The sequence below is a fragment of the Neorhizobium sp. T7_12 genome, assembly GCF_002968535.1.
Lineage (GTDB): Bacteria > Pseudomonadota > Alphaproteobacteria > Rhizobiales > Rhizobiaceae > Neorhizobium > Neorhizobium tomejilense.
This window is the reverse complement of sequence record NZ_PVBK01000013.1, coordinates 111,701-169,283: the sequence shown is the minus strand read 5'-3', so window position 1 is coordinate 169,283 and position 57,583 is coordinate 111,701. Positions and strand designations below refer to the sequence as shown.

At 60.5% G+C, this 57,583-nt stretch carries 50 protein-coding genes (1 of these 50 only partly in view); 30 read left to right on the top strand and 20 right to left on the bottom strand.

The features are described from left to right. Positions 1-176: 176 nt before the first annotated feature. Genes C5J26_RS23730 through C5J26_RS23705 form a run of 6 tightly spaced genes read right to left on the bottom strand, consistent with a single transcriptional unit; the run spans position 177 to position 6,861 of the window. Positions 177-1,277, bottom strand: coding sequence for a TatD family hydrolase (locus C5J26_RS23730; RefSeq protein WP_245441257.1), 1,101 nt, complete (start codon positions 1,275-1,277; stop codon positions 177-179). Positions 1,278-1,290: 13 nt separating this feature from the next. Then, positions 1,291-2,175, bottom strand: a complete 885-nt coding sequence (locus C5J26_RS23725) for an EboA domain-containing protein (protein WP_105404028.1) — start codon at positions 2,173-2,175, stop codon at positions 1,291-1,293. Between the two features lies 1 nt (position 2,176). After that, complete coding sequence (locus tag C5J26_RS23720; RefSeq protein ID WP_105404027.1) at positions 2,177-3,070, bottom strand: UbiA family prenyltransferase; 894 nt, start codon at positions 3,068-3,070, stop codon at positions 2,177-2,179. Beyond that, a complete protein-coding gene (gene eboE / locus C5J26_RS23715; RefSeq protein WP_105404039.1) occupies positions 3,043-4,239 on the bottom strand; it encodes a metabolite traffic protein EboE in 1,197 nt (398 codons plus the stop codon). Before eboE ends, C5J26_RS23720 begins: the two co-directional genes overlap by 28 nt. 2 nt (positions 4,240-4,241) lie before the next feature. Next, positions 4,242-5,444, bottom strand: a complete 1,203-nt coding sequence (locus C5J26_RS23710; RefSeq protein WP_105404026.1) for a 3-dehydroquinate synthase — start codon at positions 5,442-5,444, stop codon at positions 4,242-4,244. Next, the gene (locus C5J26_RS23705) at positions 5,437-6,861 is read right to left on the bottom strand and encodes an alkaline phosphatase family protein (protein ID WP_105404025.1); all 1,425 of its coding nucleotides are present in this window, start codon (positions 6,859-6,861) and stop codon (positions 5,437-5,439) included. The genes C5J26_RS23710 and C5J26_RS23705 overlap by 8 nt, the downstream gene beginning before the upstream one ends. Positions 6,862-7,294: 433 nt before the next feature. Between C5J26_RS23705 and C5J26_RS23700 the strand changes: the two genes are divergently transcribed. Both C5J26_RS23700 and C5J26_RS23695 read left to right on the top strand, forming a co-directional pair. Continuing rightward, on the top strand, positions 7,295-9,142 hold the full coding sequence (locus C5J26_RS23700) for a hypothetical protein (RefSeq protein ID WP_105404024.1): 1,848 nt from the start codon (positions 7,295-7,297) through the stop codon (positions 9,140-9,142). Further along, positions 9,142-10,173, top strand: coding sequence for a ferritin-like protein (locus C5J26_RS23695; RefSeq protein WP_105404023.1), 1,032 nt, complete (start codon positions 9,142-9,144; stop codon positions 10,171-10,173). The genes C5J26_RS23700 and C5J26_RS23695 overlap by 1 nt, the downstream gene beginning before the upstream one ends. Positions 10,174-10,277: 104 nt before the next feature. Here C5J26_RS23695 and C5J26_RS23690 read toward each other — a convergent pair whose 3' ends face one another. From C5J26_RS23690 to C5J26_RS23675, 4 genes are all read right to left on the bottom strand, one after another. Continuing rightward, on the bottom strand, positions 10,278-10,970 hold the full coding sequence (locus tag C5J26_RS23690) for an SMC-Scp complex subunit ScpB (RefSeq protein ID WP_105404022.1): 693 nt from the start codon (positions 10,968-10,970) through the stop codon (positions 10,278-10,280). A gap of 2 nt (positions 10,971-10,972) precedes the next feature. Beyond that, positions 10,973-11,926: a DUF1403 family protein gene (locus C5J26_RS23685; RefSeq protein ID WP_105404021.1), complete on the bottom strand. Its 954-nt coding sequence runs from the start codon at positions 11,924-11,926 to the stop codon at positions 10,973-10,975. A gap of 278 nt (positions 11,927-12,204) precedes the next feature. Next, positions 12,205-12,492, bottom strand: coding sequence for a hypothetical protein (locus tag C5J26_RS23680; protein WP_105404020.1), 288 nt, complete (start codon positions 12,490-12,492; stop codon positions 12,205-12,207). Continuing rightward, entirely contained in the window at positions 12,489-13,163 is a 675-nt protein-coding gene (locus C5J26_RS23675) for a ParA family protein (RefSeq protein WP_105404019.1), read from the bottom strand. The genes C5J26_RS23680 and C5J26_RS23675 overlap by 4 nt, the downstream gene beginning before the upstream one ends. A gap of 259 nt (positions 13,164-13,422) precedes the next feature. On the opposite strand from C5J26_RS23675, the gene C5J26_RS23670 reads away from it, so the two are divergent. The 6 genes from C5J26_RS23670 (at position 13,423) to C5J26_RS23645 (ending at position 20,021) form a co-directional block, all read left to right on the top strand. Further along, positions 13,423-14,730, top strand: coding sequence for an FAD-dependent oxidoreductase (locus C5J26_RS23670; RefSeq protein WP_105404018.1), 1,308 nt, complete (start codon positions 13,423-13,425; stop codon positions 14,728-14,730). A gap of 78 nt (positions 14,731-14,808) precedes the next feature. Next, positions 14,809-15,714: a DMT family transporter gene (locus tag C5J26_RS23665; protein WP_105404017.1), complete on the top strand. Its 906-nt coding sequence runs from the start codon at positions 14,809-14,811 to the stop codon at positions 15,712-15,714. Between the two features lie 90 nt (positions 15,715-15,804). Beyond that, positions 15,805-16,521 carry a GntR family transcriptional regulator gene (locus C5J26_RS23660; RefSeq protein ID WP_046666050.1) on the top strand — a complete coding sequence of 239 codons (717 nt, stop codon included), beginning with the start codon at positions 15,805-15,807 and terminating at the stop codon, positions 16,519-16,521. Positions 16,522-16,557: 36 nt separating this feature from the next. Further along, positions 16,558-17,808, top strand: a complete 1,251-nt coding sequence (locus C5J26_RS23655; RefSeq protein WP_105404016.1) for an FAD-binding oxidoreductase — start codon at positions 16,558-16,560, stop codon at positions 17,806-17,808. A gap of 103 nt (positions 17,809-17,911) precedes the next feature. Continuing rightward, positions 17,912-19,054 carry a Xaa-Pro peptidase family protein gene (locus C5J26_RS23650; protein ID WP_105404015.1) on the top strand — a complete coding sequence of 381 codons (1,143 nt, stop codon included), beginning with the start codon at positions 17,912-17,914 and terminating at the stop codon, positions 19,052-19,054. Positions 19,055-19,109: 55 nt separating this feature from the next. Further along, on the top strand, positions 19,110-20,021 hold the full coding sequence (locus C5J26_RS23645; RefSeq protein ID WP_105404014.1) for a dihydrodipicolinate synthase family protein: 912 nt from the start codon (positions 19,110-19,112) through the stop codon (positions 20,019-20,021). Positions 20,022-20,094: 73 nt separating this feature from the next. Here C5J26_RS23645 and C5J26_RS23640 read toward each other — a convergent pair whose 3' ends face one another. After that, a complete protein-coding gene (locus C5J26_RS23640) occupies positions 20,095-21,453 on the bottom strand; it encodes an MFS transporter (RefSeq protein WP_105404013.1) in 1,359 nt (452 codons plus the stop codon). Positions 21,454-21,783: 330 nt separating this feature from the next. Here C5J26_RS23640 and cyoA point away from each other — a divergent pair, with 330 nt between their 5' ends. The 6 genes from cyoA to C5J26_RS23610 all read left to right on the top strand — a co-directional run bounded on the left by cyoA (position 21,784) and on the right by C5J26_RS23610 (position 27,450). After that, the gene (gene cyoA / locus C5J26_RS23635; RefSeq protein ID WP_105404012.1) at positions 21,784-23,013 is read left to right on the top strand and encodes a ubiquinol oxidase subunit II; all 1,230 of its coding nucleotides are present in this window, start codon (positions 21,784-21,786) and stop codon (positions 23,011-23,013) included. 20 nt (positions 23,014-23,033) lie between these two features. Beyond that, complete coding sequence (cyoB, locus tag C5J26_RS23630; RefSeq protein WP_046666044.1) at positions 23,034-25,037, top strand: cytochrome o ubiquinol oxidase subunit I; 2,004 nt, start codon at positions 23,034-23,036, stop codon at positions 25,035-25,037. A 4-nt stretch (positions 25,038-25,041) separates the two neighbouring features. Then, positions 25,042-25,674, top strand: a complete 633-nt coding sequence (gene cyoC / locus C5J26_RS23625) for a cytochrome o ubiquinol oxidase subunit III (RefSeq protein WP_105404011.1) — start codon at positions 25,042-25,044, stop codon at positions 25,672-25,674. Beyond that, the gene (gene cyoD / locus C5J26_RS23620; protein WP_105404010.1) at positions 25,671-26,087 is read left to right on the top strand and encodes a cytochrome o ubiquinol oxidase subunit IV; all 417 of its coding nucleotides are present in this window, start codon (positions 25,671-25,673) and stop codon (positions 26,085-26,087) included. The genes cyoC and cyoD overlap by 4 nt, the downstream gene beginning before the upstream one ends. Before the next feature lie 33 nt (positions 26,088-26,120). Next, positions 26,121-26,870 (top strand): SURF1 family protein, encoded by a 750-nt coding sequence (locus C5J26_RS23615; RefSeq protein ID WP_105404009.1) that lies wholly within the window; start codon positions 26,121-26,123, stop codon positions 26,868-26,870. A gap of 124 nt (positions 26,871-26,994) precedes the next feature. Then, a complete protein-coding gene (locus C5J26_RS23610) occupies positions 26,995-27,450 on the top strand; it encodes a hypothetical protein (RefSeq protein WP_105404008.1) in 456 nt (151 codons plus the stop codon). 66 nt (positions 27,451-27,516) lie between these two features. Here the strand turns inward: C5J26_RS23610 and katG are convergent, their stop codons facing one another. Next, positions 27,517-29,700, bottom strand: coding sequence for a catalase/peroxidase HPI (gene katG / locus C5J26_RS23605; RefSeq protein WP_172746039.1), 2,184 nt, complete (start codon positions 29,698-29,700; stop codon positions 27,517-27,519). Between the two features lie 209 nt (positions 29,701-29,909). Here katG and C5J26_RS23600 point away from each other — a divergent pair, with 209 nt between their 5' ends. Further along, positions 29,910-30,827: a hydrogen peroxide-inducible genes activator gene (locus C5J26_RS23600; RefSeq protein ID WP_105404007.1), complete on the top strand. Its 918-nt coding sequence runs from the start codon at positions 29,910-29,912 to the stop codon at positions 30,825-30,827. Positions 30,828-31,319: 492 nt separating this feature from the next. Here the strand turns inward: C5J26_RS23600 and C5J26_RS23595 are convergent, their stop codons facing one another. Further along, positions 31,320-32,228 (bottom strand): LysR family transcriptional regulator, encoded by a 909-nt coding sequence (locus C5J26_RS23595; RefSeq protein WP_105404006.1) that lies wholly within the window; start codon positions 32,226-32,228, stop codon positions 31,320-31,322. A gap of 234 nt (positions 32,229-32,462) precedes the next feature. Here C5J26_RS23595 and C5J26_RS23590 point away from each other — a divergent pair, with 234 nt between their 5' ends. The 12 genes from C5J26_RS23590 to C5J26_RS23535 all read left to right on the top strand — a co-directional run bounded on the left by C5J26_RS23590 (position 32,463) and on the right by C5J26_RS23535 (position 45,314). Further along, entirely contained in the window at positions 32,463-34,526 is a 2,064-nt protein-coding gene (locus C5J26_RS23590) for a hydantoinase/oxoprolinase family protein (RefSeq protein WP_172746037.1), read from the top strand. 4 nt (positions 34,527-34,530) lie between these two features. Then, positions 34,531-36,240, top strand: a complete 1,710-nt coding sequence (locus tag C5J26_RS23585; RefSeq protein WP_105404004.1) for a hydantoinase B/oxoprolinase family protein — start codon at positions 34,531-34,533, stop codon at positions 36,238-36,240. Positions 36,241-36,250: 10 nt separating this feature from the next. Further along, positions 36,251-37,363: a Xaa-Pro peptidase family protein gene (locus tag C5J26_RS23580; protein ID WP_172746035.1), complete on the top strand. Its 1,113-nt coding sequence runs from the start codon at positions 36,251-36,253 to the stop codon at positions 37,361-37,363. After that, positions 37,360-38,415 (top strand): aminopeptidase P family N-terminal domain-containing protein, encoded by a 1,056-nt coding sequence (locus tag C5J26_RS23575; protein ID WP_105404002.1) that lies wholly within the window; start codon positions 37,360-37,362, stop codon positions 38,413-38,415. The genes C5J26_RS23580 and C5J26_RS23575 overlap by 4 nt, the downstream gene beginning before the upstream one ends. Next, the gene (locus tag C5J26_RS23570; protein ID WP_105404001.1) at positions 38,415-39,701 is read left to right on the top strand and encodes an MmgE/PrpD family protein; all 1,287 of its coding nucleotides are present in this window, start codon (positions 38,415-38,417) and stop codon (positions 39,699-39,701) included. The genes C5J26_RS23575 and C5J26_RS23570 overlap by 1 nt, the downstream gene beginning before the upstream one ends. Before the next feature lie 63 nt (positions 39,702-39,764). After that, on the top strand, positions 39,765-40,748 hold the full coding sequence (locus C5J26_RS23565) for an ABC transporter substrate-binding protein (RefSeq protein ID WP_105404000.1): 984 nt from the start codon (positions 39,765-39,767) through the stop codon (positions 40,746-40,748). A 63-nt stretch (positions 40,749-40,811) separates the two neighbouring features. After that, a complete protein-coding gene (locus tag C5J26_RS23560; RefSeq protein WP_105403999.1) occupies positions 40,812-41,606 on the top strand; it encodes an ABC transporter ATP-binding protein in 795 nt (264 codons plus the stop codon). Then, positions 41,603-42,418 (top strand): ABC transporter permease, encoded by an 816-nt coding sequence (locus tag C5J26_RS23555; protein WP_105403998.1) that lies wholly within the window; start codon positions 41,603-41,605, stop codon positions 42,416-42,418. Before C5J26_RS23560 ends, C5J26_RS23555 begins: the two co-directional genes overlap by 4 nt. Continuing rightward, positions 42,415-43,194, top strand: coding sequence for an ABC transporter permease (locus tag C5J26_RS23550; protein ID WP_105403997.1), 780 nt, complete (start codon positions 42,415-42,417; stop codon positions 43,192-43,194). The genes C5J26_RS23555 and C5J26_RS23550 overlap by 4 nt, the downstream gene beginning before the upstream one ends. A 22-nt stretch (positions 43,195-43,216) precedes the next feature. Then, the gene (locus tag C5J26_RS23545) at positions 43,217-44,227 is read left to right on the top strand and encodes an amidohydrolase family protein (protein ID WP_105403996.1); all 1,011 of its coding nucleotides are present in this window, start codon (positions 43,217-43,219) and stop codon (positions 44,225-44,227) included. Positions 44,228-44,361: 134 nt separating this feature from the next. Continuing rightward, the gene (locus C5J26_RS23540; protein ID WP_105403995.1) at positions 44,362-44,769 is read left to right on the top strand and encodes a hypothetical protein; all 408 of its coding nucleotides are present in this window, start codon (positions 44,362-44,364) and stop codon (positions 44,767-44,769) included. Positions 44,770-44,906: 137 nt separating this feature from the next. Continuing rightward, positions 44,907-45,314, top strand: coding sequence for a hypothetical protein (locus C5J26_RS23535; RefSeq protein ID WP_172746032.1), 408 nt, complete (start codon positions 44,907-44,909; stop codon positions 45,312-45,314). 86 nt (positions 45,315-45,400) lie between these two features. Here the strand turns inward: C5J26_RS23535 and C5J26_RS23530 are convergent, their stop codons facing one another. Continuing rightward, complete coding sequence (locus C5J26_RS23530) at positions 45,401-46,213, bottom strand: hypothetical protein (protein ID WP_172746030.1); 813 nt, start codon at positions 46,211-46,213, stop codon at positions 45,401-45,403. Between the two features lie 461 nt (positions 46,214-46,674). Here C5J26_RS23530 and C5J26_RS23525 point away from each other — a divergent pair, with 461 nt between their 5' ends. Beyond that, complete coding sequence (locus C5J26_RS23525; RefSeq protein ID WP_105403992.1) at positions 46,675-48,240, top strand: diguanylate cyclase domain-containing protein; 1,566 nt, start codon at positions 46,675-46,677, stop codon at positions 48,238-48,240. Between the two features lie 218 nt (positions 48,241-48,458). Here C5J26_RS23525 and C5J26_RS23520 read toward each other — a convergent pair whose 3' ends face one another. The 3 genes from C5J26_RS23520 to C5J26_RS23510 all read right to left on the bottom strand — a co-directional run bounded on the left by C5J26_RS23520 (position 48,459) and on the right by C5J26_RS23510 (position 51,913). Next, positions 48,459-49,310, bottom strand: coding sequence for a serine hydrolase (locus C5J26_RS23520; protein ID WP_105403991.1), 852 nt, complete (start codon positions 49,308-49,310; stop codon positions 48,459-48,461). A gap of 138 nt (positions 49,311-49,448) precedes the next feature. Then, positions 49,449-51,020, bottom strand: coding sequence for an ABC transporter substrate-binding protein (locus tag C5J26_RS23515; protein WP_105403990.1), 1,572 nt, complete (start codon positions 51,018-51,020; stop codon positions 49,449-49,451). Positions 51,021-51,058: 38 nt separating this feature from the next. Beyond that, the gene (locus C5J26_RS23510; RefSeq protein WP_105403989.1) at positions 51,059-51,913 is read right to left on the bottom strand and encodes a hydrolase; all 855 of its coding nucleotides are present in this window, start codon (positions 51,911-51,913) and stop codon (positions 51,059-51,061) included. 275 nt (positions 51,914-52,188) lie between these two features. Here C5J26_RS23510 and C5J26_RS23505 point away from each other — a divergent pair, with 275 nt between their 5' ends. Further along, a complete protein-coding gene (locus tag C5J26_RS23505) occupies positions 52,189-53,331 on the top strand; it encodes a serine hydrolase (protein ID WP_105403988.1) in 1,143 nt (380 codons plus the stop codon). A 21-nt stretch (positions 53,332-53,352) separates the two neighbouring features. Beyond that, positions 53,353-54,501: a C45 family peptidase gene (locus C5J26_RS23500; RefSeq protein ID WP_245441254.1), complete on the top strand. Its 1,149-nt coding sequence runs from the start codon at positions 53,353-53,355 to the stop codon at positions 54,499-54,501. A 61-nt stretch (positions 54,502-54,562) separates the two neighbouring features. Here C5J26_RS23500 and C5J26_RS23495 read toward each other — a convergent pair whose 3' ends face one another. From C5J26_RS23495 to C5J26_RS23485, 3 genes are all read right to left on the bottom strand, one after another. Continuing rightward, positions 54,563-55,945, bottom strand: a complete 1,383-nt coding sequence (locus C5J26_RS23495) for an aspartate aminotransferase family protein (RefSeq protein ID WP_105403986.1) — start codon at positions 55,943-55,945, stop codon at positions 54,563-54,565. A gap of 161 nt (positions 55,946-56,106) precedes the next feature. Then, positions 56,107-57,027 carry a siderophore-interacting protein gene (locus C5J26_RS23490; protein WP_105403985.1) on the bottom strand — a complete coding sequence of 307 codons (921 nt, stop codon included), beginning with the start codon at positions 57,025-57,027 and terminating at the stop codon, positions 56,107-56,109. Further along, on the bottom strand, positions 57,024-57,583 hold the 3' portion of the coding sequence (locus tag C5J26_RS23485; RefSeq protein ID WP_245441253.1) for a 3-keto-5-aminohexanoate cleavage protein. It continues 241 nt past the right edge of the window; the window shows 560 of its 801 coding nt (coding positions 242-801); its start codon lies off the right edge, out of view; the stop codon is at positions 57,024-57,026. The genes C5J26_RS23490 and C5J26_RS23485 overlap by 4 nt, the downstream gene beginning before the upstream one ends.

The following is a 57,583-nucleotide window of genomic DNA, read 5'->3' as shown; positions in this document are numbered from 1 at the left end:
GGTCGGGATCCTTGCGGGCGGGGGCGAAGACGGGGCGACCGGCGCGGGACTGGTCGACGCATACGCCGCCGTCAAGCAGGCACTCTAGGCTACGACGCGCTTCCGCGGCATGCCTGCGATGAAATCGCGTTCGCGATCCGTCCATCATCAAAAGCCACAAGGCGGTTACAGAAGCCTCACGAAATCTCGAGCGAGGTATTTTTTGAGACCGTGTCCGTCACGCGTGGTGCCTGTCCACCTCGGAGAATGCTATTGCCAGAGTAGAGCGCGCGCTGATCGATCGGTATCGGATCAAGCCAATCGGATGCCTTCATTTCTCCGTTCAAGCCATACACGGCAAGGGCATTTCGATAAGTCACCTTCACGATTGCTTCGTGTGAGACCCCGCGCTCCCTCATCAATAGCGCGGTCTTGGGCAGTGCCAATGGGTCGGAGACGCCCCAATCGCAAGCGGAATCGACAATCATGCGGTCCGGACCGTACTGGTGTACAAGTGCAGCCATTCGAACGTTACCCATTTTCGTGCCGGGATAAATCGAGAAAGCCGCCCAGAAACCCCGATCTAGAACATCCCGCACCGTATCTTCATTGTTATGATCGATTACGCACCGCGTCGGATCGAACCCGTGTTCGTAAAGCACGTCCATCGTTCGGATCGTGCCGCGTTTCTTGTCACGATGAGGCGTGTGGACCATAATTGGAAGATCTAGTTCTTTGGCGAGCTCGATCTGTGCTCGCAGATATTTGTCTTCAAGCTCTGTTTGGTCGTCATACCCAATTTCGCCTATTGCCACGACGCCGTCCTTGGCAGCGAAGGAGGGCAGAATTTCCATCACGGCTTCCGCCAGTTCCGGGTTGTTAGCTTCCTTGGAATTGAGGCCGACGGTGCAATAATGGCGTATGCCGAATTGACCGGCGCGAAACCGCTCGAAACCAACGATGTGGGAAAGATAATCCATGTAGCTTCCCACATTGGTCCGTGGCTGGCCAAGCCAGAACGCTGGTTCGATTACTGCAACGATGCCAGCGGTTGCCATGGCGATGTAGTCTGCGGTGGTTCGAGCGATCATATGGCAATGCGGGTCAATAAACATTGTACCGGGTGGCAAGTTTGCCACCGGTACAGGCTCTGCTGCCAACTGTTCCTTCAGCGATGTGATCTGCTCGGGCGACAGCAAGTTGCCACAGCACGGACAGCTCACGCTGCCCGATTTGTCGCTGGATGGGTCTGCGACCGCGCAGACGAATGCTTGTGGCCAATCATTAACCGGCGTCATAGTTCTCTCCGCGTCAAAACTTCGACAATTGCTGCGAAATAGTTTGCCATGAAATTTCGGATGCCCGTGTTGCCGCGGCGAGATCCGGGTGACGCATCAACACCCTGGCCGACTGATCTGTCGCATTCTCGGCTAGTGCAAGTGCCGCGGCATGCTGACTGGTCGGGTCGTCACTAGCCAGCAACGCTTCGAGATCCGCAACACCGCGTTCATCCGCAAACCGGCCAACGCCTCGCCACAATTCCGGTGATACGAGGCGCCCGGCTGCACGTCGCTCGTGAGCGTAGTCGAATAGCATACGAGCAAGATCGCTGTTCCAGCGGGCGTCCAATCCGACGATTGGATCAAGCCGACTGCCGACAAAGAGCGCCTTGAGAACCATTTGGTTCCAGGCGGGCTCAGGAAAATGGCGCGCTGGGAAGCAATTTCGGTGAGCGATCGATTCGAATATTGCCTCGACGGAGGTCCGCAGGCCATCGAGCGCTATACCGACGACCGCTTCCGATGCGGGATAGAGCGGCAATCCTCGGTAAATCGCGATACGCTCGCCGACGTCGGCGGTGGTCAGCAGTGATTTTAAGCGTTGTTGAAATATCTCAGCGGGCTGGACACTCGCAGCCTCGACAATAAGCAGGATCCGGCCGGCCTGATCAATCGTCAATCCTTCAGCCTGCCAGCCGTCGCATTTCTCGTAGGCCTCACGAGTGTCTTCGTCGGTGAGATCTAGCGCAGCCTTACCGAGACGGCGAGCGATTTTGGCGAAGGAAGCGGTGAAATTCGACAGGGGTTCCGTAGAGAGGCTGATGACGCCTTCATCGAGCCAAGCCAACGCGTCCGGCATTGCTTGCCGTTCGATCCACTGATGTAATAACAAAACTGCAGCTATCGACTGCGACATCTCACGTTCCTGGAACGATACGTTGTAGAAGAAGCGTCAACACGAACCCGATTGCGGCGATTGTCGCGAGAGCCGGCTCCCCAGCGGAGGCGATCAGGACCGCGTCGAGAAGACAAATGCCGGCGATCAGCACCGTCACGACCGTTGACACTCGCGCCTTCCCGAACCGAACCAGCTGCGCGACCGCGTAGATAATGACCGCGAGGAGTCCGGCGTAGAAGATCGTTGCATATCCCCATCGCAACGCTGCCGGCATGGCATAGACGAGCGGCGCGGCGAGAACAACAAGCGGCCACAGGCTACCCGGTCGCAGCAGATCCTCCTGCTTTGCGGCGTAAGTCAATCCGATGACGTAGCAAAGGCAGACCAGTGCCGCCCAGCGTGCCTCCACGGGCACTGTCCCTGCAATTGATGCCGAGGCTATAAGGTAAACCAGAAGCCGGCAAGCACCCATCAGCACTGGCCCGACCGGATTACCTTTATGCCACGCATCATAGATGACTATCAGCGCTGCCAGGCCCAATCCAAATGCAAGGCTGAGTGTGCTGGTGTTACTCCCTGTCGCAGTCAATACCAGCAGGAGTGCAAGTCCAGCCGCTAGCAGCGCTCCACCCATCGAAAACACTGCAGTTATTGAAACAGAGCCCGAGGGAATGGGCCGACTTGGGCGATGGAGACGGTCATACTTCGCATCGAAAGCGTCGTTGAGATACATGCCAGCCACATAGAATAATGAAAGTGCCAGCATCAGGCCTAGGATCTGGCCCGCCCGTGGCATCGTCCCCGACAGAACTGCGCCAGCGAGAACATTCGTCCAGACAGTCGGCAGGTTCGATACCCGTCCAAGCCGAATGGCCGAGCCTAAAGTTAGGCCTGCAGCTGCTGACGTACCCATTCGATCTCTCTCGCAATTGACGGAACCAGGCCCGCAGTTCGGAATGTCGGAGGCAGGACCCCCCAAGTATAGGTCTCGACCTCAAGATGACTTGAAATCGGCTGCAGCCTATGCAGCGCGAGCGCCTCGCATACGAAGTCCTGGGTCGACGAAAATGGTTCTAGATCGGCAAGAAACAGAGGAACATGATAGTGGATCCGCCACTCTCGATCTGAATCGTCGTCGGCGTTTTTCAAGGCCGCGAAAGCGTCGGCCAAATCCGGATATCGATTGATCATCTTCCCACGCCGTTCAATGACTTGATGCAGATAGACTCCATCATCAAAAGGCGAAAGCAACGAGGGCGTCTCCCGACTTACCTCTGTGAGCCGCAAGCCAGCGCTCACCTGCATTTTTGTAACGGATATGCCAGCAGCTCTTAGAGCCGCGTAGGTCTCTGCCGGCTCCTCATATTCGACCGCGGCATGACACAGATCAAGACAGAGACCCAGATGCGTGCGCAAGGCCGTCTCAGCTTCCCCCCGCGGAAGACCGCACAAACGAGACAGTTCAGCCACGGCGGTGCTACCGAAAAGAAAATCCTTGAAAAACGCAATCGCCTCGTTGGTTGTCTCCAGGAAGCAGGAGGGTTCAGGCTCAATCGCCAGCGCGATTCTCTTGCCCGTTGTTCGATGAAGATCAACGAGATGCGCCGCACTTCTGACAAAGCGGGAGGCCATATCGGCTACAGTCTGCTCGCTGGCGACATTAGTCCTGAAGCATCCTGGTGCCGTACTGACACTGCCCTTCATGTTTTCTGGGAGAAAATTGGCGAGATAATCGGCTGAAGCGTTGGTATAGCGCAGCCGCTCCTCGTCCCGCCAGTCGGGGAGATAGACATCTTGCTTGACGCGCGTTCCATGAAAAGGCCCGTAAGGAAATGCATTCAGCGTAAAGACATAGAGGTCATTATCGGCAAGATACTGCTTCATTGTGTCGAGCGCCGGCGGCTCGCTTGCCGATGCAAGCGCTTGTCCTGAAAGACGCAGACCCACACCGAAGCTCTCCATGGGTGCCACTGCCTGACGCACTGCAAGCAGATCCGTCTGCAGGATGTTGAATACGTCCTCCCAAGTCTCGCCCTTATGCACATTCGTACAATAGGTCAGGTGTTCCTGTCCGTTTTGCATCCTCATAGTGCTCCGCCTTGCCTCAGCCAAGAAATCGATTGGAGAATGTCGGGCTCATGCATTTCATGCACCTCTACTGCCGAGCCGATCGCCCGAAGCAAGGTGATGCTCAATTCGCCACCGAGATGATCCTGAAAATCTCGGAGACCGGCAAGCACATTATGGCCGCCTTGAGGGTCTAAACTATCGAGGGCTTGATGATAGATCGGAAGTCCGAGCGCCTGTAACGCGCTGACGATCCGCTGATCTTCTCCGGCCGGCAAGTATCCGCGAAGGGTCGAATAGCGCGCATCGAGCGCAATGCCGATCGCCACAGCCTCACCGTGGCGCAGCGTGTGTTTCGTCAACAGTTCGAGTTTGTGGGCGGACCAATGACCAAAATCGAGCGGTCTGGCGCTGCCTCGCTCGAACGGATCTCCACCCGACGCGATTTGATCCATATGTAATTCCGCGCACCGTCGGATAGCAAAGCTGACAGCGGGTGCCTGGAAGGCGCGCAGGTCATCCACATTGCGTTCAATCCAATGGAAGAATGAAGCGTCACGAATAAGGGCAACTTTGACGGCTTCCGCCATCCCGGACCGCTTGTCGCGCGAATTAAGCGTCAACAGGAAATCCGCGTCGTTGAGCACCGCATAAGGCGGCACGAAGGTGCCCAGTAGATTTTTTTGCCCGAACGCGTTGACGCCATTCTTGACGCCAACACCTGAATCGTTCTGGGCCAGGACGGTGGTTGGGATCCGGATATGCCGAATGCCTCGATGAACTGTGGCTGCTACAAAGCCTATAAGATCGAGAAAGGCACCACCACCGATGGCGACGACAAAAGCGTGCCGATCTATCCCCAAGGCGACCAGTCGACTTTGCAGTGACCCGACGAGACCGCCGTCATTCTTGCATGCCTCACCGCCAGAGACAGCCTCGGGAAAACATACGAGATCGACCACATCTTTATGAGCGATTGCGTACGCGTCAATACGTGCAAGGAGACCGGGATCGGCCGACACCAGCCCATCGTCCACAAAGACAACCAACTTGGCGCGCAAGCCGGTAGGCTGGGTGAGAATTTCCGCGAGTACCGGATTCCCACCTGCAAAAACATCTCGCGTGAACACCACGCGATACTCGTAGCTCACCGAGAATCGCTGCGTATAGCTGTCGCTGGCCGGGGCCGCGGCTTCCACGGCCGCAATCGGACTACGCATATTGTCTCCCTCGATCTTTGGCGGATGTTTGGAAAGCTGCGCCCTCGGGAAAGATATGGTCCAAGATTAGGCCCTTCACTGAGGTCGCTGCGATCGTTCCCTCCGGTAAAAGCACACCCTTTGACGATAAAAACACCGGCCCGTCAGCGGGATCGTCGGTAATTCGCCCATGCGATCCCTTAACCAAACTGTCGTCCAGAGGGATGACGTCCATAAGCGCCCGGAAACCTAATTTGCGTTTCGCGAGACGCCACCCTACCGACAGTTTTGGATGCCTAAGTTTGGGATCGATGAAAAGCTCGACAGGATCATAGCCCGGCTTGCGGTGGATTTCGACCGTTCGGGCAAAGTCTGGGGCACGGTCGTCGTCAAGCCAGTAATAGTACGAAAACCAACTGTCGGACTTTGCAAGTACCACCAACTCACCAGATCGCGGATGGTCAAGGCCGAAGAATGATTTTTCCGCAGGTCCAAGAACCTGATCGACGCCTTGGACTGACGCGAGTAGATTTCGCACCTCATCAAGTCGCGCAGGGTTTCGGACATATATATGCGCGACCTGGTGATCCGCGACGGCAAACGCCGCAGACGCTCCAGCGTCAAGCAATTCGCATCCCTGCTCCTCTCGCACTGCCAGAAACCCGGCACGACGAAGCTCACGGTTCAAGTGAACAGGGCGATCAACCGGCATGATGCCATATTCGGAAAGAACGATGACGTTTGCACCGTCCCGTTCCGCGTCGGCAATGATTTCTCCGCAAACTGCATCGATCTCGCGAAGATCGCGTGCAATCGAGGGATCGTTTGGACCAACACGCTGCAGACCGTAATCGAGATGCGGCAGGTAGATCAGGGTCAAAGTCGGATTGCGTGTTATGCGGACATGGATTGCGGCACGCGCGATCCACTCACTCGAGGCAATGGTTGTCGCTGGACCCCAGAACGAAAAAAGGGGAAACGGCCCAAAATTCTTGGTCAGTTCGTCGCGTAACTCACCTGGTGATGCGTAACAGTCGGGGATTTTCTGACCGTCAGCACGGTAAATTGGTCGCGGCGTAACGCCGAAATCAGCGCCGGAATACATGTTAAACCACCAAAACATGTTGGCGCAGGTGAAGTCTCCATCACGCGCTTTGGCGACATCCCAAATCTTCTCACCACCGACAAGTGCCGCGGACTGGCGCCAGAACCAAATCTCGGATAGATCACGATAGTACCATCCATTGGCAACCACCCCGTGGTCGTTAGGCAGCAACCCGGTCAAGAACGTTGCTTGCACCGAACAGGTAACCGCGGGGCAAATCGCGTTTAGGGTTCGCGCTCCGCCTTTTGCCGCCAAACGTGACAGATTGGGCGCATTCGAACCCAACATTCGCGAGGTCAATCCCACGACGTTGATTACGATCGTCGACTGCATCCCCAATCGCCCCCGCTGGCGCCTGATCAGACGCTCCTAAAGATGAATCCCCATTGGGGTCGGATACTAACTTCAAGGGAAGGCCAACCCGCAGGCGTCGAGCTTATCGCGACGCTCTGCAGTTTTTGATAGCGGATGATTCAGTTACAAATACGTTCAATTAAGATACTATCGCGCGTACTGTCGTTCGCGCGCTAGTATATTACGTGCTCATGCTAACAGATGCCAGAAACGCACTGACGGGGCGCGATACCCACGATGTAAAACCCGACATTCAGAGTCAGCTATTGCTCATAGCGTATATGGGGCAACAAAAACTTTCAAGATCAGCCGCGAAAAAATAGCAACATCTAGTCGAGCTTTTTTGCTTGCCGAAATCCATGCTTGTGCTCCACAATACTCCCGCGTGAGTTGTCGCACCGGGAGAACATGCATGAGCCATCTTACTGGCCCCCGCGTCGCATTTTCTGGACGTTTTCTGTCCGACGTCTCGACACGGAATAATTCGAGGGACAATTTTAAAAACCCACCCACCGGCGACGATGAGTGGAACGCCATGGGCGGCGCGACATTCGAGCCGTTGCGATGTTCTCTTACTGGAGCTTGGCTAGATACTGCATTTCGACGTGACGATGCAGCTCTGAGCTATGTGGTTACAGGTGCCGCCGACCGGCCGAGCGGCAAGATGGTGGATGTCGATCCCGACTATCAACTTGCATCGGAGATATGGGGATTTGCTGTTAGAATTTTTGACCCTGATAGCGGCAAATTGGCATTCTGCGGGGAATTTGAGCCATCGTCGTTTCGCGATCTCTTCACCCGCCAACTAGGAAATCCCAACGCAGATAACAAACAACCGGCCGGCGCGCGATTTGTGTCGACATTGACGCATGTTGAATGGGGGGAGGCAGCTGAGCATTCGGAGGTCTTGAAGGCGCTAAAGGCAACAAGTCCCGACTTGCTGGCAGTCAGCTTACACCAGTTCGGATATTACTACCCACAGGACGCTGCGAATTATCGAACCGGTACTCTGGTCGGCAGCATCGGCGCGCGCTTGCCGGGTGAGCTGCGAACAGCCCACGTTGGGCGGAGGATCCTGCCGTTTTTCGGAAAAGACAAAAAGGGTAATCCCGCAATTGTGCTCTCATGCGTCGATATCGATGTCGGGTCAGACACCATCGGCGCCGATCTGGGTCATGCCCTTCTCATCGATGATGCCGCAGGTACGATCACCGATCTAGGAAAATGGCTTGAGGCTGGCCACACTAAGGCCCTTGCAATAGGTTTTGCTCCCCCAGATGGAGCGGCCCCTCCCTTGCGCGATGATGAGGTGACGCTGCTTGGCGAGGCGCCAATCATGGAGAGGGACTGGTATCTACGCACAGGCGGTATCGCCGAATGGCGGGTCGATTCCAGTTCCATGCAAACTGCGGCATCTTCCCCGCTTTTCCTTTACCTGCGGACCGACGAGGGTTTGGTGCCACTTGCGGGTGAAACGCGTGAAGGTCTCTTCATGCGCGCCGACAGATTCGTCTGTCGGCTAGAACCGCAGGCAGAGGCAACGGTGTCGTTCAAAGTCTCCCGCTTCGGTGCGCCGGCGTCAGGCATCACAATTGCACTCGGCGCCTGCACTGATTTGGGCACCGGGCAACAACACCAAGACGCACTTTCGTATCCAGACACGGTCGTCACTGACCAGGACGGATTAGCTTCGCTTAAGCTTGCCAGCGGAACACTCTACAAACGAGACGATGTCGATGGGATGGTGTTTGGTATCGCCTACGCACCGCTTCTCTCTGATGGCACCGCCAACCCTAGGGCCTCCGGCCTTAATCAGTTCGACCAGATCGTGGTCCACCAGCGGGAAGATTTCAAAGTCCCGGCGTCGCCGGAGTGGCAACGCGATGTCTTGCCAATCCTTCGCCAGTACGCGCAACTCTATCCGGTGATGTCGCAGCATCTCTTCGATCTTGCAGACGAAGCCACCGTTGTAACTCATGCGCGTCACATGCTGCTGGCCATGGAACGCCCTATCACCGACCCAAACTACATGCCGGTCACGCGCGATCTTTCCGACGCTAAAAGAAAGATGATCGTCTCCTGGCTTACCGCAGCTGTAGCGCAGTCCAGTTCGCAACTTGCGCAGAGACAGGCTGCGGGGGTCGCAGGTGCACACCAAGCTGTAACGCTTGCACAAACCGCAGCAACCGAAGTTGGGCCAGACGCCAAAACCTTAGCCGCGCATATCGCCAGCGGCCTAGAAAAGCCGGAGTCGATCTGATGCTTCTGATCCAAACTGCCTATGTCGATAAAATAAATGCGGCGGGCACCGGGGACGAACTCATTCAACTAGTTCAGGGGGCGGCGCAGCTGGAGTTCGCGACGATCCCTCCATATCTTACCGCCATGCTGTCCCTGAAACCCGGTACAAACCGCGAGATCTGGCAAATCCTGCACTCGGTCGTCATCGAGGAGATGTTGCACATGACGATCAACTGCAATCTCATCTCCGCTTTGGGCGGCGGGGCGAAAATTGATGACCCTTCCTTTGTGCCACGCTATCCGACCCATCTGCCGATGGCGGTCAACTCCGGGCTGGAAGTGCCTCTCCAGGCCTATTCCGTTACGGCCGTCCGGGATGTGTTCATGAAAATCGAAGCACCGGAAACCCCTCTTGTCTTTCCATTTGATGCAGGCCCTAAACCCTACGCAACGATCGGCCAATTCTACCGAGCCCTTGCAGACAAGATTAAAGAACTTGGCAAAAGCATCTTCGTTGGCGACCCGTCACGCCAACTGGATGCCCCGACCTGGTTTGGCGACCGCCTAACCCCGATGCGAAAGCCCGATGACGCAATTGCTGCTATTGAGGCGCTCGTTGAAGAGGGCGAAGGGACATCCACCTCGCCTCTGGATGAGGAAGAAGAAATCGCGCATTACTACCGCTTCGAACAGTTGCTTCACGGGCGACTGTTGGTGCCTGACAAAACGGTACCACAAGGTTTTGCCTTCACGGGTGAACCTATCCCCTTTGATGCAGCTGGCGTCTATCCGCTGCTGCCCAACCAGCGGCTCGATGCCCTCCCCCCTGACTCGCAAGTCTATCGCGTGGCAAGCCAGTTCGCCTTCGTATTCACGAAATTGCTGAAGTCGCTTCACCAGACTTTCAACGGCACGCCCGGTGCGTTCGATAGCGCCATGGGATTGATGTTCGAACTTCGGCTTGTTGGACAAAAACTCTGCAGCCTGCCTGCGGGTGACGGCGTGCACCATGCGGGGCCCGTATTCGAATACGTGACGCAAGCAGGCTGATTTTCCGTCCGGTGATTGAGGAATATTGTCCACTCCCTTGCGACGCCGACGCTCGTCGAGCCGGCCAATTGCAGGGCGGCAAATGACTATCGGCACCAAACGGGTTATTCCTGATCCGATTCGGCTTCGTTATCATCTGCCGCGGAAATTTCGTTATATACGGCATGGCGGCTCAGCAGGCCCGCGTCCTCAAGCGCTTCGATGTTCGGTAAGTCGAGCAAGTTGTCCATACCAAAAGCGGACAGAAAGTGTGGTGTCGTCACATAGGTATAGGGCGCGCCCGGCGTCGGGCTGCGCGGGCCGGAGCCAATGAAACCAGCACCACGCAGATTGCCGATGGTGTCGCGGCTGACTTCCTTGCCAAAGATCTTCGACAGCTCACCGCGGGTGACCAGCTGGAAATATCCCACCGCCATCAGCACCATCGCCTCGAACTCCGACAGTGCTGCCGCCCATCCCCTTGTCGGCGACGAGGAAGCGCGGATCGTATCTGCAAACCGGGGCCGGGTCCGATGCTGCCAGCCGCCGGCGACCGACACCAGCTCGTAGGGTCGGTCTCGCAGTTCCTCGATGAGATCATCGATCAGCAGATCGATGCTGCAGTCTTTTCCCACCACCCGCGCCAGCGTCTCGCGGGTGACCGGTTCCGCCGAAGCAAAAATCACCGCCTCGACCCGCATCATCCATTCCCGCCAGCGCATATCTGCCGGCAGAACCTCGAGCTCGCGATCGTACAGCACCTCCTGCTGTCGATCTTTTGCCTCGCGCCGGGGTTTTGCTGTGGTGGATCCGGTCATCGTTATAGACCAAACATCCGGAAGGACGATCGGCCGGAGAGCTCCCGCACCGCCTCAAAACCCTCGAGCCGCTCGAACAGCCGGTTCGCTGCCCAGCGCGATAGGGTGCTGCCGGGCGCATTGGCGGGCACCGCATCTTCGCTTAGCAGTCTGCGGATGACCGGCTCGGCACCCTTGGTCCGAACCTTCGGCGCTGTCGCCAGCAGTCGTGACGCGCCCCGATTGATCTCGACGGCGGAACGCAGAGCAGCGTCGACGCCGTCAACCAATGCCAGACAGATCGCTTTCGGGTACGCCGGCTCGCCAGGCCGGAAGCGACCGCGGCCACCGATGGTGCGGAACGCCGGGCCAAAACGCTCGGGCATCAGCAGTGGTACGGCTTTCGGCCAGGACAGCTTGTCCGCTAGGGCCGCCTCGGCCAGCCCGAGCGCCATGGGCTCGGCGTCCGGGCGAATGGTCGTTATTGCCGATACGAGCTCGGCAACTGCGAGGGGTGCCGCACGCCCGGACTGGATCGCCGTATCGATCATGCCGGGGAGGCAAGCAAGGCTGTCGTCCCACGTCATCCCCAGCAGCGCGGCCACTTCCTTAACGAAGGCTGTGCCGATTGTCCCGGAACGGCGCGTCAGCATTCGTGTGGCCACAAACAGCTTTCCGGCCGGCCCGGGATCGTCGCCGGCCGCAGTGAGAAAAACCGCGTCGCGAATGGCGGTTTCCTCTTCAGCGCGGCCGGTCATTCTGGCGACGACGGCGGCCGATCTGAGGGCGAGGCGGTCGCGCCAGCAGCCGAGCCATGGCGGATCCGTACGCATCAGATCGTCGAGCGTTTTCAGGGCGATACCGGCGGCGAAGGCCGCGTCCGATTCACTCATGACGTGGGTTCGTGGCCGCGTCCAAGCTGGCAGGCGGGGAGACCACGTCGGGGTCATTGGAACGGAGGGAGCGAGCGAATCCATGCGCCGAAGTGTAAATCAGGTGCGCGGTTTACGCCAGTTATATTGCGCGTAACCGCACGGCCTGTCGTTCATAGAAAACGTCCGATAATCTTGCAGTATCGTTCGATCTGGTCGTCAGGAATCGCAAATCATGCCTGCCCAACCTTGGATTAGAGATTCTCGACCTTGGGTCGCTTAGCTTTCGTTAGCGGTTTTGCCAGTCCGTGAGCCCGACCATGATCCTCCGAATTCAGAGGTACCCCCCAAATGCGTTCATGTGCGTTAACGCAGCTGCGTTATCATACCCCTGCCCTGTCCATCAGTTCCTTCAGCCCCTCGGGATACGAAATCCGGTTCCGCTCGCAGAATTGCAGGAAACGATTGAACGTGGTGATCGACGGGCGGATATTGAGGTTGGCAGACGGCTCTGCCGGCTTCCGGCGGCTTAACTTCTGGACCGGTTCGCGGGCGACGAACCCGTGGCGCTCACCGATTTCGTCGATCTTGCGGTCTGAAATCACAGGTTCAGATTCGGTGTCCGGTTTGATATCGGCGAGCTTGCCAAAGCCAAGGTTCTTACCAGTCATGCTACAGCCCTCACGTTGGCGACGAGATCGACGAGTTCCTCAGCGAGCAGCAGGGCATTGTCCCTGGCCGCCGGCAGCCCGTTCACCTCGGATGGAACGAGCTCGGCCAGGTCGAGCTGGTGATAGAAGAGCGCCTTGCAGGCCGACCGTTCATACAGGTGATTGCGGAACGTAGGCACCTCCCCCGCCATGAGCTGGCTGGTGATCTGCTTCTCGAATTTGGTGGCGATCGCCGGGGACGTCCTCGTGAAGAGGATCCGGTACGGAATCGTTTTCTCGAACGCCTGTTCCTCCTCTTGAATGAGGCGGATGGCTCGCGCAGCCAACTCGGCGTCGGTCGGGCTGGCCTGAATGGGGATGACGACCAGCTGCGCCCTGGCGAGCGCCCGAGACATCAGCCTGCTTGCTGTGCCTTCGAGATCGACGAACACGAACTGGTATTTCCTGCGATACTCGTCGAGCTTGGCGGTGATGGAGCTTTCGTTGATCGCGCCATCGACGATGGCGGGGTTCTTCGAACTTCCCCGCCTCCAGCCCTCGATCGGCCGGTTCGGATCGCAATCCAGAATGACGACGCTGGCGCCCTGCTGGGCCAGTGTGGTTGCGAGAACGAGTGTCGTCGTCGACTTCCCGGCCCCGCCCTTTGGGTTTGCAACGGTGATGACAGGCATGATCCCGCCTCTGGTTCGTTGATGGTGAGCAGCATGATGCGCCGAGCTACTTGCGCAGCGTTAACATGCTTCATGATTGCTTTCAATGCGTCCGCGTTAATGTGCGTCAATTATGACGCATTAGTGGCGGTTTCAATCAGTTCGAGCGAGGAGGATTACGGATAATCAATCCGCCGCTCTCAGGCATAGGTTCCCGGGAGGGGCACGGATTCCGATCGCCCGCCTACAGCTTCGTAGACGTCCCGGAGCGCTTGCGGTAATGGCAGAGGCAGGAAGACGGTCGGAGAAAAGAATGCCTGAGCGGGATGCCATCGTCGTCGGCGCGGGGTTCACGGGCCTGAGCGCCGCGCTGGAGCTTGTCGAGGCAGGGCTCGATGTGCTGCTGCTCGAGGCGCGCGACAGGGTCGGCGGCAAGGTCGAGTCGGAGATCCTGCCGGACGGTACCCGGGTCGACACCGGCGGGCAGTTCTTCTGCCGCGACATGGGCGAGCTGATGGCGCTCATCGCTGAAAACGGCAAGACGCCGGTCATGACCCACTATGACGGGGAGCCCATCTACCGGCCGCCGGTTTCGCCGCAACAGGGTTTCGCGCGCTGGCAGGGGGTCGATGCGCTTCGCGACCGGATGATCGCCACCGATCCGGATGATCCGGACCTGGCGAAACTGACGGTGGCCGATTGGGTGGACCGACAGGACGACGTGCCGGCCGACGTGCGGAAAAGCTTCCTGCGACTGATCAAGGGCCTCTGGTGCCGCGCGCCGGAGGAGGTCGCCTTCACCTGGCTCGCCTCGAACGACCGGCGCATCACCAATACCTATTCGGAAATGGAAATGTTCCTGCCCAGCACGTTGCATGCGCTGGCCGAGCAGCTCGCGGCGAGGCTTGGGCACCGGCTGCGCCTCGGCACCCCGGTGACGGGGATCGACTATTCCGACACCAGCGTCACCGTCATCGCCGGCGACGAGCGGTTCTTGGCGAAACGCGTCATCCTGGCGCTGCCGCCGGTGATGATCCGCCGGCTTGCGTTTTCGCCGGCTCTTCCCGACCGGCTGCGGAAGGCGCTTTCCGCCTGGGCGCCGGGCCTGTCGATCAAGCTGCAGGTCAGCTACGACAAGCCGTTCTGGCGCGAGCGAGGGCTTTCCGGCGCCGTCATGTGGCACGAACCTCAGGGTCTCTATGCGTGCGATGCCAGCCACGACGATTATGCTGGCCTCATCGTCTTCGTCGGCGGCCCGGAAGCGCAGCAATGGCACGGGCGGCCGCGCGAAGAGCTCGCCGCCTTCATCCGCGAACAGCTAACCGCAGCCTTCGGCTCCGAAGGCGGCAATCCGCGCGACATCCATGTCCGCGACTGGGTCGACGATCCCTGGAGCGGCGGCGCCTATAGCGACGTCGTCGTCGATCTCGACGCCCGTCATGCCGAAGAGATCATCAACGAAGGCGTTTCACCGGTCCATTTCGCGTCGTCGGAGCTCTCCCCGTCCTATCCGGGTTATGTCGAAGGCGCGATCGTCGCAGGCAGGCTGGCGGCAGCGCGGGTCATCGGCGCATTGCAGGGCGGCTGACGCTTCGATCAGCATTTCTCATCCATCACTCTCGCTTTTTCGTTGGCATTCACCGGCACCGCTCGACATGATCCACCGATGACAAGAAAACAATCCCTCGATACGTTCGCCGTGACGGCCATGGTCGTGCTTTGTAGCCTCTGGGCTCTGCAGCAGATCGCCATCAAGGCGATCATTCCGGAAGTGCCGCCGTTCTGGCAGTCGGCCATCCGTTCGATCGGCGCCACGATCGTGATCGCGGGCTGGTTCCGGCATGCGGGGCCGAAGTGGACGCCCGGCCTTTTCTGGCCCGGCCTTCTGGTCGGCGCGCTGTTTTCGGTGGAATTCGGACTGCTCTATCTATCGCTCGAGTACACCGATGCGGCGCGGGCGGCACTGCTTCTCTACACGGCGCCGTTCGTGGTGGCGATCGGCGCGCATTTTCTGATGCCGGGCGAACGGCTGTCGCTCGCGGGCTGGATCGGCATCGTCATAGCCTTCGCAGGCACTGGCCTGGTACTGCAGGCTTCGGTATCGGTCGATAGCAGCAAGTTTCTTGGAGACGCCTGCGCGCTGGCGGCCGGCATCCTCTGGGGGCTGACAACGCTTGCGATCCGCCGCAGCGGCCTGGCTCAGGCACCAGCCTCGCAGACGCTGCTTTACCAGCTCGCGGTGTCCGGTGTGCTGCTGACTGCCGCCGCCCTCGTCTTCGAAGGTGCGCTTCCTGTTCCGCATTCCCTCCTCGCCTGGTCTTCGCTCGCTTACCAGACAGTGGTCGTCGCAGCACTCTCGTTTCTCGCCTGGTTCGCACTGATCGCCCGCTATTCGGCGACGAAACTGTCGGTCTTCACCTTCCTGACCCCGCTGCTCGCAGCGCTTGCCGGCATCCTGCTGCTCGGGGAGCGGATCGACGTGCATCACATCATCGCGCTCGTGTGCATCGTCGCCGGGATCATCGTCGTCAATATCTACGGCCACAGCCGCATATCCGCCGAAACCTCCTAAAAACCGGCCGAATGTCGCGCGGGCTGTTTCCTGTCGACAATATGTGCAATTGTTCTGCGGCATTGGCTTGCAAGGCAGATACGGGGAACGATGGCGAAGAACGAACCTGCAGAAACCGATATCCCCCGCACCCGCGGCTCCGGGACTCAGAGCGTCTATACGATCCTGCGCCGGGAAATCCTCGCCATGACCCTGGCCCCCGGCAGTCCGCTGGACGAAGTCCGGCTGTCCGAACGTTTCGGCATGTCGCGCACGCCGATCCGCGAAGCGCTGCTGCGGCTTTCCGCCGATGGCCTCGTCACGACGCTGCCGAACCGCAATACGATCGTTGCGACGATCGATTTCGCCTCGCTGCCTCCCTATTTCGATGCGCTGACGCTGATGTACCGCGTCACCACCCGCGGTGCCGCCATGCGCGCGACGCCGCAGGCGATGGGCGAGATCCGCAAGCGGCAGGCGGAGTTCGCTGCAGCGGTTGCCGCCCACGACGCCTTCGCGATGATCGAGGCGAACCGGGAATTCCACGTGGCGATCGCCGAACTCGCCGGCAATTCCTATTACACCACCTTCTTCGCCCGGCTGCTCGACGAGGGGCGCCGCATCCTGCGCCTTTATTATCGTACCTTCGATGATCGGCTGCCGCGCCAGTATGTCGACGAACACGAGGAGATGATCGCCGCAATCGAAGCGCGCGACGTCGAGCGTTCCGACAGGCTCGCCATCAAGCATGCGGAACAGATCGTCCGGCAGATCCAGGATTATATCGCCCGCGATCTCGGCCAACCGATCGATCTTGCCGCATCCTGACCTCACCTTCCGCATTCGCTTCACAGGACAGAAAACATGAATTCCTCTTCGGTCGACGCCGTCGTCATCGGCTCGGGCATTATCGGCACGATGTCGGCGCAGTACCTGCTGGACGACGGACGTTCGGTGCTGATCATCGAGCGCGGCGAGGTTGCCCGGGGCGCAAGCAGCGGCAATGCCGGCATTCTCGCCTTTCCGGAAATCATCCCGATCGCCGCACCCGGCATGATGTGGAAAGCGCCGAAATGGCTGCTCGATCCGCTCGGCCCTCTCAGCCTGCCGCCGTCCTATGCGCTCAACATGGTGCCGTGGCTGTGGCGACTCTGGCGGGCCAGCGCCCGCCCGGCCTATGAGCGCACCGTCGGCGTCCATGCCAGGATGATGCCGATGGCGCGCAGCGAAATGCTGCAAACCGTCGAACGCGCCGGCCTTCGGGCGATGATCAGGCAGACCGGCACGCTCGACCTCTACGACAGCGAAGCAAGTCTCAATGCCGCGTCTGCCGACTGGCAGGCGAAACGCGACGCGGGTTTCGAATTCCAGAAGGTCGGCCGCAATGAGATCGACTCCCTGCAGCCGGGCCTTGCGCCGCAGTTCCGGCACGGCATCTTCACGCCCTCCGGCCTGCAGGTCTCCGATCCGCTGGAATTCACCCAGGCCCTCTTCAGCAATGCCATGTCCCGGGGCGCGTCGCTCAGGATCGGTGAGGCCGTCCGCATCGAGCCGATAAACGATGGCGCCAGGGTCATTCTGGCGGATGGGGCCGTCTTCGACGCGAAGACCGTCGTCCTGGCCGGCGGCGCCTGGTCGAAGAAGATCGTAACCGGCCTCGGCGACCATGCCCCACTGGAAACCGAGCGGGGTTACAACACGACGCTGCCGCAGGGCGCCTTCCCGCTGCATCGCCAGCTTTATTTCAACGACCATGGCTTCGTGGTGACGCCGCTTTCCTCCGGCATCCGCGTCGGCGGCGCTGTCGAGCTCGGCGGGCTGAAGCTGGCACCGAACTATAAACGCTCGGAGGCGATGCTGAAAAAGGCAAAAAGCTTCCTGCCTGAGCTGAGGACCGAGGGCGGCCGCCAGTGGATGGGTTTTCGTCCCTCCATGCCGGACTGCCTGCCGGTGATCAGTGCTTCGACCGCGACGCCGGCGATTATCTACGCCTTCGGCCACGGGCATCTCGGGCTCACGCAGTCAGCTGCGACCGGCCGGCTGGTCGCAGATATCGCCGCACGCCGAAAGCCTGCCCTCGATATCGAACCCTACAGCATCAGCCGATTTCGCTGACTTCGGCGACGCGGAACGCCGGTCGGCTACACGTGACGAATATCTCTGTCGACAAACTGACTACAGCAGGATATAACGTCAGCGAAATCGAAAGGAACCGGACATGGCCTGGTCGCATCCCGTCCCGAAGATCACCGACGACGAGCGCTGGCAGCGCCTTGTCCGGCTCCAGGCGTCGCTGGACGAAAAGGGGCTGGGCGGCATCCTGCTCGGCGCCAGCGAAAGCCTGCGTTATTTCACCGGCCTCGTCTGGCACCAGAGCGAACGCCTGCTCGGCGCGCTGGTGACACCCAAGTCGGTCACCTATATCGTGCCGGGGTTCGAGCGGAGCCGGGTTGAAAGCCTGCCGCATCTGCCGGGCGAGATCGTCGTCTGGCAGGAGGATGAGGCGAGCGCCGCACTGGTCGCCTCGCTTCTGCCTGCCAATGCGAAGCTTGCGCTCGACGACGCGCTGCCGCTGTTCGTCTACCACCAGCTCGCCACCGTTTTTGGCACCGAGCGACTCGTCGATGGCGGCCGACTGATCCGCGATCTCAGGCTCCGGAAGTCGAAAGCCGAGATCGACCTTATCCAGCATGCGATGAACCTGACGCTGGAAGTGCATCGCCGCGCGCATGCCTTCATAAACCCGGGCGTGCTTGCTTCGGACGTGGTGCGCCATGTCGACGAACAGCATCGCGCGCTCGGGGCAACAGGTGGTTCGAGCTTCTGCATCGTCTCCTTCGGGGTCGCGACCTCGCTTCCCCACGGCGCAGACGGCGACCAGTTCTATGCGCCCGGCGACGTGGTACTGGTCGATACCGGCTGCCGGCTCGACGGTTATCATTCGGATCTCACCCGCACTTATGTGATGGAAGAGCCGACTCCCGAATTCGCCAGGGCCTGGTCGATCGAGCGCGAAGCGGAACAGGCCGTTTTCGAAGCCGCCCGCCTCGGCGCCACCTGCGGCAGCCTCGACGATGCGGCCCGCGGGGTTCTCGCGAAGCACGGCCTCGGCCCCGACTATATTCTTCCAGGCCTGCCGCATCGCGCCGGCCACGGGCTTGGGCTCGAAATCCACGAGGAGCCCTATATCGTGCGCGGCAATGCGACCGTGCTCGAACCGGGCATGTGTTTCTCGAACGAACCGATGATCGTTTTCCCGGACCGTTTCGGGATCCGCCTCGAAGACCATATCCACATGACCGAAACCGGGCCGCAATGGTTTACGGAGCCGGCGAAAGGCCCGGCTGAGCCCTTCGCGTGACAGATATCGGCGCAATCGCGCATAGTATGACCAATCAACCAGAGGAGTGCATTTCATGACCACAGGCTGGAGCGGCGTTTTCCCCGCAGTAACGACACAATTCAACGAAGACTTCTCGATCGACCTCAAGGCCACCCAAGGCGTGCAGGACGCGCTCGTCAACGACGGCGTCAACGGCCTGATCGTCATGGGCACCTGCGGCGAGAACAACTCGCTCGACCCGGAAGAAAAGCGCACCATCCTTAAGGCCGCCGTCGAAGTGGTGAACGGCCGCGTGCCGGTCGTGACCGGCGTGTCCGAGTTCGACACCCGCCGCGCCGTCGCCTATGCCCGCGATGCCGAAAAGCTCGGCGCCGATGGCCTGATGCTGCTGCCGGCCATGGTCTACGTGCCGAAGCCGGAAGAGCTGGTCGCCCATTTCAAGACGGTCGCCGCGTCCACCTCGCTGCCGATCATGCTCTACAACAACCCCCCCGCCTATCGCGTCAACATCGGCGCCGACGTGCTGCGCCAGCTCGAGGACGTGCCGAACATCAAGGCCGTCAAGGAAAGCGCGCCGGATCCACGCCGCTTCACCGACCTGATCAATGCCTTCGGTGACCGCTTCGATATCTTCGCCGGCCTCGACGATGTGGCGCTCGAAGGCCTGATGCTCGGCGCCAAGGGCTGGGTCTCCGGCCTTACCAGCGCCTTCCCGCAGGAATCCGTCGCCCTGGTGGCCGCAGCCAATCGCGGCGACTGGGTCGAAGCCCGCGCCATCTATCGCTGGTTCATGCCTTTGCTGCATCTCGATGCCGAGCATGACCTCGTCCAGTCGATCAAGCTCGCCGAGCAGATCATGGGCCGCGGCTCCGAGCGCGTCCGCATGCCGCGCATGCCGCTGACGGGTGCGCGCCGTGCTGAAGTGACCGCGATGGTGCAAAAAGCCGCCGCGACGCGACCGACGCTTGCCAAGAAGGCCGCCTGAGGCTGGCTACCCTCTCATCTGATGCTTCGGATCACCTTCTCCCCGGCGGGGAGAAGGAAACTAGCGGAAGCCGTTACCGCTCCTGCCCGGGCTCGCCGCTCTGGTCCAGAACCCGGCTGAGGCTGAGCGCCGCAATCGTGCAGATCGCGCCGGAAATCAGATATCCGCCGATGAAGATGATGCCGAAACTGCTGGCAAGGCCGAGCGCCACCAGCGGTGCGAAACCGGCGCCAACCAGCCAGGCAAGGTCGGAGGTGAGCGCCGCGCCCGTATAGCGGTAATACTGCCCGAAGCGCGAGGAGACGGCACCGGAGGCCTGGCCGAACGAGAGACCGAGGATGCCGAAGCCGATGATGATGAAGGCGTCCTGCCCCTTGCCGCCAGCATCGAGCAGGAACGGTGCCGAGAACGAGAAGATCGCGATGATCACCGCGCCGATCATCAGCTGGTTGCGGCGGCCGATGCGGTCGGCGATCAGGCCCGAGAGAATGATGCCGACGATGCCGACGGCGGCGCCGAGCACCTGCACGAACAGGAATTCCGCCGCAGACTGCCCGCCATAGAGCGTTACCCAGCTCAACGGGAAGATCGTCACCAGATGGAACATGGCGAAACTGGCAAGCGGCACGAAGGCGCCGAGCACGACGTCATGGGCGTGCTTGCTCAGCATTTCGAAGATCGGCCGGGCCTGCAGCTCGTTGGCTTCGAGCGCCGAGCCGAATTCCTTGCTGGCGACGATGCGCAGGCGGGCGAACAGTGCCACGACATTGATCGCAAACGCCACGAAGAACGGATAACGCCACCCCCAGGCAATGAAATCCGCTTCCGAGAGGTTGGCGACGAAATAACCGAACAGGATGCTCGCCAGCGCAAAACCGATCGGTGCGCCGAGCTGCGGGATCATCGCATACCAGCCGCGCCGGTTGGGCGGCGCATTGAGGTTCAGGAGCGAGGCAAGCCCGTCCCAGGCGCCGCCGAGCGCAAACCCCTGCCCCATGCGGAACAGCGCCAGCAATGCCACCGCCCAATAACCGATCGTATCGTAACCCGGCAGGAAGGCGATCGAAGCCGTCGATCCGCCAAGCAGGAAGAGCGCGATCGTCAGCTTGGTGCCGCGTCCATAGTTGCGGTCGATCCACATGAAGACGAACGACCCGACGGGTCGCGCCATGAAGGCGAGCGGGAAGATCGCGAATGACATCAGCGTCGCGGCGACCGGGGTCGGCGCAAACGGGAAAATCAGCTTTGGAAAGACAAGGACGGAGCCCAGCCCGTAAACGAAGAAGTCGAAGAATTCCGACATGCGGCCGATAATCACACCAAGCGCGATGCTGCCCGGCGAGATCGGCCCGTCGTCATGAATGCGACGGGCGTCCCTTTCGAGGCCGGACGATGTCGGGCCTGTTGACGCGGGATTGACGACCGTGGTCATGAATTCCTCCTGGCGATAGTTCGCCTCGCCCCCGAAATGTTGATCAACATGCTGCCGAGATCAAGGAACAAGGCTAAAAAAACCTGACAATTGCGGCGAGCCGCACCGTCTTCTCATCACACCCTCTGGTCAGCCCGGTAGGTTGTCCTAGATTTCCGGTTGGCGGAGGCAAATGCCGAGTGTGCCGGTGGTGCCGCAAAACGGTGCCAAAGGCAATGCGGTCTTTTGCTGCACTGCGACAGATTGCTGCACTGCGACGAACCACCTCATTTCAGCCAGTACCGGAACAAGCCTATTCCGACCTAGACAAAACGCAAATTTGAGCCCGAGATGACCCCTCAGTTGAAAATCGTAGCACGGTTGTTCGCTCTCTTGGTCCTTGTAGGCCTTTCCGGATGCAATCTGGTCGTCATGTCGCCTTCCGGCGATATCGCCAAGCAGCAGGCCAACCTGATCATCGTCGCCACGGTACTGATGCTGATCATCATCGTGCCGGTGATCTTCCTCACGCTGTTTTTCGCCTGGCGCTATCGCGGCTCCAACACCAGTGCGCCCTACGATCCCGAATGGCACCATTCGACGGGGCTCGAAGTCATCATCTGGTCCGCACCGCTCGCCATCATCATCGCGCTCGGTGCCGTCACCTGGATCAGCACCCATAAGCTCGACCCCTACCGGCCGCTCGACCGGCTGGACGCGCAGCGTGCCGTCCCGGCGGAGACAAAGCCGATCACGGTCGAGGTCGTGGCGCTCGACTGGAAATGGCTGTTCTTCTATCCGGACTACGGCATCGCCAGCGTCAACGAGATGGCGGCCCCGGTGGACGTGCCGATCAACTTCAGGATCACCGCCTCGTCGGTGATGAATTCCTTCTATGTTCCGGCGCTGGCCGGAATGATCTATGCCATGCCTGGCATGGAGACCAAGCTGCATGCCGTCATCAACAAGCCCGGCGAATACGAAGGCCTCTCCTCGAACTACAGCGGCGACGGTTTTTCTCACATGCGCTTCAAGTTCCACGGCGTCGACCAGGCAGGCTTCGACCAGTGGGTGGCCCGCGTGAAGCAGAACGGCACGGCGCTCAACCGCGACGCCTATCTGAAGCTCGAGAAGCCGAGCGCCAGGGAGCCGGTGCGTTATTACGCATCCGTCGAGGACGGGCTCTATCGCGCCGTGCTCAATATGTGCGCGACGCCCGGCAAGATGTGCATGGACGAGATGATGCATATCGACATGGCAGGCGGCGGCGGAATCGAGAGCCACGAAAACCGTGCCAGGCTGGAGCATGACAACCGCCATGCGGGCGAAGCGGCGCACGGCACGGCGGCCCCTGCCGCCACTTTCCCCGCCACCGGCAATCCGGCCCGCAGCCCGGAACCGGCGGAAGGCGTCAACAGCCAGCAGCCCCAGGGACAATCCGGAGGGCCGTCGATGCACCAAGGCACCCACGCACCAGGCATGCACGACATGCAGGGCGGCGCTTCCGGAAGCACCACCGAAACTCCGCAGGGCGGCGCGGCACCGGCGCAGCTCAACAACGACGCCCCGGCAAAGCCCTGAACGAGATCCGGTAGAAACCCATGTTCGGCAACACCACGCTTACCCAATTCCTCTTCGGACGGCTTTCCCTGGAAGCCATTCCCTATCACGAACCGATCCTGATCGTGACCTTCATAGCGGTCGCAATCGGCGGCATCGCCATGCTGGCGCTGATCACCAAATACAAGCTCTGGGGCTATCTCTGGACCGAGTGGTTCACGAGCGTCGATCACAAGAAGATCGGCATCATGTATATCGTGCTCGCCATCATCATGCTGCTGCGCGGTTTTGCTGATGCGATCATGATGCGCATCCAGCAGGCGATCGCCTTCAACGGAAACGAGGGCTACCTCAACCCGCATCACTACGACCAGATCTTCACTGCCCATGGCGTGATCATGATCTTCTTCGTGGCAATGCCTTTCGTGACCGGTTTCATGAACTACGTGGTGCCGCTGCAGATCGGCGCGCGCGACGTCTCCTTCCCATTCCTCAACAACTTCTCCTTCTGGATGACCACGGCCGGCGCCGTGATCATCATGATGTCGCTCTTCGTCGGCGAATTCGCCCGCACCGGCTGGCTCGCCTATCCGCCGCTCTCGGGTGCCGACTACAGTCCGGGCGTCGGCGTCGATTATTACATCTGGGGCCTGCAGGTGGCCGGCATCGGCACGACGCTATCGGGCATCAACCTGATCGCCACGATCGTGAAGATGCGCGCGCCTGGCATGACCTTCATGAAGATGCCGATCTTCACCTGGACCTCGCTTTGCACCAACGTGCTGATTGTTGCAACTTTCCCAATCCTGACCGCCACGCTCGCGCTGCTGTCGCTCGACCGCTATGTCGGAACGAACTTCTTCACCAACGACCTCGGCGGCAATCCGATGATGTACATCAACCTCATCTGGATCTGGGGCCATCCGGAAGTCTACATCCTCGTGCTGCCGGCCTTCGGCATCTTTTCCGAAGTCGTCGCCACCTTCAGCGGCAAGCGGCTCTTCGGTTACGCCTCGATGGTCTACGCCACTTGCGTGATCATGATCCTCTCCTACATCGTGTGGCTCCACCACTTCTTCACGATGGGCGCGGGCGCGAGCGTGAACGCCTTCTTCGGCATCACCACGATGATCATCTCGATCCCCACCGGCGCGAAGATGTTCAACTGGCTCTTCACCATGTATCGCGGCCGCATCCGCTACGAACTGCCGATGTACTGGACGATCGGCTTCATGGTGACCTTCGTCATCGGCGGCATGACCGGCGTCATGCTGGCCATCCCGCCGGCCGACTTCGTGCTGCACAACTCGCTCTTCCTGATCGCCCACTTCCACAACGTCATCATCGGCGGCGTGCTGTTCGGGCTCATGGCGGGCGTCGTCTACTGGTGGCCGAAGGCCTTCGGCTACAAGCTCGACAAGTTCTGGGGCCTCATCAGCTTCTGGTGCTGGCAGATCGGCTTCTTCGTCGCCTTCATGCCGCTCTACGTGCTCGGCCTGATGGGTGTCACCCGTCGCGTCAATCAGTTCGAGGATCCTTCCCTGCAGATATGGTTCGTCATCGCCGCCATCGGCGCCGGGATCATTGCCTGCGGCATCGGAGCCTTCATCATCCAGCTCGTCGTCTCTTTCATGCGCCGCGACCAGCTGCGCGAGACCTCTGGCGATCCGTGGGACGGGCGCACGCTGGAATGGTCGACTTCCTCGCCGCCGCCGGACTACAACTTCGCCTTCACGCCCGTCGTGCATGATCATGACAGCTGGTACGACATGAAACTTCGCGGCTACGAACGCCCGCTCGGCGGTTTCAAGCCGATCCACATGCCGAAGAACACCGGCACCGGGATTATCCTGGCTGGCATCAGCATCGTCTTTGCCTTCGCGATGATCTGGTACATCTGGTGGCTGGCGGCAATCTCCTTCATCGCGATGGTCGCCACGGCGATCGGCCATACCTTCAACTATAACCGGGATTTCCACATTCCCGCCGAAACCGTGACCGCAACAGAGGACGCGCGCTCGAAGCTGCTCGCGGAACGGACCTGAGATCATGAGCCAGACGCAAGCGCAAACCCACGGCGCGGACAACGGTAAGCCGCAATTCTACCTCACGGAAGATCACCATCCGGAAGGCAGCACGATGCTGGGCTTCTGGCTCTACCTGATGAGCGATTGCCTGATCTTTGCGGTGCTTTTCGCCACCCATGGCGTACTCGGCCGCAATTATGCGGCCGGTCCCTCGCCCGCCGACCTGTTCGACCTGCCGCTCGTCGCGCTCAACACCGCTATGCTGCTGTTCTCGTCGATCACCTACGGCTTTGCCATGCTTCAGATGGAAAGGGGCGCAAAGATCGAGACCCTGTTCTGGCTCGGGGTGACCGGCGTGTTCGGCGCTGCCTTCCTCAGCCTCGAGCTTTACGAGTTCAACCACCTGATCCACGAGGGCGCAGGCCCCACCCGCTCGGCCTTCCTCTCCTCCTTCTTCACCCTGGTCGGCACCCACGGGCTGCACGTCACCTTCGGCATCATCTGGCTGATCACGCTGATGGTGCAGGTTGGCAGACACGGGCTGATCGAGGCAAACAAGCGCCGCCTGATGTGCCTTTCGATGTTCTGGCACTTCCTCGATGTCGTCTGGATCGGCGTCTTCTCCTTCGTTTATCTCATGGGAGTCCTCGGATGAGTTCGCACGGTCAAACCCCGCACGCTCCTTCTCACGAAAGCGCCTCCCAGGCCCATCATGGCCATAGCAACGGCCACCAGGCCGGCCACGGCACGCTGAGAAGCTACCTGATCGGCTTTAGCCTGTCGGTGATCCTGACGGCCATTCCGTTCTGGCTGGTGATGAGCGGTGCCATCGACAGCAAGCTGTTCACCGCCTTCCTCGTCATGGGGCTGGGTGTGATCCAGATCGTCGTGCACATGGTCTATTTCCTGCACATGAACCCGCGCTCCGAAGGCGGATGGACGATGATGGCGCTGCTCTTCACGCTTGTCCTGGTCGGCATCACGCTTGCCGGGTCGCTCTGGGTCATGCACCATCTCAACGCCAACATGATGCCGATGTCGCCGGAGATGATGAAGAACATGCCGTGACCCTTCGGGGGCAAGCTGGGAAGGGATAGACGCATGGCTCTCGATCATCCTTTGACCGGAGAAACGGCGGATGCGGAACCGGCTCGCTCCCGGCTCGTCTTCGCAGGTGCAATGTTCTTCCTGACGCTGATTTTGATCGGGCTCGGCACCTGGCAAGTGCAGCGGCTCTTCTGGAAACTCGATCTGATCGCTCGCGTCGACGCCCGGGTCACGGCAACCCCGGCGCCTGCCCCCTCATCGCCAGCCTGGCCTGCGATCAACGCGGAAAACGACGAATATCGGCGCGTCACGGCGACAGGCATTTTCCGCCATGACGCGGAAACGCTGGTCCAGGCGGTCACCGACCTCGGTCCCGGATACTGGATTCTGACACCCCTGGAACAGAAGGACGGGACCATCGTCCTCATCAATCGCGGCTTCGTGCCCGCCAACCGCCGCGATCCAGGTTCGCGGCCGGATGGGCAGCTCGCGGGTCCAGTGAAGATCACCGGCCTCATCCGCATCAGCGAGCCGGAGGGCGCCTTCCTGCGCTCCAACGATCCCGCCGGCGGCCGCTGGTACTCGCGCGACGTGGCCGCGATCGCGGCAACAAAAGGCCTCGAAAAGGTAGCGCCCTATTTCATCGATGCCGACGCGACGCCGATCCCGGGCGGCCTTCCCGTCGGAGGATTGACGGTGATCCGCTTCCGCAACAGCCATCTCGTCTATGCCGTGACCTGGTATCTGCTGGCAGTGATGAGCGCCGGCGGTGCCTACGCCATCCAGCGGAAACGGCCGGCCTGAACTCGGGCGTGGATTTCCACCGAATAGCAGGGCGGCAACCTGTTCATCGCGCGCCGAATTTCCCATAGTCCGGGAAACGGCATTTGCCCGCGCCGCAGGCGGCCAGTTTAGAGCGGATCATATTATGCGCCAGTTCTTCAACTCGAAATACAAGATCATCCTGGCGGCTGCGCTGTTCATCCTGACGTCGATCTTCATGTCGATTTCCGCGACCGGGCATGTCAGCGGCAATTACATCGCCATCGTCCTGGTCGCGTTCCTGTTCACGATCCTGTCGCTCTATTCGACAGCCCGATCGCCACATGCCGAATACCTGATCATCGGCAGCCTGCTTCTGTCCCTCTCGACATTGGTGGGGATCACAGAGGTGCTGACCAAGAAGATCTCCAACATGGAGTATGGAATTTATTTCTTCGCCTTCCTCGGCTGCGTCGGCCTGCTTTCGCTGGGCCTGATCGCACGATATCTCACCAGCGAGGGATGGGGCGTCAGCTCCGAAAAGACCCGCGAAGCGCTGTCGGTCTGCGCCACGATCCTCGGATTCGTGCTGGCGATCGCCTCGGCCTTCGTGCCGACCTGAAAAGCCCGGCGTTTAAAAAAAAGTGCCCGGACGTAGCTGAGCCACGTCCGGGCGAGCGTTCATCGATCAGACGAGATCGAAGCGGTCGGCGTTCATGACCTTGGTCCAGGCCGCCACGAAGTCCTTGACGAATTTCGCCTTGGCGTCGGACTGGGCATAGACTTCCGCGATCGCACGAAGCTGCGAATGCGAGCCGAAGATCAGGTCGACGCGGGTGCCGGTCCACTTGGGCGCCTTGGTCTTGCGGTCGTGACCTTCGTAAACGCCATCCTTGCCGGCAACGGGCGACCATTCGGTGCCCATGTCGAGCAGGTTGACGAAGAAATCGTTCGTCAACGTTTCCGGTTGGGACGTGAAGACGCCGTATTCAGGCTGGCCGGCCTTCAGCACGCGCAGGCCGCCGAGAAGAACGGTCATTTCCGGTGCCGTCAGCGTCAGCAGCTGAGCGCGGTCCAGCAAGGCCTCTTCAGCCTTCATGAACTGCGTCTTGCCGCTGTTGACATAGTTGCGGAAGGCATCGGCACGGGGTTCCAGCGCGGCAAAGGAAGCAGCGTCAGTCTGTGCCTCGGAGGCATCCATGCGGCCCGGCGTGAAGGGCACGGTGATGTCCTGGCCGCCGGCCTTGGCAGCCTTTTCGACGCCGGCTGCGCCGGCAAGCACGATCAGGTCAGCGAGCGAGATCTTCTTAGCCCCTGCCTGGGCAGCGTTGAAGTCCTTCTGGATGCCTTCGAGAACGCCCAAGACCTTGGCGAGTTGCGCCGGCTGGTTGGCTTCCCAATCCTTCTGCGGAGCAAGCCGGATCCGCGCGCCGTTGGCACCGCCGCGCTTGTCGGAGCCGCGGAAGGTCGAGGCGGAAGCCCAGGCGGTGGAAACCAGTTCCTGCACCGAGAGGCCGGACGCGAGAACCTTCGCCTTCAGCTCGGCGACGTCCTTGTCGTCGACGAGCGGGTGGTCGACGGCCGGGATCACATCCTGCCAGATCAGGTCTTCGGCCGGAACTTCCGGACCGAGATAACGAACCTTCGGTCCCATGTCGCGATGGGTCAGCTTGAACCAGGCGCGGGCAAAGGCATCGGCGAATTCGGCCGGGTTTTCCAGGAACCGGCGCGAGATCTTCTCGTAGGCCGGGTCGAAGCGCAGTGCCAGGTCGCTGGTCAGCATCGTCGGCAGCTGCTTCTTCGATGGATCGAAAGCATCCGGAATGGAAGCATCAGCGTTCTTCGCCACCCACTGCTTGGCGCCGGCGGGGCTGGTGGTCAGTTCCCATTCGAAGCCGAACAGGTTTTCGAAAAAGTAGTTGCTCCACTGGGTCGGAGTCTGGGTCCAGGTCACTTCCAGGCCGCTGCCGATGGCATCGCGACCGACACCGGTGTTGAACTTGCTCGACCAGCCGAGGCCCTGAGCTTCGAGTTCGCCGCCCTCCGGGTCAATACCGACAAACGACGGATCGCCGGCGCCGTGGGTCTTGCCGAACGTGTGGCCGCCGGCGATCAGTGCCACGGTCTCTTCGTCGTTCATCGCCATGCGGGCGAAGGTTTCACGGATGTCGCGGGCGGATGCCAGCGGATCCGGGGTACCGTTCGGGCCTTCCGGGTTGACGTAGATCAGACCCATCTGCACGGCGCCAAGCGGTTCTGCGAGCTGGCGTTCGCCGCTGTAGCGCTCATCCCCGAGCCAGGTTCCTTCCGGACCCCAGTAGAGCTCTTCCGGCTCCCAGACGTCGGCGCGGCCGCCGGCGAAGCCGAAGGTCTTGAAGCCCATCGATTCGAGCGCGACGTTGCCGGTGAGGATCATCAGATCCGCCCAGGAGATCTTGTTGCCGTATTTCTGCTTGATCGGCCAGAGCAGGCGGCGGGCCTTGTCGAGGTTGACGTTGTCCGGCCAGCTGTTGAGCGGCGCGAAACGCTGCTGCCCCTGGCCTGCACCGCCGCGGCCGTCGGTGATGCGGTAGGTGCCGGCGCTGTGCCAGGCCATGCGGATGAACAGGCCGCCGTAGTGACCGAAGTCGGCCGGCCACCACTCCTGGCTATCGGTCATCAAGGCATGAAGGTCTTTCTTCAGGCCCTCGAGATCGAGCGTCTTGAACTCTTCGGCATAATTGAACGCCTCGCCCATAGGGTCGGAGCGCACTGAGTGCCCATGAAGGATCTGGACGTTCAGCTGGTTTGGCCACCATTCGCGGTTCGATCTGCCGCGAGGCGTATGGGCGACCGGACATTTGCCGGCGTTTTCGCTAGATTTCGCATCCATGACTATCTCCTTGATTACTCTAATTATCTGCCGTGCAAAAGAGGGCAATTTTTCCCGAACCGCCTGGGTCCGGCCGCGCTATTTCCGACTGTCGTTCCGCCTGTTTAACCGGAGCAAGCCAAGCGCGCGCCCTCCCTCGTCTCCCTTCTTACCGGAAGCCTCTCATAAATTTAAGTTGGATTTACTGATCGCGGCGATAAGCTAGGGTTATGAAAAACCTCACGCTCAAACAGCTCCGCTATTTCGAAGCCCTGGCACGGGATGGCCGCTTCCGCCGCGCGGCTGATGCCTGCGCCATTTCCCAGCCAGCCTTGTCGATGCAGATCAAGGAACTCGAACAGGAAGTGGGCGGCGATCTCTTCGAGCGGAATGCGCGCGAGGTGAAACTGACCGCCTTCGGACAGACCTTCGCGCTGCGGGTTCGTGGCATCCTGCGGGCGGTGGATGAACTGGCGGACCTCGCCCGTGCGTCACGCGATCCGTTCCTGGCGCGCTTACGCATCGGTATCATCCCGACGATCGCGCCCTATCTCCTGCCGGCGATCATCAACGACCTGAACAGAACTTTCGACGGCATTGAAATACAGGTGCGCGAGACACAGACGGCAAAACTGGTCCAGGAACTGGCACAGGGCGAACTGGATCTGGCAATCGTCGCCCTGCCCGTGTCGGAGCCGTTCCTGACGGAGCTCAAATTGTTCGATGAGGAGTTCGTGCTGGTCCGGAGACCGGAGGACGAGGGCAAGCCGGTGCCCGAACGCGAGGCGTTACGCGAAATGCGCCTGCTTCTGCTGGAGGAAGGCCACTGTTTTCGCGATCAGGCCCTGTCGTTCTGCAAAATAGGCACGACGCGCCTGCGGGAGGTCATGGAGGGCAGTTCCCTGTCTACGCTCGTGCAGATGGTCAGCGCCGGTATCGGCATCACGCTGATCCCTGAAATGGCTGTGCCGGTGGAAACGCGCTCCGCGCAGGTTTCGATCTCCCGCTTCCAGACACCGCGGCCGTCACGCACCATCGGAATGATCTGGCGTAATTCGACGCCCCTGGTCACCCAGCTCCTGCAGATTTCCGAGGTGGTGCGCGGTTCGGCCGACACCATGCGCAGACAGCATGCCATGCGGCCTTGAGGTCCCAGCGAAACGGCTCGCGGAGGGAGCCGGCGGGCCGCGCGCATTTGTGTGGAAAGGCGTCAAGTATTTGATCTTGGTAGGTTCAAACCGGAATGGTGCCCAGAGGAGGTGACTGGAGAGTGGGCTTTCTCAATAGTTTATCGATCTGTGGGACAAATTTTCCTTCCCTGAAATCGCTATGCTTTTTGCGGTAACTGTCCCAATCCGCCTGCCGCCTCAGTCTTCGCCCTGAGAAGCATGGCCTCCTCCAAGAACGGCACAACAGGGCTATACTAGAATTGTGAAACCGATATAGCGCCACGGTCGCGCGATCTTTTGCAAGCGGCAGCCGCACCAACTTCTTGAACGACATGAACGCCCTGCGGGATCGCCGTTCCATGGAAGGCGAGCAAGCTTATGCGTCCGCTCTCCGCGAGGCGGAATCTTGGAGCGATTGCGTCAACGCGATGTCAATCTGGCAATCCGGCAGATCTCACAAAACCTGTCCGGTTAACCTGAGATCTGGTGCCTGGAGCGGAGGAAATCCATCAGGTCACTGGCAGGCTTTGACAAAGGGCGGCGGATTGAGGCTATCTGCCGTACATCGAAACCCAATTCATCTCCGGCGAAATCGATCTTGACCAGCTCGCCGCGCTGGAGATCAGCCGCCACGCTTCGTTCCAGCGAACAGGCAATGCCCACGCCAGCAGCAACGAACTCGCGCAGGAACTGGTACTCGGTCGCCTGGGCGGCGACCTTTACGTGGCTGATACCGGCATTTGCCAGAAGCTTCGAGACACCCCGTCCAAACAGCGAAGAGGGCGGCGGACCAACGAAGTCATAACGTGCCACGTCCTGCGGCTTGACGCGCTTGCGGTGGGCCAGGGGGTGGTTTGGCGAGGCAATGAGAACCAGCTTCTCCCGGCCGATCGTTTCAGCCCGGACACCTCTGAGGTCTTCATTGCCCAGAAAGCAGCCGACATCGGCCACGCCATCGCGAACCTCGGAAAAAACATCCTCCTGTTTGCCGATCCTCAGGACGAGTTGGATATCCGGCCGCGCTATCGCAAAATCCGTCAGATCTTTTCGCAGTACAAAATTGGCGAGGCTTCGCTGGCAAGATAGAACCACCTGCTGACCGGTCTCGCCTCGGATTTTCACGACATCTGCGCGCATGTCGTCGGCCTCGGCCAGGAACTCGCGCGCATGTTGCAGCACGCTTTGACCGATCTCGGTGAGCAGCGGCTTGCGACCCCGGCGCCGCACGAAAATCTGACCGCCGATTTCCTTCTCGATCGCCATGATATGGGCGCTGACCGATGGCTGGGCGATGCCGAAACGGTCGGCGGCGGCGGCGAAGCTTCCCTCCTCGACCACTGCAACCAGGACTTCCATGCGCCGGAGCGTGATATTGAACATGGTGATAACCTATAGCCTATAGACTATCAAACCTAAAGCCCCCAAACCCGTTGCTAGTTAGTGTTCGAATGGATCAAATGCTGTTCGAGGATGAGGAATGACATGAACAATCTCATTGGGAGCCTGACCCTTTAAGCGTCAGCCGGAGTGTTCCTGCCACCGCTGGCCGAGGTCTCGGCCCAATCCGCAAAGATTAAAGCATTCCGCATGGGTTCCATGCGGACAGGAGGACGCATGAATATTGTCGGAATTGATATTGGCGGCACGTTTACCGATCTCGTCGGTTATGTCGACGGCAAGATCGTGACGTCGAAGACGTCGACCGTGCCGGCCGATCCGACCCAGGGCATCGCCCGCAGCCTCGAGCTTGCGAACTGCGACCCCAACGAACTGAACGAGATTCTTCACGGCTCGACGATCGCCATCAACACAGTGCTGGAGCGCAAGGGCGCCCGCACCGCGCTGATCACCACGAGCGGTTTCCGCGACGTCTACGCGATCGGTCGTTCGAACCGCATCCAGGCCTTCAACCTGTTCTTCAAGCGTCCGCAGCCGCTGGTGCCGCGCAGTCTGACCTTCGAAATTCCGGAACGCATCCTTGCTTCCGGCGAAGTGCTGGAAGCGCTCGACGAAAAGACCGTCGCCGCGGTCATCGCCGAGATCGAAGCCGCGAGCGTCGAATCCGTTGCCATCTGCCTGCTGCATTCCTGGGCCAATCCGGCTCATGAGCGCCGCGTCGGTGAGATGCTGCGCAAGACGCTGCCGAATATCTTCGTGACGCTGTCGCACGAGATTCTGCGGGAATATCGCGAATACGAGCGTTCCTCGACGACTGCGCTCAACGCCTTTGTCGGCCCCCGCGTCGAAGGTTACCTGAAGCGCCTCGAAACCTATCTCCGCTCTGGCGCCTTCGGCGGCAAGATCCATATCATGCGATCGAACGGCGGCGTCATGTCGATCGGCCAGGCGCAGGAACAGCCGGTTTCGATGATGGAATCCGGGCCGGTTGCCGGCATGATCGGGGCAGGCCGTCTCGCCAAGCTGCTCGGCCTCAAGCGTTGCATCGGTTTCGACATGGGCGGCACGACCGCCAAGTCGAGCCTGATCACCGATGGAGCGCCGGCTATCGAAACCGGTTACGTGATCGGCGAAGAGGCTGACGGCCAGCCGATGCAGTTGCCAGTCGTCAACATCGTCGAAGTCGGCGCCGGCGGCGGTTCGATCGCCTGGGTCGACAATGCGGGCGGCCTGCATGTGGGTCCCCAGAGCGTCGGTGCCGATCCGGGCCCTGCCTGCTATGGCAAGGGGGTGGACTTGCCCGTCGTCACTGACGCCGACCTGATCCTTGGCCGCATCAATCCGCAACGGTTCCTGAACGGCGGCATGCCGCTCGACAAGGCGGCCTCCGAACAGGCGATGCTGAGCAAGGTCGGCAACACGCTGAAGCTCAACCCGGTCGAGGCAGCGCTTGGCGTAGCGAAGATCGCCGATAGCTCGATGTCGCTGTCGGTGCGTGCCGTCTCGATCAACAAGGGTATCGACCCGCGCGACACGGCAATGATCGCCTTCGGCGGCGCCGGTCCGCTGCATGCGATCGCCATTGCCCGCGAAATCTACATTCCGCTGGTGATCATCCCGAAGCTTCCAGGCACGTTCTCGGCGCTCGGTATGCTGATGGCGTCCTGGCGCCAGGATTTCGTGCAGACTTTCATCGGCCGCGTCGGTGAACTGTCGGATACCGGCGTCGAGAAGGTCTATGCCGAACTCGTTGCCGGCGGCCGCGAGCAGATGAAGCGTGACGGCATCGCCGAAAACGAGGCGGATCACCGCTTCTTCGCCGATCTGCGTTATGTCGGCCAGGAACATGCGATCTCGATCCCGATCGAGAATACCGGCATGCTCTCCGGCGACACCAGCGAGGTCCGCCGCCGCTTCGATGCCGAGCACGACCGCCGCTACAGCCAGTCGGCGCCGACCGAAGCGCTCGAAATCGTCAGCCTGCGCCTGGTCCTGACCGCCGCCCGCACCGACAATGTCGCCGAGGAATGGCTGTCCCGCCCGTGGGAGCCGGAAGCGGAATCCGAGGTCGGCAGCCGCGACGTGGTGTTCGACGATCCGGCAAGGCCGCTGAAGACGGCGATCTACTGGCGACCGGCGCTACCGGCCGGCTTCAGGCTCATCGGCCCTGCCGTCATCGAAGAACCGAATTCCACCATCCTGATCCATCCCGGCGACGAAGTGGTCGTCCATGAGGCAGGCCATCTCCTGGTGACGCTCGCCAAGCAGAGCGAGGAATAAGAACATGACCCCGATCAAGAACGATCCGATCACCGTTGAAGTCGTCCGCAATGCCATCGTCGCCTATGCCGACGAGATGGCCGAGGCGCTCTGCAAATCCGCCTATAACATGATGATCTACGAAGTCCGCGACTATTGCTGCGGCCTGATCGACACGACCGGCCGGATGATCTCGCAGAACCGCGGCGGCCTGCCGATCTTCCTCGCCGACCTCGGCATCGCCGTCGAGGACGGCATCAAGAAATACGGGCTGAAGGGTTTCGAAGAGGGCGACGTCCTCGTTATGAACCACGGTCATATTTGCGGCCAGCATCTGAACAACGTCGTCGTCTACGCGCCCTGCTTCCATGACGGCGAGCTGATCGGCTTTGCGGCCAATCGCGCCCACTGGGTGGATATCGGCGGCGGCCGACAGGGTTTCGGCTCCAACGCGACGACCGACATCTACTCCGAAGGCCTGCAGATGCGGTCCCTGAAGATCTACAAGGCGGGCGAACTCAACGACACGCTCTACCAGATCATCCAGGACAACATCCGCTATCCGGATGCCAGCCTCGGCGACCTTCGAGCCCAAGTGGCGTCCTGCCAGATCGGCGCCAAGCGTTATGCCGAACTGGTCGCCCGTTATGGCCGCGGTGTGGTGGAAAGCTGCGTCGAGACCATCTGGGACCAGACAGACAAGGCGGCCCGCCAGGTGATCGAACGTATTCCGGACGGCACCTATTCCGCCGAAAGCTTCCTCGACAATGACGGGCGCGATCTCGCGACGCCGCTCAGGATCGCCGTCAAGGTGATCGTGTCCGGCTCGACCATCACCGTCGATTTCCATGGCATGCACCCGCAGGTGAACGGCCCCCTGAATTCCGGCCGCTCGGGGGGCATCGCTGCTGCCCGTGTCGCCTTCAAGGCGCTCACTTCGCCGGAACTCGACGTCAACGAAGGCTGCTTCCGCGCTCTCAACGTCGACCTGCCGGATGGTACGATCCTGTCAGCCCGCCCGCCGGCCGCACTCGGCCAGTGGAGCATCGCACTGCCGACCGTCATCGACACGATCCTCAAGGCGCTGGCGCCGGCCGTGCCGGAACTGATCCCGGCCGCCCACAAGGGCGACATGGGTGGTTGTTCCTTCTTCGGATTCTACGACGACGGCTCGCGCTTCCTGCTGATGAATATCTTTGGCGGCGGCTGGGGTGGTCGTCCGCATGAGGACGGCGAATCCGCTGCCGTCTCGGTCTGCCAGGGCGACGTGCGCAACACGCCGGTCGAGCTGCAGGAGATCAAGTATCCGTTCATCGTTGAACGGCATGCGCTGCGTCCGGACTCCGGCGGCGCAGGCGAACATCGCGGCGGCCTCGGCATCGAGCTCACCTATCGCTGCCTGCGCGCCTGCCGCGGCAATATCAATTTCGACCGCACCGTCACCCCACCCTGGGGTCTGCATGGCGGCCATACCGGCGAGGTCAGCGTGGCGATCGTCGATCGCGCCGACGGCACGCAGCTGCGGGTCAACAAGGCGACTGACGTTCACTTCACGCCGGGCGACCGGATCACCTTCCTCACCGCTGGCGGCGGCGGTTATGGCGACCCCAAAAAGCGCTCACGCACCGACCTGGACGAGGATATCGCCAACGGGCTGGTCTCGAAGGAAGCGGCTGTCCGTGATTACGGTTATGTCGAACCCCAGATGCCGCGGCGCCTCGCAGTGAACGGCTGAGGAGATGGCGATGATCGGCGAAATCCGCAAGAAACGGTTGATCGAGGCGATGCTGGAGGCGGGGCTCGACGGCCTCGTGCTCTACGGCAATGCCTGGCAGAACGACTACCTGCGTTATGCCGCCGACTTCGGCATTCTCGAAGGCGAGGGCCTGGCGGTCGTCACCCGCGATGGCAATGTGACCCTCTATCTCGATGACGAACTGGAGGGCGAACGCGCTGCGGTCGAATGCCCCGAGGTGAAGACCGTTGTTGCGGAAGACCTGATCGGCACGGTGTCCGGCGTCATCGCCCGCCTCGGCAACAGCCGCATCGCGGCCGGCCCAAAGCGTCACTTGCCCTACGGGCTTGCCGCCCAGCGCGGCGACCTGCGCTTCGAAGACGCGACGGCTCTGGTCGATCGCCTGCTGATGGTGAAATCTGCTGATGAGCTGAATGCCGTGCGCAGCGCTGCACGGCTGGCAGATGAAGGCTACGCCGTGTTCCGCAATGCCGCCGCCGTCGGCAAGAAGGACTACGAACTGATTGCCGAGATCGAGTCCTTCTTTCGCAACGAAGGCGTCGACGACAATTTCATGATCATCGGCGTCGGCGGCCCGGAAGTGCGCGGCATGGCGCCGCCGCTCGGCAAGATCCTGAAGCCCGGCGATCTGGTGACGACCGAGCTCACCCCTTGCGTCAACGGCTATTACGTCCAGATCTGCCGCACACTCGTCATCGGCGAGCCGAATGAAGCTCAGCGCAAGGTTTTCGGCATCTACAACGACGCCTTGGAAGCCGGCCTCGCGGTGGTGAAGCCCGGCGTGACGGCCGCCGATATCGCCCGTGCCGAGAACGACATTTTTCGTGCGCACGGCCTCGGTGAGTATGTGACCAGCGAATATACCCGCGTGCGCGGCCATGGCCTTGGCCTTTTCCCGGATACCAAGCCGCATATTCTCGAAGATGTGAACACGGTGATCGAGGAAGGCATGTCGCTGATCGTGCATCCGAACACCTATAATCCGGAGATCGGTTATTTCGTGCATGGCGACTCGCTGATCGTCCGCGCCGATGGGCCGGAAATCCTGACGAAGACGCCGCGCGAGCTCTTCTCGGTCGGCGCCCGGAGGATAGCGGCATGAGACACGGTCTGATCCTGTGGCGCGAGGATGAACTCTCCCTCGCAGACGTAAAGGCCCGCCAGATCCGCCTGCAGCAAGCGATCGCGGCCGCCGGGCTGGATGGCGTCCTGATCTATACCAACCATGTGCGCTCGGCCGGCGTCACCTGGGTTTCCGGCTTCACGCCCTACTGGTCGGATGGCCTTGTGCTGGTCCTGCGCGACGGCCTTCCGATCTTCCTGACCGCCCTGTCGAAGCGTGTCGGGGAATGGGTCAAGTCCGTGGCCCCGACCTTCGAGGTCGCTCATTCGCCGTTCCCGGGCAAGCTCGCCGGCGAGCGGCTCGCCAAGGTCGGCGCCAGGCGTCTCGGCGTGGTCGAACTCGACCGCATGCCCGGTGGCGTGGTGGACGAGATCTTGTCCGTCCTACCGGTCGAACTTACCGATGCGACGGAGCTTTTTACCGCGGTTCGCGGCCAGGCGGACCGCGCCGAGCTCGATCTCGTGCGCCACACCGACAAGATTGCCCGCGAGGCGTTCAAGGCGGGCGATATCAACGGCAAATATGTGGGCGATTTCACTGGTCCCGTCGAGCGGGCGGTCCGGCTTGCTAGCGCCGAGGAATGCTACGTCGCGGTGGCGCCGGATCTTTCCAAGGACCGCCGTTTCATCCGCACCGGCAAGCAAGAGCTTGGCCGCACCTTCGCGGTGCGCCTGTCGATCGCCTATAACGGCGTCTGGGTTCGCCGGATCGAAACCTTCTCAGCCGTTTCCGAAATCGCCGCGCGCCTCTCCTGCGTGAGCGCGGACCTGGACAGGGCTTCTCCCGCCCTTGCCGCCGACGGCTCGATTTCGGCTTTCTATCTGCCGGATGGCGCCAAGCTGATCGGTTGGCATCTCGAAGCGCCCCACGGCACCCGGCCGCTGAAGGTCGTGGCCGATGCGCAAACGCTGCTTGCCGCGCCGGTCCCCTACGGCATCCTGACGACGGCCTTCACCCTCGATGGCGAGACGATCGTCGCGTCGCGTCCGGTGGGGCTTGGTGGCGGTTCAATGCGGGAGGCGGCTGAGTAATGAACGCACGCGATCTCGTTTCCATTCTCAAGATGATCGATGGCGGAGAACGGAAACTCCGCGATCTCGTCAACCTCTATACCGTCGACGCGCTGGCATGTCTGGCGGCCGGTGCCGGTGCGACCGAAGGTTCTTCACTCCTCGCCTTCTATCGCGAGACCGGCGCGGGCAACGCTATTTCCTCTGCTGCCGGCGCGTCGGCGGTTATTCGTTTTACCGAATGGGACGCGATCCACGTGCCTTCCTGCGCGACGCCCGGTGCGATGGCCGTGCCGGCGGCACTGATTTTTGCGCAGGACTATGAGGCCTATGTCAGGGCGGTCGCCGCTGGTCATGCCATCGGTTTGGCGCTGTCGGAAGCTGTCGGCGGCGTTTCGGCCCTGCCGGAAACCTGGCCGGGTCTGTTTGCGGCGCCTGCCGTGGCGGCGGTCAGCGCGGCGATCGCGCTTGGCCTTTCCGATGAGAAGATTGCCCAGGCGCTGGTGCTGTCCATGGCCGGCAGTTCGGGACGCAACGGTCGCCCTTCCGGCATGCCGTCGGCCCGCTGGCTGGTGATCGGCGAAGCCACACTGAAGGGCATTCGTGCAGCGCTTGCCGCGAAGGCCGGCATCAAGGGCGATCTCGAACTGTTGTCTCCAAGCTGGATGAAAGGACAAGCGGCGGCGGCGGTTGCCCTGGAGCCTAGCCATGTCGATCCGCTGGCGCTCGCACGGGTGGGCATGAAGCCCTTCGTCTCCGCCCGCCAGGGCGTCAATGCGATCCAGGCTTTCCGTCATCTGCTGGAGAAGGGTGTCGACCCCAATACCGTCGACAGTATCGAAGTTTTTCTGCCACCGGTCGCAGCCCCCGTCGTCAGCCGGCCGCTTGTTGCCGAAGATCGTTTATCGACCATCGCCCATCTCGGCCTTCAGCTCGGCATCGCCGCCTTCGAACCGGCTCGGCTGATGGATGCCGACCGCGCTCGTCCCTTCAGTGCGGATGTCATGGCCTTTGCCAAGAGAGTAACGATCACGGCCGATGACACGCTCGCCGGCGAAGGTTGGCCAGCGCGGGTTGTCGTATCGGCAAAGGGACAGACACGCGAGGCCGTTTGGCCGCAGACTTCCGGTGAGGACGCGCAGGTCATGCTCGACCGCAAGATCGGAAGCCTTCCCGCTACGGCAGCGCAGCGATTGCAGCGGCTGCAAGCCGCGCTTGCCGATGCCGGCACGGCTGCGGTTCAGGAGGCCAGCAGCCTGCTGCTGACGTTTACGGCTGCCTCTTTCGGGAGGAGCGAGGCGGCCTGAAGGGGCACTGGAATTCATGAAAGCAGATGCCGCAGGGAGTGCCGGCATCACAAGGAGGAGAGAATGTTGAAATTTCTGAAAACCATGGCGACAGCGGCGGCTTTTGCCGCGCTGTCCTGGCAGGCGGCGAGTGCGCAGTCGATCGAGAAGAAGGACATCACGATCGGCCTGCCGCTCAATACCTCGACCCTGTTGCCGATCTATGTTGCCGATGCACAGGGCTTCTTCAAGGAGGAAGGTATCAACGTGAAGATCGTCGCCTTCAAGGGCGGCACGGATCTGGTGCGCGGCATGGTCGCCGGCGCCGTGGATATCGGCGTTGGCGCGTTCTCGGAAGCGCTTGTCGGGGTCGAAACCGGCCAGGGCGTGAAGATCTTCTACGGCGGCTTCAACATGGCCGTCTTCGACTGGTATTCGGTACCGTCGATCAAGACGCTCGAAGAAGCCAAGGGCAAGCGTTTCGGTGTCTCGACCTTCGGTTCGTCGACCGACTTCCTGACGCGTTATGCGCTGAAGACCAAGGGCATCGATCCGAAGAGCGAAGTGCAGATCGTCCAGGGCGGCGGCTCCGTGCCGCGTCTCGCAGCGATGGAAGCCGGCCAGCTCGAAGTCAACATCTTCGCGACGCCGGAAAAGTTCATGGCGGCCGATCGTGGCTTCAACCTGATCCTGCAACAGAAGTCGATTGCGCCAGATTTCCCGTTCCACTGCTTCTATGCGCGTGAGGATTTCATCAAGAACGATCCGAATGCCATCAAGGCCGTGCTGCGCGGCTTTGCCAAGGCTGTCCGGTGGTCCAAGGCCCACAAGGAAGAATCGGTCAAGCTTCTGGCCGCCAAGCTCGGCCTCGAGGAGACCTATCTCAACCGCGGTTATGACGACTTCATCGACGAAATCTTCGAAGACGGCCGTCTGGCGAGCGATGCGGGCATGAAGGCCTTCTGGGACGTCGGCATCATGAACGGCACCTATAAGCAGCCCATGCCGGTCGACAAGTATTGGATCGGCACGTTCCACGATACCTACAACGAGTGGAAGCCGAAGTGAGCCTTCCATCTGCATGACAATATAACGAGAGCGGGCGGAGGCCCGCTCCAGGAGGAGAAAGCAGTGGCGCAGATTGAAATCCGCGATCTCGGAATCGACTATCGCAAACCGAAGAGCAACGAGGTGTTCTCTGCCGTCGACAGTGTCGACCTGTCGGTCGAAAAGGGCGAGTTCGTCACCATCGTCGGCTCCAGCGGTTGCGGCAAGAGCACGCTGCTGATGGCGGTCGCAGGGCTCGTCGACCTGACGCGTGGGTCGATTGAGATCGACAGCAAGCGGGTTGATGGACCCGGGCCCGACCGCGCGGTGGTGTTTCAGGAAGCCTCTCTGCTTCCCTGGCGTTCGGTGCGCGGCAACGTCAAGTTCGGGCTGGAAATGCAGCGTTGGAGCGGCGGCGATCTCAACGAGCGGGCCATGCAGATGATCCGCCTCGTCGGCCTCGGCCGCTTCTCCGACTATCATCCCCACCAGCTTTCCGGCGGCATGCGCCAGCGCGTCAATATCGCCCGTGCGCTTGCCGTCGATCCCGAAGTGCTGCTCATGGATGAGCCGTTCGGGGCGCTCGACGCTCAGACCCGCGAGATCATGGGTACCGAACTGTTGCGCATCTGGGAGCGCGCCAAGAAGACGGCTTTGTTCGTTACCCACGATATCGACGAAGCGATCTTCCTTGCCGACAAGATCGTCGTCATGGGCCGCAATCCGGGTCATATCAAGGAAGTGATCAGGGTCGACCTGCCGCGCCCGCGCAATGAGGCTATCCTCGACAGCGACGCCTTTCACGAATTGCGCAAGCGGCTGCGCGCCCATCTGGCGGAAGACATGTCCAGCATGCAGCTGGTGCAGGAGGTCGCATGAGATCGGCAGAGATGACCGCAGAACCGGCGGAGACCCGACAGCTGTCCCTTTCCTTCCTGCGTCCGTCCCGCTCCGCGGTGATCGGGACGCTTGCCGTCCTTGCATTTCTGGTCCTGTGGCAGATCGCTCCCGGCATCGGCTGGGTGAATGGCCGTTTCACCAGCCGTCCGACTGAGGTTTTCCTCGCAGCAATCGATATCTTCCGGAATGACAATTTCCTCTATCACGCCCGCATCAGCCTGACGGAATTCGTGGCCGGTTTCGCACTGGCGATCGTGGTGTCCATCCCGCTCGGCGTGCTGCTCGGCACGTCGAAGATCGCCCGCTACCTGATCGATCCGCCGCTGATGGCGCTCTATATCGCCCCGACGCTGGTGCTGCTGCCGATCATGGTGATCTGGCTCGGCATCGACATGGCCCCGAAGATCGCCGTCGTTTTTCTGGGCGCTGTCTTCCCGATCGTCCTCAACACCATGGCCGGCATGAGCGAGGCGGACCCGAAGTTTCTCCGCATGGCGCGTTCGTTCGGTGCGACCAGGTTCGATATCTTTACTCGCGTCCTCGTACCCGGGTCACTGCCGGCGCTGCTCACGGGCCTGAGGCTCGCCGTCGGCCGCGCCGTGCTCGGCGTCATCGTCGGCGAGCTCTTCGTCTCACAGGCAGGCATTGGCTACCAGCTCAATCTTTATGGCTCCGCCATGCGCATCGACCGCCTGCTTGTTTACGCTCTGATCGTCAGCGCTTTCGGCTACACGCTGACCGTCATCGTCCGATCAGTTGAGCACAAAGTCCGCGACTGGAGGTCGAAATGATCGCCGAACTTTTCTATCGCCGCCAGGCGCTCGTGCTCGGCACCCTGTCTATGATCGGCATCGTGGTTTTCTGGCAGATCGCCGTCGACACCGGCTTCATCAATCCGTTCTTCATCTCGACGCCGAGCCAGGTCGCCGCGGAGTTCATGGTTCAGTTCGAAGACGGTTCGGTCGCCACCAATGTGGCGGCGACGCTTTATTGTTTCGTCTGGTCGCTCGGTCTTGCCGCCGTGGTCGGTATTATCCTTGGCGTGCTGGCCGGCTGGTTTGCGGATGTGGAATCGGCGCTGGAACCGTTCATCTGGTTCAAATATTCGGCGCCGACTGTCGCCTTCTATCCGCTGTTCGTCGCCGGGCTCGGCTATGGCACGCCGACCATCATTGCGATCGCCTTCCTTTTCGCCCTGACGCCGATTTATGCCAACACGCTGTCGGGCATCAAGAATACCGATCGTGATCTGGCCCGCGCTGCGCGCTCCTTCGGGGCCAGGCCGCTCGACATCTTCCTGCGTGTCGCTTTGCCGGGATCCGTGCCGGTGATGATGGCCGGCCTTCGCCTCGGCGTTGGCCGAGCGCTGACGGGTGTCGTGGTTGCCGAACTCTTCGGCGCCAATGCCGGTCTCGGTTACGCGATTACCTATTACGGCCAGCTGATGCAGACCACCAAGATGATGGTGTCGATCGTCATCGTCGTGGTGCTCGGCGTGCTGCTCACCCAGATCCTGTCATTCCTGGAAAGCAAGACCGATTCCTGGCGCGTCGATAGCAACCGCTGAAGAACATCCAAGGACAAGGCTCATGAAGATCATCGATTCCCATTTCCACTGGTGGCCGCGGTCGATTTTCGAACCGCTTCTGAAGCGTGAAGGCTTCCCGAAGGCTGTCGTGAACGCGCGTGGTGGCTATACCTATCACGGCGCCGATGGACGCCGCGGCACGGTGGCGAGCTGGAAGGAGTGGTTCGATCTCGACGAGCAGCTCGCCTATATGGACAGTCTCGGTCATGACATTTCGGTGGTCTGCTCCATCGGTCCGCTGTCGATCTACTTCTCGGAGCTGTCGGTCGAGGAAGGCCGCGACGCGGCGCTCGCCTGGAACGAGGAAATGGCCTGGGCGCAGCGGCGTTATCCCGGCCGTGTCTGGGCCTCGGCCGCAATTCCCATGGTCGATACGCGGGTTGCGATCGAAGTGCTCGACGATGCGGTCAACCGGCTCGGCCTGATGGGGGTCAATCTGCCCGGCAGCGTCGGCAAAGAAGGCATGATCGACGATGTCCGGCTGGAGCCTTTCTACGAGCGAGTTGCGGAGCTTGGCCTGCCGATGTTCCTGCATCCGACCGATGCGGTTTTCGCCGATGTCATGCAGGGCTATAATGATGCCCTGCACCTGAGCCTCGGCCGCGTGGTGGAAGTGAGCGCAGCCGCGTCGCGGCTCATCCTTTCCGGCACGATGGAGCGTCATCCGGGCCTCAAGATCGTCATGTCGCATACCGGCGGGGCACTGCCATACCAATCCGGTCGCATGGACAAGAATTCAAAGACCGCGGGCCTGACCAAGCCGGTCAGCCATTACCTGCACCAGATGTTCACCGATACGGTTTCGCCGCATTCCGCCGGCCAGAAGTTCGCGATCGACTATTTCGGCGCCGACAACGTCATGTACGGCACCGACTATCCCTGCTGGGATCCGGCCGTCTGCCTAAAACTTCTCGATGAGATCGAGATGAGCGCCGCCACCAAGCAGAAGATCTTCCATGATAACGCGGTGCGGATTCTCGGCCTCAAAACCTCCAAGGCTGCGGCTGCGTAGATGCGCTTGACAGGGGACGTTGAGACGACCCACGACGGAGACCTGGCCTTCATCCGGAACCTTTTGCCACTCATCCAGATTGGAATGTTGCGATCCGCGCAAACGGCGGACGGTGACGCCATCGGGAGGATGAGTTGAACGCCAACATTTCGGCTGCGATACGCGCCGTGCCATCTGAAGCCAGAGAAGCCATTGTCAACGTTCGGGGCCACTGGGCCTTTTTGGCAATCGGCCTGGCGGTCGCCGTCGCCGTCATCGCTTTCCTGAACTACGAATTCAGCGGGCTCCTCGCATCATTGGCGATCGGTGTAGGTATAGTGTTGTTCTGCGCCGTGACATTGATTGGCGGGTTTGCAAGCTGGTTGTTTTTCACCGGCCTGTTGTGGAGGAGGTCGGAGGCCCGCACGCCACCACGGCGGATGCGGCGACTGGCGGACGATGATATACCAAGGCGGTTCTGGTTCTCCGGTTTTTTTGCCACCTTGCTCTGGATTGTTCCGCTATATGCCTTGGCGCTGGGCCTTGTCTCAGCCACCGAGTAACCACTGGCACCAAGACATTCCCGGTTGGCGGGCACTCGCGCCCAGAGCGGGAGCCTCCGGATCCCCTCGCTTTTCACTTGGCCGCCCTGGCTAAATTGGCTATTCGCCAACCTCAGTGCCTGGATGAGGACGATGCGTTGACCGGACCAAAGACATATACGATCCCTGCGGCATGGTTGACCCCATTGCCGGCCGACTACAAAATCCCATTCTGGAGGTGGATCCTGCTGCCGGCTTCTGCGTGGATGCTGCATCGGAATGGTGGTGAATGGGTCGGCGGCGAATTCTCCATCCGATCAAGCGACGTTCATTTCGCGAGGAAAGGCCTGATCAAAACCGGCAAACCGGCGGAGTGGAGCATACCCTTTGCTCGGATCCACAGCATCGGCTCAAAGAAGGGCATTGCGTCGGAAATTATCGAGATTCATCACACGGATGGGAAGACGAAAATTATGAGCGTCAGAGCGGAAGAATTCATCGAGCTTCTTCGCGCGTCGGTCTCGATGGGCAGGAGCGTCGCCAATCAGGACGCATCTCGCCCGTAGTGCCAGCGGATCTGGCCGAGGGTAACCTTTGGGCATCGGCTCAACATCTCGAACCGGACGTGATGCGCACGGAGAAGACTGCCTCCTCAAGCCCCCGCCATCATTCGCTTTAACCGTACCGCAATCGTCTCAATCTCCGGCGGCGAGGCGTCGAGCCGCTTGAGCTCCGCGTCGAGCACTACGGGCACGCTCGCCCCTTCCGGCAGCGCCGCCAGCGCCATCCCGCGCTGCCCGTCGATCCAATAGGGCTCTTCCTTCCCGCCAAAGCGCGACAGCGCCAGCAGCGGCTTGCCTTTGCGGTCAACGCCATATTGGAACTGAACATATTTGCCGCCCAAGACAGGGCTGATTTGAACCACTTTAACTTCCCGAAGATCCAGCTTCGATTCCCGCCGCGCTAACCGGCGACTGCGATCGCTCTTGACGCCCCCGGCGAGGAGGGCGATCCCTCCTGCCGCGATCCCCAGCACAAGGGCACTGTCCACGAGCGTGCGGTTCCACAGCATGTCCAGCCCCAGCGACAACGCCGCTCGGTTGGGCTGCGATGCCGAACGCACCACCTCGACTTCGTAGTCGCCGATGTTGAAATCCACGAACATCAATTCGATATCGTGTTCCAGGGTCTCGCCCTTGATTTCATAGGCAATATGGGCTGAGCACTCGACGAACACCACCCGCCGCGCACGGCATTCCCCATCGGTGATCGTCGCGTCGGGCACCGCCACAGGATCGCTCGCCACCAGCCAGTCATTGACCACGCCCGGCGCCTGCCACACCCCGATGAACCCCGCCACCGCCAGGATCATCAGCCCCCCGAGATAGGAAAACACACCCGGCCATACCCCCGTCTTGCGAATCCGTATTTTCCGGTCAGGCAAGACTTGATGGAGGTCTGTCACGGTCTTTTTCTCTCAGCTCACAAGGCTCCTGCGCCCGCATACTCCAGCTTTCCGGCCCTGTCTATGCACAGTCCGACGACCCCTGCCCCCGCGGCAGAACAACAACGCCCAGTGCCGATCAATCAGGCTGTGGGAGCGCCCTGGACGCAAGTGAAACTGGATTGCTGCAAACGGAAAAGGAGCCACGCAACGCCGACCTCAACATCGGCAGGCGGCCGGCTTTCTCCACAGAATATACTGATCCGTCTGGAGCAGGAGCATTTCCATTTTTTCAGCCTGTTACGTCCAGATGGATAGAAACCTGTCTATAAATTTAAAACAATATTAAGTGCCGCACCGATCGTTGGATCGACAGTGTTTGCCCGGCACAGCCATAATCCCTGATTGTGAGTGCCTTTTATCTCGAGTGAGACATGGCTCCCGCTCAGCAAGTCCATTTTAGCCGGTAGCGGAGTTCCCACATGTTCATTCGCGTACTCGATTGCATCAGCACAGATCATAATCCGACGCTTGTTATCCTGGCGATTGTTGTCGCGCTCTTTTCGGGCTTTGCACTGTTCACCATCCTCGACCATGCCAGAGCGCGATCTGGACGTATGAAGATCGTTTGGGTATTTGTAGCTGCCTTCGCCGCGGGTGGCGGAATTTGGTCGACGCACTTCATCGCCATGCTGGGTTTTCAACCTGCCGCGTTTGTGAGCTACGATGTAGGTCTCACAGCGATTTCGGCCTTTTTTGCAATTGCCTTTGCCGCAACTGCGACGCCCCTGTTGCTGTCGCCTGGTCTTGTCAACGTTCTCGCGGGCGGTCTTCTTCTTAGCGCCGCAATTGGCATCATGCACTTCATCGGCATGAGGGCTTTGCTATTTGCCGGCACTTTCGAGTGGCATTTACCTCTCGTTGCGCTTTCGATCTGCGCGGGCAGCTCACTGGTGATCGCGGCGACATTCGCTGGACGTCGACGTGCTTCGGTCGGATCTCGCCTTGCCGCGGGAACCTTATTCGGTGCGGCTATCTGCATACTGCATTTCACGGCGATGAGTGCCGCCCTTCTTCGGGCAGACCCGTCTCTTCGAGTTGCGGATGGGAACCTGTCGGAATTTCTCCTCGGGCTTTCCATTGCCGTGGTCACAACATTGATCGTGATCTTCAGTCTGGTGACGATTCTGTTTGATCGACGTGCTCATGACGCGACCGCCGACGCCCAACAGATGCGATGCATTCTCGAGGCCGCACAGATCGGCATCCTTATTTGTCAGGATGATGAGGTCATCTCGGCAAACAAGGCATTCGAGCGGTTAGTAGGCTGTGAAGGGTCGAGTATCGAAGGTCGTGCCGTTGCCGACTTTTTTGAACTCCCGGCAGGCGCCAATCGTCACGCACCTCGCCTTTACGAGACTGAAGGACAACTAAAGGCGACCAATGGGGTGCGGGTGGACGTAGCGCTCAACACAACACCGATCCTGTCGGGAGGCACGTTGCGACATCTCGTCGAAGTTCGCGATATTGGCGATCATAAACGTGCTCGTGAACGCTTGGACCACCTCGCGAACCATGACGAGTTGACGGGACTTCCGAATCGAAGGTTGTTGCATGCCGAGCTGCGAAAAGAGGCGCTGTCCAATCAGGAGTTTGGGCTACTGTGGATCGATCTCGATCGTTTCAAGGAAGTTAATGACACGCATGGGCATGCGATCGGAGATGCTCTTCTCCACGCGGTGGCGCAACGCTTCCGTTCGGTTCTGGACGAACGGCATTTGCTTGCGCGTGTTGGTGGAGATGAGTTTGTCGTTCTGTTCAAGCACGCATCAAGACAAAGCGATCCCGCCAGCGCAGCTGAAAGCCTGTTGAAGGCAATGGTCGATCCGATTGTGGTTGACGGCCACATGCTGGAGGTCGGGATTTCTATCGGTCTGGCAAGGTACCCTCACGACGCGAAGTCGACAGACGCTTTGATGCGCCGAGCCGATTTGGCTCTTTATGAGGCGAAAAAGACCGGCCGCAGCCGCTATGCCGTCGCGTCGTGAGTCTTGCGTTGGCGCCACAAGGTCGGCAATCCGGTCCTTGCCGGTCAAGGCTGCGCGGACTGCGTCCATAGGCATCACGCCGAGATAGGCTTCGGCGGCCCGAGGCAACAGATCCTGCATCGCCGATGGATCGACGAAATCATAGCCAAGCATGATCACATCGCAGGGTCGCTTGGATCCTCAGGGTTTCGCGGAGGATCGGACGGATCTCGCGTCACTCAGCCCAGCATGTCCCAGCACGCACGGGAAAGTTCAGCGATCAACGTTGCAGACGCCACGCGACCAGGCATGCCGTCAGGCATGGTCTTTGGAACATTGTCGGTCGTCGCGCTCATGATGTAGAGGGGAGCCCCGTCCTTGAAAACGATACCGGCATCCATCCATCCACGTTCTCCCCAGCCGGTTTTGTTGGCAACCGTCGTCAAGGTCGGGAGATGTCCTGGGATCATGCTGCGATAGCGCTGCCACGTCAGGAAGCGCAGCGCCATTGCGCAATTTTTGGCATCGACACCAAGGCATTCCATAGCAGCCAGATCGCCGTTTGCTCCGGCGAGGATCAGATTGAGCAGAAGCACCTGATCGCTGGCCGTGGTGGTCGTCACCTGATCGAGTTCATGTTCGCGCTTCAGTCCGACCGGCGGCAAGCGGGTACGATGGATTGTATTGTCCATTCCGATGCGGCGGCAATAATCGGTGAATTCGGGTATTTCGAAACCCTTCATGACCTCATAGGTGCAGATGTTGTCGCTGGTAATGATCATCTGCAGAATGGCATCCCTCATCGGGAAAGTCAGGCCGGGCGTCATATACTGACACACACCGGAGAGAATTCCTTCCTGCAGTTCCTTTTCAATGATGACGGGCTGCTCGAGATCCAGACGGTTTTCGGCAGCGGCGTGCAGTGCGGCCATCATCACCGATATCTTGCGAACGCTTGCCGATGGCAGGACTGCCGTACCATTGCGTGTCAACTCTTCTCCACCGGCCGCCAACCGGAGATGCCAGTAAACATCAAAACCCCGGCCTTCCGACAAAGCCTGAAGCCGTCCTTCAAGTTCCGATATTTTCATCTCGCCGTCCACTTCCTGGAGATTGATCGCCGCAGATCACCGCGGTGGTCGTAAAGAAAGCCACCCGCCGACCGATTTCGGCGAGTGGTTGATTGGAATGCCATAGCTGCATCATTGCCGATGGACTTGAGGCAGATGCTATTTTGCCTTCCAGACGTGCCAGGCCCTGACCCGGTCCATGGCCCACACTTTGTAGCCTCGGACATCCGACGCCGCCGCATCCACGATCGGGGTGTAGTAGAGACCGAAGATCGGCAGGTCCTTGACCATCAAAGCATGGATCTGTTTGAACAGTGCCAGCCGCTTTGCCGTGTCGGTCTCCCTCATGGCCTCGATATTCAGTGCCATGGCCTCCTTGTTCTCCCATTGGAGAGTGGGATCCTTCGCCTTGTCGCCGATGAGACCGGCATATCTCAGGCTCGGATCTGCAAGCGGCGAAAAGCCGAACGACTGCAGCTGGAACTTGCCGGCGAGAAAGTTCTCGAGTTGCGCCGCCCAGTCCAGGATGTCCAGTTGCGCATTCATGCCGACGCTGGTCAGCATAGCCTGTATCAGGACCGCATTGTCATACATGCCGGGATAACGCGTATTGGTCTGGATCTTGATCGGCTGCCCCTTGTAACCGGCCTCCTTCAGCAAAGCCTTTGCGGCCTCGGGATCGTATGACGGCCAATTGAGGAACGCATCGTCAAAATAGGCGCTGGACTGCGCAACGGCGGAGGGGTTGTAATTCGCAAGGCCCGCTGTCTTGACTTCGGCGATCTGCTTCAGGTCGATCGATTGAGCGATCGCGCGGCGCATCCGGACGTCGGAAAGCAGCGGATCCCTGGTCTGTACCATCAGGGCCGTAAACGACAGGCTAGGTGAGTATACGATCTGGGCGCCCTTGCCCTTCAGGTCATCCATATGTGTGGCCGGCACGGTTTGCATGACATCGACCTGCCCAGCCAGCAGAGCCGCTTCCGCCGACGACTTGTCGGAAATAAGCACGAACCGCGCTGTATCGACATTCACCGTGCGGTCGCCGCTATAGCCGCTGCCCGGCGCCTTGGACGGCTTGTAGCGATCGAAGCGCTCCAGAACGATCTGCTGCTCCTTCTTCCATTCCTTCAGCTTGAATGGCCCGCTGCCGATGGCCGAATTGGCAATCCACTTGTCGTCGGGCCCGACATTCTTGGGACTTGCCGCCCACACGTTACAGGCAATGCTCGCTATGCGGATCAGGAACATGCCGCTTGGCTGGTCCAGCTTGAAGACCACCGTCCTGTCGTCAGGCGCCTCGACTGCCACAACCTTGAAGCCCTGCGATCCGTCGAAATTCGGAACGCAGACCCATGGATTGTCGGTCTTGGCGGTGTTCATACGCCTGTCCCACAGCCATTTGACGTCTGCGGCGCGAACGCCATCGCCGTTGTGGTAGACGACGTCCGGGCGAAGATGGAAAGTGTAGACCGTCTTGTCGGCAGAAATGTCCCAGGAATCGGCGAGAGCCGGCCCGACGGACAGGTCGTCGCGATAGGCGACCAGCTGTTCGTAGATATGGTTGAGGACGGTGTCGGTATTGGCGTCGCGGCGGCTGGCATCAAGGCTGCGGATGTCGGAATTCAGCGCGATCGTCAGCGTGCCGCCTTTCTGTGGCGCCTGCGCAAACGTCATATCCGGCACTAGCATAAGTGCGGCAGCGGCTGCCATGCGTAAACAGGTTCTCATTGTGAACTCCCGGGTTGATATGTTCAGGCAATCCGATTTCAAAGATTGCGACCGCGAAGGTCGCCGAGGATTTTCGCAAAGAAATTCTTCACCAGGGGCATCATCCTTTCATCGTCGTGGGCAACATCGGGCACGACATCGAAGGTCACGTTCACGCCCGCCTTTTCGAAACTGTTCTTCAACGACACGATACGGTCGACGCGATCGACGCCGGCGATGTTGGCGTCTTCCATCCACCATCGATCGGTCGGCTTCACCGTGATTTCCCAGGTGTTGTGATCGTCGCCGCCGATGATCATGTGAACCGGTATCTGCCGCAGGGCATCGAGATCGAGAGGTTTGCCGAAGACGCTCTCGAAATTGCGGGTTCCGACCCAGAAATCCCGATCTGGATCGATGAGCGTGACGGTGCCGGGTCCGCCGATGGAGGCGGCAAGGATCTGCTCCGGATGCAGATAGAGGAAGCGGTGGGTGAACTGCCCGCCGCCGGAGAAGCCGTACATCATCACCTTGTCGCCGGCGATGCGATAGCGCTCCTTCATCTCGGCGATCATGTCGATCATCACCGCGTCATAATGCAGGTCGCCGTAGCGGATCATCTTGTAGCTGTTGATATCGCCCGGGCGGGCAATGCTTGCGGGAAACAGCGGGCTCAGGATGATGACGCCGTTTGCTTCCGCAAAGTCGGCAAACGCATTCCTGTATCCTTCCATGTGCCGCTCGGTACCGTGCACCACGACCAGCAACGGATAGGTCTTGTCGGAATCCTCGTCGTAGTCTTCCGGCACATAGGCGCAATAGGGGAATCGCTGATCGAACCGGGAGGCATACACGATCGTCGCCCCGAAGTCATAAAAGGTTAGCTTCTTTCCGTTGCCGAAAATCTTCCGCATTCACATACCCCTTTATTTCTTGATTAAGGCGAGCCTATATCGCGATCTGCGATCGCACAATGTAAATTTTTACGGAGAGTACGAAATTTGCGATTTAAAAATTTAACCGTTTATTTTTAATATCTTAATGTAGTTTCCCCCTCTCATTTCCATCTTAAACTGCGGGCAACCAAGAGAAAATCACGGGAGTTTTCGCGAGAATTGATTGTGCGATCGCAAATCGCGCTGTACTACTGGGCGACATTCCCCATTCGATCCTCGGAAAGACGCTGTTTATGGATCCATTCAACCGCGCAGATATAACGCTCGCGAACTGGCGTACGCGACCCTATTCCTCCTGGTCATTTCAGAATGCATCCGAGATCGTTCCCTCGGCGATCATCGCAAGCCGGCGCATCCGGGAAGATAGAGAACTGCCTCTGGGGTCATTGGCGGATCTGCCGATTGCCGGGCTCGGCCGACAGGCGATATCGCTCGAGACGTTCTTGACGGACACCCATAGTGATGCCCTGGTCGTCATGCGCAAGGGCGAGATCACTGCCGAATGGTATGCTCCACATTGCGATCCAGCCCGGCCGCACATGGTCTTCTCGATCTCCAAGTCGATCACGGCTCTGATTGCCGGCGTGCTGATCGAACAGGGCCTGATCAAGCTCTCCGACGGCATAGCAGATATCCTGCAGGGCGCGCGCGGATCGGCTTACGGCGACGCAACGGTGGAGCAGTTGCTCAACATGAGCGTCAGCCTGGATTTTGCGGAGGATTACCTCGACCTGACCGGCGCCTTCGATCGCTATCGCCGTGCCATGTTGTGGAACCCGGAAAAGCCGTCGGATCCGGCGCCGGACCTCAAGTCCTTCCTCTGCACCATCCCCAGGGGGCCGCAGCCCCATGGCAGCATCCACGCCTATCATTCGCCGAACACGGATGTCGCAGGCATTCTGCTGGAGATTGCTTCCGGAAAGCGGTTTGCCGATCTGGTCGAAACCCATCTCTGGCAACCCTTGGGCGCCTATAGCGACGCCCATCTGACACTCGACAGGATTGGCAATGCACGGGCCTCCGCCGGTCTCTCTATGACCGCGCGCGATCTTGCCCGCATCGGAGAAATGGTGCGGCTCATGGGCAATGGCATCATTCCGGAACAATGGATAAAATCGATCTGGCAAGGCGGGAGCCGGCAGACCTGGGCCGCCGGCAACCAGGCCTGGCTCTTCTCGGAAGGAAGCTATCGCTCCTACTGGTATTCGACCGGCACCGGTGCGCTCGCCGCCATCGGCATTCACGGCCAATGGCTGTGGATCGATCCGAAGACGGAGACCGTGATCGTACGGCTCTCTTCCGAACCCGGGCCAGTCGACGACGATCTCGACCATGCGGTCATCCGCATGCTGATGGCGGTTGCAGCCGCCGAATAACGCAATGCGATGGAGAAGTCCGTGGAGCAGATCAGACCCTTTCCCTTTATCGAAATCAGCGGATCCCCCGTCGAGCGCGGGAGAATGTACGGCGAACAGGCCCGCGAGCGCGTCCGGCTATCGAGCGAACTCTACCGCGAGCAGCTCGGGAGGCTCGGCTTCAGCCGGGAAAAAGTCGTCGAGCTCGTCGAGAATTTCCCGCCCGCCATCCGCGATTGGGCGCCGGAACTGGTGGACGAGATGCATGGCATTGCGCAAGGCGCCGGGCTGGATTTCACGTCGGTCTTCCTCATCAACGCCCGCACCGAACTGCTGCAGGTCGCCCGCCGCGGCCTGAGCTTCAAGGATAGCGAAAAGGACGGATGCACCGGCGTCGTGGTGATGCCGAAAGCGGCACGCGACGGCGCGCTCATCCACGCCCAGAACTGGGACTGGCGGGCGGAATGCGCAGAGACCTCCGTCGTGGTCAGGGTGCTTCAAGAGGATGGACCGGATATCCTGATGTTCACGGAGGCCGGCGGCCTGATGCGCAGCGGCTTCAATTCGAACGGAATGACAATCACCGCCAATTATCTGGAATCGGATCGGGACTACAAAACGCTTGGCGTTCCCCTGCCCTTCATCCGACGCAAGGCGCTGGCATCGCAGCATTTCGCCCAGGCGATCCGCACCATCGCGACAACCCCGAAATCCGGCTCCAACAACGTCATTCTCAGCGCCAAAGAAGGCGTCGCCATCGACTTCGAATGCGCACCCGACGAAGTATTTCCGCTCTATCCCGAAAACGGGCTGATCGTTCATGCCAACCACTGGCAAAGCCCCGTGGCACTTTCCAAGCTGCGCGAAGCCGGCCTGAACAACGTTCCCGACAGCCTCTACCGCGATCTCCGGGTGCGTGAAATCCTGGCGGAAAAGACTGGCGACATCACCGCGGAAGACGTCAAGACAGCCCTGTTCGATACATTCGGCGCGCCTTATGCGGTCTGCCGGCCGGCGATCAAGAACGAGGTCGGCAACCTCTCCGCCACGGTCGCGATGATCGTCTGCCAGCCGGACAAGGGTTTGATGGAAGTGGCCCCGTTGCCGGCGACCAACAGCCGTTTCATCCAGTATGAGCTCAAGATGGATAAAGGTCAGCGGGCGGCATCAACGGATCGTAGCGTCACCTGATTTCAAGTCGTCGATTTCAATCAGCAGCCCGGCACAACCTGTGCGCCGGGCTGCCTTTCGTTTATCGCTTCGAGGCGAGCGTCGCTTCGGCAAGATCGAGCGCGGCGACAAGACGATCGCAGGCGAGATCAATCGTTTCCCACGTCCAGATCAAGGGTGGCGCCATGATGATTGTGTCGTCCACCACCCGCACCATCAGCCCGCCCGCAATCGCATGGTCACGCACCAGCGTTGCGGCCGAACCGCCCGGCTGGAACCGTGCGCGGGTCTTCTTGTCCTTGACGATCTCGATCGCCGCCATCAATCCGACCGAACGGGTCTCGCCGACGAGCGGATGGCCGCCGAGCCGCTTGCCAAGCTGCTCGCTGAGATAAGGACCGGTCTCGGACCGGACGCGCTCCACCAACCCCTCGCTCTCGATGATTTCGAGGTTCTTGATTGCTACGGCGCAGCATACCGGATGGCCGGCATAGGTGTAGCCGTGATAGAATTCGCCGCCCTTTTCCACCAGCGTCTCGGCGATCCGGTCGCCAACAAACAGCGCCGAAAGCGGCTGATAACCTGACGTCAGAGCCTTGGCGGTGGTGATCGTGTCGGCCTTGATGCCGAAGGTCGTGGCGGCGAACCACTCGCCGGTGCGGCCGTAACCGGTGATCACCTCGTCGAGCATCAGCAGGATGTCGTATTTCTCGCAGATACGCTGGACCTCCGGCCAATAGCTCGCCGGCGGGATCTTCACGCCGCCCGCCCCCATGACCGGTTCGCCGATGAAGGCTGCAACCTTGTCGGCACCGGCGGCAAGGATCGCATCCTCCACCGCACGCGCCGCCCGCAGGCCGAAATCATGATCGCTTTCGCCCGGCAGGGCCAGATCGAAGGCGTAGGGCGCCATGACGTGGACAATGTTCGGCACGGCGCCGCCGAGCTGCTTGTGCATGTCGGGCATGCCGCCGAGCGACGCGCCGGCGATCGTCGAACCGTGATAGCCGTAGTTGCGGGAGATGACGATATTCTTCTCCGGCTTGCCTTCCAGCGCCCAGTAATGGCGAACGAGGCGCAGCGCCGTGTCGTTGGCTTCCGAGCCCGATGAGCCGTAGAAGACCTGGTTCATGTTCGGCGGTGCGAGCTCCGCCAGTTTGGCGGAAAGCTGCACCGGCGCAGGCGTCGTGCACTTGAAGAACGAGTTGTAGAACGGTAGTTCCCGCATCTGCGCGGAGGCAGCGTCGGCCAGCTCCTCGCGGCCGTAGCCGACATTGAGGCACCAGAGGCCTGCCATCCCGTCAAGAATCTCGTTTCCTTCCGCATCATAGATGAAAGGCCCCTCGCCCCGCACGATCATCCGCGCGCCCTTGGCACGCAAATCCTTGTGATCGGTGAAGGGATGGAGGAAATGGGTCGAATCGATCCGCTGAAGCTCCGCCAGCGAGTATTTCTGGATATTCATCACTATTGTCCTTTATCCGAGTTTGATGTCCATCAGGCTCAGAAAGGCGAAGGTGGAGAATATCCGATACGTGCGCAGAGACGCAGCAGGTCGGCATAAAGCGTCCGCGCCGATGGCGTGGAAACGAAATCGTCCCTGAGAATAACGTACCTCGGCATTGGTCAGTCCCGAATGCGGCCGTGCCGCCAGTAGCCCATGAGATTGACGAGCGTGCGATCGACGCCCCGATCCTTGATCAGCAGATTGCGGATGATCCGCACGGCATCGGCCTCGCCCGCCACCCAGCCATAGAAGCTGCCGTCGCTGGTATCGGCGCGCTCCCAAAGCGAATCCCTGTCGACATCAATCTCGGCGAGTTCCGGGACAGCGATCGATCCGATCGCACCCTGCGGCAGCCGGACTTTTGCCGCAGCGTCGATCATCAGAGCTCCATAGGGAGCGAGTTCTGCCGCCGCTTCGGACTGGACCATCCAATGGACATCGAGACTGGGCCACCGCGGAAGCGGCAGTCGGTCTCCCGCATCCGGCACCTCGAAGAAAGCCTGTGTCATCGGTGGATCGGGAAGCTCGGAAAGCTCCTCCAGAATACCGATCGCCGCAGGGACGGCCGTCAGGTCCGCGATCAGCAGGACGATGCGCACGCCTGCCGGAGGTTTCCACTCGTAACCCTGGTTGCCTGCGAGATGGTCCCGGTTCGGGGCCGAGATCTGGACGGGATCTCCGAGATCGGCATGTGCGGCCCAGCGGGATGCGGGTCCGTTGTCTCCGTGCAGAACGAAATCGATATCGACTTCGCAGGCATCGGCACGCAGATACCGGATCGTGTAGGTGCGCATCGGCACGCGTTCGCCAGGCGGCAGGACCTTGTAGAGTTCGTACCAGTCCGGGCGATGCGGGATGGCCGGAGGCAAGCCATCCTGTTTCGGAAAGAAGATCTTGATGCGCTGGTCCGGCGCAAGCGTCGCCATGTGCCTGACCTGCGGACCGGCGAAGGTCAGCCGCACCATGTTGGGAGACAGGATCTCGCGTCGCGCCAGCGAGACATCGAAAATCCGGTAGGGCGTCGTGATCGTCATGGTCATGCGCGCCGCCCTTCCTGCATGCGGTCGGCGATTTCGCGGATAGTGGCAACCCGTTCCGCATTGGAAGACGCGATCCGACCGTCGCGGTGCCAGAAGCTGTTTTCGAAACCGACCCTCACCTTGCCTCCGGCCGCAAGAGCCGCTGCGAGGCAGTCCGTTTCGCCGCGGCCGAAGGCGCAGACCATCCAGTCGGGCGGCTGCGAAAACTGCAGGGCAGCATCGAGAAACGGCTCCAGATCCTGGGGGCTGCTTTCCTGATCGACCGCATAACGTCCAAGCACATAGATGACCGAAAGCCGCGAGGTCGAAGTCAGGTGAGGCGCCTGAAATTCAGCAAGGCGCAGTACGTCAACAGCGTCGTAGAGGATATGCTGGACGGAGATGCCCTCGCTCTTGCACCCGCTATAGAAATCGACCGCCCTCGCCTCGTCACCACCTTCCGGGAAGATCTCCCGAAGCGCAACCGAAACGAAGGCCGGTTTCAGTGCGCGGACTAGTGCGATCTGTTCCTCGGGCGTGTAGATACCTACCGCTTCCGTCGAGATCTGGACGAGCA

Coding starts and splice junctions, on each gene's coding strand:
- C5J26_RS23730 (WP_245441257.1), bottom strand. CDS start 1,277: ATGACGCCGGTTAATGATTGGCCACAAGCATTCGTCTGCGCGGTCGCA.
- C5J26_RS23725 (WP_105404028.1), bottom strand. CDS start 2,175: ATGTCGCAGTCGATAGCTGCAGTTTTGTTATTACATCAGTGGATCGAA.
- C5J26_RS23720 (WP_105404027.1), bottom strand. CDS start 3,070: ATGGGTACGTCAGCAGCTGCAGGCCTAACTTTAGGCTCGGCCATTCGG.
- eboE (WP_105404039.1), bottom strand. CDS start 4,239: ATGCAAAACGGACAGGAACACCTGACCTATTGTACGAATGTGCATAAG.
- C5J26_RS23710 (WP_105404026.1), bottom strand. CDS start 5,444: ATGCGTAGTCCGATTGCGGCCGTGGAAGCCGCGGCCCCGGCCAGCGAC.
- C5J26_RS23705 (WP_105404025.1), bottom strand. CDS start 6,861: ATGCAGTCGACGATCGTAATCAACGTCGTGGGATTGACCTCGCGAATG.
- C5J26_RS23700 (WP_105404024.1), top strand. CDS start 7,295: ATGAGCCATCTTACTGGCCCCCGCGTCGCATTTTCTGGACGTTTTCTG.
- C5J26_RS23695 (WP_105404023.1), top strand. CDS start 9,142: ATGCTTCTGATCCAAACTGCCTATGTCGATAAAATAAATGCGGCGGGC.
- C5J26_RS23690 (WP_105404022.1), bottom strand. CDS start 10,970: ATGACCGGATCCACCACAGCAAAACCCCGGCGCGAGGCAAAAGATCGA.
- C5J26_RS23685 (WP_105404021.1), bottom strand. CDS start 11,926: ATGGATTCGCTCGCTCCCTCCGTTCCAATGACCCCGACGTGGTCTCCC.
- C5J26_RS23680 (WP_105404020.1), bottom strand. CDS start 12,492: ATGACTGGTAAGAACCTTGGCTTTGGCAAGCTCGCCGATATCAAACCG.
- C5J26_RS23675 (WP_105404019.1), bottom strand. CDS start 13,163: ATGCCTGTCATCACCGTTGCAAACCCAAAGGGCGGGGCCGGGAAGTCG.
- C5J26_RS23670 (WP_105404018.1), top strand. CDS start 13,423: ATGGCAGAGGCAGGAAGACGGTCGGAGAAAAGAATGCCTGAGCGGGAT.
- C5J26_RS23665 (WP_105404017.1), top strand. CDS start 14,809: ATGACAAGAAAACAATCCCTCGATACGTTCGCCGTGACGGCCATGGTC.
- C5J26_RS23660 (WP_046666050.1), top strand. CDS start 15,805: ATGGCGAAGAACGAACCTGCAGAAACCGATATCCCCCGCACCCGCGGC.
- C5J26_RS23655 (WP_105404016.1), top strand. CDS start 16,558: ATGAATTCCTCTTCGGTCGACGCCGTCGTCATCGGCTCGGGCATTATC.
- C5J26_RS23650 (WP_105404015.1), top strand. CDS start 17,912: ATGGCCTGGTCGCATCCCGTCCCGAAGATCACCGACGACGAGCGCTGG.
- C5J26_RS23645 (WP_105404014.1), top strand. CDS start 19,110: ATGACCACAGGCTGGAGCGGCGTTTTCCCCGCAGTAACGACACAATTC.
- C5J26_RS23640 (WP_105404013.1), bottom strand. CDS start 21,453: ATGACCACGGTCGTCAATCCCGCGTCAACAGGCCCGACATCGTCCGGC.
- cyoA (WP_105404012.1), top strand. CDS start 21,784: ATGACCCCTCAGTTGAAAATCGTAGCACGGTTGTTCGCTCTCTTGGTC.
- cyoB (WP_046666044.1), top strand. CDS start 23,034: ATGTTCGGCAACACCACGCTTACCCAATTCCTCTTCGGACGGCTTTCC.
- cyoC (WP_105404011.1), top strand. CDS start 25,042: ATGAGCCAGACGCAAGCGCAAACCCACGGCGCGGACAACGGTAAGCCG.
- cyoD (WP_105404010.1), top strand. CDS start 25,671: ATGAGTTCGCACGGTCAAACCCCGCACGCTCCTTCTCACGAAAGCGCC.
- C5J26_RS23615 (WP_105404009.1), top strand. CDS start 26,121: ATGGCTCTCGATCATCCTTTGACCGGAGAAACGGCGGATGCGGAACCG.
- C5J26_RS23610 (WP_105404008.1), top strand. CDS start 26,995: ATGCGCCAGTTCTTCAACTCGAAATACAAGATCATCCTGGCGGCTGCG.
- katG (WP_172746039.1), bottom strand. CDS start 29,700: ATGGATGCGAAATCTAGCGAAAACGCCGGCAAATGTCCGGTCGCCCAT.
- C5J26_RS23600 (WP_105404007.1), top strand. CDS start 29,910: ATGAAAAACCTCACGCTCAAACAGCTCCGCTATTTCGAAGCCCTGGCA.
- C5J26_RS23595 (WP_105404006.1), bottom strand. CDS start 32,228: ATGTTCAATATCACGCTCCGGCGCATGGAAGTCCTGGTTGCAGTGGTC.
- C5J26_RS23590 (WP_172746037.1), top strand. CDS start 32,463: ATGAATATTGTCGGAATTGATATTGGCGGCACGTTTACCGATCTCGTC.
- C5J26_RS23585 (WP_105404004.1), top strand. CDS start 34,531: ATGACCCCGATCAAGAACGATCCGATCACCGTTGAAGTCGTCCGCAAT.
- C5J26_RS23580 (WP_172746035.1), top strand. CDS start 36,251: ATGATCGGCGAAATCCGCAAGAAACGGTTGATCGAGGCGATGCTGGAG.
- C5J26_RS23575 (WP_105404002.1), top strand. CDS start 37,360: ATGAGACACGGTCTGATCCTGTGGCGCGAGGATGAACTCTCCCTCGCA.
- C5J26_RS23570 (WP_105404001.1), top strand. CDS start 38,415: ATGAACGCACGCGATCTCGTTTCCATTCTCAAGATGATCGATGGCGGA.
- C5J26_RS23565 (WP_105404000.1), top strand. CDS start 39,765: ATGTTGAAATTTCTGAAAACCATGGCGACAGCGGCGGCTTTTGCCGCG.
- C5J26_RS23555 (WP_105403998.1), top strand. CDS start 41,603: ATGAGATCGGCAGAGATGACCGCAGAACCGGCGGAGACCCGACAGCTG.
- C5J26_RS23550 (WP_105403997.1), top strand. CDS start 42,415: ATGATCGCCGAACTTTTCTATCGCCGCCAGGCGCTCGTGCTCGGCACC.
- C5J26_RS23545 (WP_105403996.1), top strand. CDS start 43,217: ATGAAGATCATCGATTCCCATTTCCACTGGTGGCCGCGGTCGATTTTC.
- C5J26_RS23525 (WP_105403992.1), top strand. CDS start 46,675: ATGTTCATTCGCGTACTCGATTGCATCAGCACAGATCATAATCCGACG.
- C5J26_RS23520 (WP_105403991.1), bottom strand. CDS start 49,310: ATGAAAATATCGGAACTTGAAGGACGGCTTCAGGCTTTGTCGGAAGGC.
- C5J26_RS23515 (WP_105403990.1), bottom strand. CDS start 51,020: ATGAGAACCTGTTTACGCATGGCAGCCGCTGCCGCACTTATGCTAGTG.
- C5J26_RS23510 (WP_105403989.1), bottom strand. CDS start 51,913: ATGCGGAAGATTTTCGGCAACGGAAAGAAGCTAACCTTTTATGACTTC.
- C5J26_RS23505 (WP_105403988.1), top strand. CDS start 52,189: ATGGATCCATTCAACCGCGCAGATATAACGCTCGCGAACTGGCGTACG.
- C5J26_RS23495 (WP_105403986.1), bottom strand. CDS start 55,945: ATGAATATCCAGAAATACTCGCTGGCGGAGCTTCAGCGGATCGATTCG.
- C5J26_RS23490 (WP_105403985.1), bottom strand. CDS start 57,027: ATGACCATGACGATCACGACGCCCTACCGGATTTTCGATGTCTCGCTG.